General features: G+C 70.5%; 52 protein-coding genes and 1 tRNA gene (2 of these 53 running past the window's edge). 16 read left to right on the plus strand and 37 right to left on the minus strand.

Annotation, left to right across the window (positions count from 1 at the left end):
• On the minus strand, nucleotides 1–182 hold the start of the coding sequence (locus ICC28_RS31635) for a response regulator transcription factor (RefSeq protein WP_188292206.1). It extends 481 nt beyond the left edge of the window; the window shows 182 of its 663 coding nt (coding positions 1–182); the start codon lies at nucleotides 180–182; the stop codon falls past the left edge of the window.
• 117 nt (nucleotides 183–299) lie between these two features.
• Here ICC28_RS31635 and ICC28_RS31640 point away from each other — a divergent pair, with 117 nt between their 5' ends.
• Nucleotides 300–965: a PepSY domain-containing protein gene (locus ICC28_RS31640; RefSeq protein ID WP_188292207.1), complete on the plus strand. Its 666-nt coding sequence runs from the start codon at nucleotides 300–302 to the stop codon at nucleotides 963–965.
• A 332-nt stretch (nucleotides 966–1,297) separates the two neighbouring features.
• Here ICC28_RS31640 and meaB read toward each other — a convergent pair whose 3' ends face one another.
• Nucleotides 1,298–2,254 (minus strand): methylmalonyl Co-A mutase-associated GTPase MeaB, encoded by a 957-nt coding sequence (gene meaB / locus ICC28_RS31645; RefSeq protein ID WP_188292208.1) that lies wholly within the window; start codon nucleotides 2,252–2,254, stop codon nucleotides 1,298–1,300.
• A gap of 42 nt (nucleotides 2,255–2,296) precedes the next feature.
• The gene (locus tag ICC28_RS31650; RefSeq protein ID WP_188292209.1) at nucleotides 2,297–3,490 is read right to left on the minus strand and encodes an acetyl-CoA C-acetyltransferase; all 1,194 of its coding nucleotides are present in this window, start codon (nucleotides 3,488–3,490) and stop codon (nucleotides 2,297–2,299) included.
• A 147-nt stretch (nucleotides 3,491–3,637) separates the two neighbouring features.
• Between ICC28_RS31650 and mce the strand changes: the two genes are divergently transcribed.
• From mce to ICC28_RS31685, 7 genes are all read left to right on the plus strand, one after another.
• Complete coding sequence (gene mce, locus ICC28_RS31655) at nucleotides 3,638–4,078, plus strand: methylmalonyl-CoA epimerase (RefSeq protein ID WP_188292210.1); 441 nt, start codon at nucleotides 3,638–3,640, stop codon at nucleotides 4,076–4,078.
• A 271-nt stretch (nucleotides 4,079–4,349) separates the two neighbouring features.
• On the plus strand, nucleotides 4,350–8,297 hold the full coding sequence (gene scy, locus ICC28_RS31660; protein WP_188292211.1) for a polarized growth protein Scy: 3,948 nt from the start codon (nucleotides 4,350–4,352) through the stop codon (nucleotides 8,295–8,297).
• Between the two features lie 183 nt (nucleotides 8,298–8,480).
• Nucleotides 8,481–9,416: a cellulose-binding protein gene (locus ICC28_RS31665; RefSeq protein WP_188292212.1), complete on the plus strand. Its 936-nt coding sequence runs from the start codon at nucleotides 8,481–8,483 to the stop codon at nucleotides 9,414–9,416.
• 85 nt (nucleotides 9,417–9,501) lie between these two features.
• Nucleotides 9,502–10,455: an ABC transporter ATP-binding protein gene (locus ICC28_RS31670; RefSeq protein ID WP_188292213.1), complete on the plus strand. Its 954-nt coding sequence runs from the start codon at nucleotides 9,502–9,504 to the stop codon at nucleotides 10,453–10,455.
• A 2-nt stretch (nucleotides 10,456–10,457) separates the two neighbouring features.
• Nucleotides 10,458–11,228 carry an ABC transporter permease gene (locus tag ICC28_RS31675; protein ID WP_188292214.1) on the plus strand — a complete coding sequence of 257 codons (771 nt, stop codon included), beginning with the start codon at nucleotides 10,458–10,460 and terminating at the stop codon, nucleotides 11,226–11,228.
• A gap of 133 nt (nucleotides 11,229–11,361) precedes the next feature.
• Nucleotides 11,362–12,588: an ATP-binding cassette domain-containing protein gene (locus tag ICC28_RS31680; RefSeq protein WP_188292215.1), complete on the plus strand. Its 1,227-nt coding sequence runs from the start codon at nucleotides 11,362–11,364 to the stop codon at nucleotides 12,586–12,588.
• Nucleotides 12,585–13,457 carry an ABC transporter permease gene (locus ICC28_RS31685; protein ID WP_188292216.1) on the plus strand — a complete coding sequence of 291 codons (873 nt, stop codon included), beginning with the start codon at nucleotides 12,585–12,587 and terminating at the stop codon, nucleotides 13,455–13,457. Before ICC28_RS31680 ends, ICC28_RS31685 begins: the two co-directional genes overlap by 4 nt.
• 4 nt (nucleotides 13,458–13,461) lie before the next feature.
• Here the strand turns inward: ICC28_RS31685 and ICC28_RS31690 are convergent, their stop codons facing one another.
• The gene (locus ICC28_RS31690) at nucleotides 13,462–13,803 is read right to left on the minus strand and encodes an ATP/GTP-binding protein (RefSeq protein WP_188292217.1); all 342 of its coding nucleotides are present in this window, start codon (nucleotides 13,801–13,803) and stop codon (nucleotides 13,462–13,464) included.
• Between the two features lie 222 nt (nucleotides 13,804–14,025).
• Between ICC28_RS31690 and ICC28_RS31695 the strand changes: the two genes are divergently transcribed.
• On the plus strand, nucleotides 14,026–15,054 hold the full coding sequence (locus ICC28_RS31695) for an LLM class flavin-dependent oxidoreductase (RefSeq protein WP_188292218.1): 1,029 nt from the start codon (nucleotides 14,026–14,028) through the stop codon (nucleotides 15,052–15,054).
• An 84-nt stretch (nucleotides 15,055–15,138) separates the two neighbouring features.
• Here ICC28_RS31695 and ICC28_RS31700 read toward each other — a convergent pair whose 3' ends face one another.
• Nucleotides 15,139–15,531 carry an SCO5389 family protein gene (locus tag ICC28_RS31700; RefSeq protein WP_188292219.1) on the minus strand — a complete coding sequence of 131 codons (393 nt, stop codon included), beginning with the start codon at nucleotides 15,529–15,531 and terminating at the stop codon, nucleotides 15,139–15,141.
• A gap of 309 nt (nucleotides 15,532–15,840) precedes the next feature.
• On the opposite strand from ICC28_RS31700, the gene nucS reads away from it, so the two are divergent.
• The gene (nucS, locus tag ICC28_RS31705) at nucleotides 15,841–16,512 is read left to right on the plus strand and encodes an endonuclease NucS (RefSeq protein ID WP_188292220.1); all 672 of its coding nucleotides are present in this window, start codon (nucleotides 15,841–15,843) and stop codon (nucleotides 16,510–16,512) included.
• A gap of 550 nt (nucleotides 16,513–17,062) precedes the next feature.
• On the opposite strand, the gene ICC28_RS31710 is transcribed toward nucS, so the two are convergent.
• The 3 genes from ICC28_RS31710 to ICC28_RS31720 all read right to left on the minus strand — a co-directional run bounded on the left by ICC28_RS31710 (nucleotide 17,063) and on the right by ICC28_RS31720 (nucleotide 21,205).
• Nucleotides 17,063–19,603 (minus strand): ATP-binding protein, encoded by a 2,541-nt coding sequence (locus ICC28_RS31710; protein WP_188292221.1) that lies wholly within the window; start codon nucleotides 19,601–19,603, stop codon nucleotides 17,063–17,065.
• 272 nt (nucleotides 19,604–19,875) lie between these two features.
• Nucleotides 19,876–20,199, minus strand: coding sequence for an STAS domain-containing protein (locus ICC28_RS31715; protein ID WP_007499006.1), 324 nt, complete (start codon nucleotides 20,197–20,199; stop codon nucleotides 19,876–19,878).
• A gap of 157 nt (nucleotides 20,200–20,356) precedes the next feature.
• Nucleotides 20,357–21,205: a 3-hydroxyacyl-CoA dehydrogenase family protein gene (locus ICC28_RS31720; protein ID WP_188292222.1), complete on the minus strand. Its 849-nt coding sequence runs from the start codon at nucleotides 21,203–21,205 to the stop codon at nucleotides 20,357–20,359.
• Between the two features lie 198 nt (nucleotides 21,206–21,403).
• Between ICC28_RS31720 and ICC28_RS31725 the strand changes: the two genes are divergently transcribed.
• Complete coding sequence (locus ICC28_RS31725; protein ID WP_188292223.1) at nucleotides 21,404–21,976, plus strand: cob(I)yrinic acid a,c-diamide adenosyltransferase; 573 nt, start codon at nucleotides 21,404–21,406, stop codon at nucleotides 21,974–21,976.
• On the opposite strand, the gene ICC28_RS31730 is transcribed toward ICC28_RS31725, so the two are convergent.
• Nucleotides 21,973–22,161: a DUF5708 family protein gene (locus ICC28_RS31730; protein ID WP_188292224.1), complete on the minus strand. Its 189-nt coding sequence runs from the start codon at nucleotides 22,159–22,161 to the stop codon at nucleotides 21,973–21,975. The two genes, ICC28_RS31725 and ICC28_RS31730, sit on opposite strands and share 4 nt — an antisense overlap.
• Complete coding sequence (locus tag ICC28_RS31735) at nucleotides 22,158–22,745, minus strand: hypothetical protein (protein WP_188292225.1); 588 nt, start codon at nucleotides 22,743–22,745, stop codon at nucleotides 22,158–22,160. The genes ICC28_RS31730 and ICC28_RS31735 overlap by 4 nt, the downstream gene beginning before the upstream one ends.
• 152 nt (nucleotides 22,746–22,897) lie before the next feature.
• On the opposite strand from ICC28_RS31735, the gene ICC28_RS31740 reads away from it, so the two are divergent.
• The 4 genes from ICC28_RS31740 (at nucleotide 22,898) to ICC28_RS31755 (ending at nucleotide 27,153) form a co-directional block, all read left to right on the plus strand.
• Nucleotides 22,898–24,079, plus strand: a complete 1,182-nt coding sequence (locus ICC28_RS31740; RefSeq protein WP_188292226.1) for a sensor histidine kinase — start codon at nucleotides 22,898–22,900, stop codon at nucleotides 24,077–24,079.
• Nucleotides 24,076–24,717 (plus strand): response regulator, encoded by a 642-nt coding sequence (locus tag ICC28_RS31745; protein WP_188292227.1) that lies wholly within the window; start codon nucleotides 24,076–24,078, stop codon nucleotides 24,715–24,717. The genes ICC28_RS31740 and ICC28_RS31745 overlap by 4 nt, the downstream gene beginning before the upstream one ends.
• A gap of 136 nt (nucleotides 24,718–24,853) precedes the next feature.
• Nucleotides 24,854–26,683: a glycoside hydrolase family 18 chitinase gene (locus tag ICC28_RS31750; RefSeq protein ID WP_188292228.1), complete on the plus strand. Its 1,830-nt coding sequence runs from the start codon at nucleotides 24,854–24,856 to the stop codon at nucleotides 26,681–26,683.
• Nucleotides 26,684–26,817: 134 nt separating this feature from the next.
• A complete protein-coding gene (locus tag ICC28_RS31755) occupies nucleotides 26,818–27,153 on the plus strand; it encodes a hypothetical protein (RefSeq protein WP_188292229.1) in 336 nt (111 codons plus the stop codon).
• Between the two features lie 18 nt (nucleotides 27,154–27,171).
• Here the strand turns inward: ICC28_RS31755 and ICC28_RS31760 are convergent, their stop codons facing one another.
• The 26 genes from ICC28_RS31760 to ICC28_RS31885 form a co-directional block, all read right to left on the minus strand.
• Entirely contained in the window at nucleotides 27,172–27,618 is a 447-nt protein-coding gene (locus ICC28_RS31760; RefSeq protein WP_188292230.1) for a DUF2550 domain-containing protein, read from the minus strand.
• A 147-nt stretch (nucleotides 27,619–27,765) separates the two neighbouring features.
• Nucleotides 27,766–28,140, minus strand: a complete 375-nt coding sequence (locus ICC28_RS31765; protein WP_188292231.1) for a F0F1 ATP synthase subunit epsilon — start codon at nucleotides 28,138–28,140, stop codon at nucleotides 27,766–27,768.
• Nucleotides 28,141–28,273: 133 nt separating this feature from the next.
• On the minus strand, nucleotides 28,274–29,710 hold the full coding sequence (atpD, locus tag ICC28_RS31770; protein WP_188292232.1) for a F0F1 ATP synthase subunit beta: 1,437 nt from the start codon (nucleotides 29,708–29,710) through the stop codon (nucleotides 28,274–28,276).
• Entirely contained in the window at nucleotides 29,711–30,631 is a 921-nt protein-coding gene (locus ICC28_RS31775) for a F0F1 ATP synthase subunit gamma (protein ID WP_188292233.1), read from the minus strand. It lies immediately after the preceding gene.
• A gap of 21 nt (nucleotides 30,632–30,652) precedes the next feature.
• The gene (atpA, locus tag ICC28_RS31780; protein ID WP_188292234.1) at nucleotides 30,653–32,242 is read right to left on the minus strand and encodes a F0F1 ATP synthase subunit alpha; all 1,590 of its coding nucleotides are present in this window, start codon (nucleotides 32,240–32,242) and stop codon (nucleotides 30,653–30,655) included.
• 125 nt (nucleotides 32,243–32,367) lie between these two features.
• Nucleotides 32,368–33,189, minus strand: coding sequence for a F0F1 ATP synthase subunit delta (locus ICC28_RS31785; RefSeq protein ID WP_188292235.1), 822 nt, complete (start codon nucleotides 33,187–33,189; stop codon nucleotides 32,368–32,370).
• A complete protein-coding gene (locus ICC28_RS31790; RefSeq protein ID WP_188292236.1) occupies nucleotides 33,186–33,737 on the minus strand; it encodes a F0F1 ATP synthase subunit B in 552 nt (183 codons plus the stop codon). Before ICC28_RS31790 ends, ICC28_RS31785 begins: the two co-directional genes overlap by 4 nt.
• A gap of 42 nt (nucleotides 33,738–33,779) precedes the next feature.
• Nucleotides 33,780–34,004, minus strand: a complete 225-nt coding sequence (gene atpE, locus ICC28_RS31795) for an ATP synthase F0 subunit C (RefSeq protein ID WP_018521144.1) — start codon at nucleotides 34,002–34,004, stop codon at nucleotides 33,780–33,782.
• Between the two features lie 74 nt (nucleotides 34,005–34,078).
• On the minus strand, nucleotides 34,079–34,918 hold the full coding sequence (atpB, locus tag ICC28_RS31800) for a F0F1 ATP synthase subunit A (RefSeq protein WP_188292237.1): 840 nt from the start codon (nucleotides 34,916–34,918) through the stop codon (nucleotides 34,079–34,081).
• Nucleotides 34,919–35,128: 210 nt separating this feature from the next.
• Nucleotides 35,129–35,575 (minus strand): hypothetical protein, encoded by a 447-nt coding sequence (locus ICC28_RS31805; protein ID WP_188292238.1) that lies wholly within the window; start codon nucleotides 35,573–35,575, stop codon nucleotides 35,129–35,131.
• Between the two features lie 299 nt (nucleotides 35,576–35,874).
• A complete protein-coding gene (locus ICC28_RS31810; RefSeq protein ID WP_188292239.1) occupies nucleotides 35,875–37,194 on the minus strand; it encodes an MraY family glycosyltransferase in 1,320 nt (439 codons plus the stop codon).
• Between the two features lie 129 nt (nucleotides 37,195–37,323).
• Nucleotides 37,324–38,568, minus strand: coding sequence for a serine hydroxymethyltransferase (gene glyA, locus ICC28_RS31815; protein ID WP_188292240.1), 1,245 nt, complete (start codon nucleotides 38,566–38,568; stop codon nucleotides 37,324–37,326).
• A gap of 132 nt (nucleotides 38,569–38,700) precedes the next feature.
• On the minus strand, nucleotides 38,701–39,366 hold the full coding sequence (locus ICC28_RS31820) for a protein-tyrosine-phosphatase (RefSeq protein ID WP_188292241.1): 666 nt from the start codon (nucleotides 39,364–39,366) through the stop codon (nucleotides 38,701–38,703).
• A complete protein-coding gene (locus ICC28_RS31825) occupies nucleotides 39,363–40,010 on the minus strand; it encodes an L-threonylcarbamoyladenylate synthase (RefSeq protein WP_188292242.1) in 648 nt (215 codons plus the stop codon). Before ICC28_RS31825 ends, ICC28_RS31820 begins: the two co-directional genes overlap by 4 nt.
• 49 nt (nucleotides 40,011–40,059) lie before the next feature.
• Complete coding sequence (prmC, locus tag ICC28_RS31830; protein ID WP_188292243.1) at nucleotides 40,060–40,905, minus strand: peptide chain release factor N(5)-glutamine methyltransferase; 846 nt, start codon at nucleotides 40,903–40,905, stop codon at nucleotides 40,060–40,062.
• A gap of 33 nt (nucleotides 40,906–40,938) precedes the next feature.
• The gene (gene prfA / locus ICC28_RS31835) at nucleotides 40,939–42,015 is read right to left on the minus strand and encodes a peptide chain release factor 1 (RefSeq protein WP_188292244.1); all 1,077 of its coding nucleotides are present in this window, start codon (nucleotides 42,013–42,015) and stop codon (nucleotides 40,939–40,941) included.
• Nucleotides 42,016–42,121: 106 nt separating this feature from the next.
• A complete protein-coding gene (gene rpmE, locus ICC28_RS31840) occupies nucleotides 42,122–42,343 on the minus strand; it encodes a 50S ribosomal protein L31 (protein ID WP_188292245.1) in 222 nt (73 codons plus the stop codon).
• A gap of 324 nt (nucleotides 42,344–42,667) precedes the next feature.
• Nucleotides 42,668–43,804, minus strand: a complete 1,137-nt coding sequence (locus tag ICC28_RS31845) for an LCP family protein (RefSeq protein WP_188292246.1) — start codon at nucleotides 43,802–43,804, stop codon at nucleotides 42,668–42,670.
• A gap of 204 nt (nucleotides 43,805–44,008) precedes the next feature.
• Nucleotides 44,009–45,784: a trypsin-like serine protease gene (locus ICC28_RS31850; protein WP_223190037.1), complete on the minus strand. Its 1,776-nt coding sequence runs from the start codon at nucleotides 45,782–45,784 to the stop codon at nucleotides 44,009–44,011.
• Between the two features lie 125 nt (nucleotides 45,785–45,909).
• On the minus strand, nucleotides 45,910–47,910 hold the full coding sequence (gene rho / locus ICC28_RS31855) for a transcription termination factor Rho (RefSeq protein ID WP_188292247.1): 2,001 nt from the start codon (nucleotides 47,908–47,910) through the stop codon (nucleotides 45,910–45,912).
• Between the two features lie 405 nt (nucleotides 47,911–48,315).
• The gene (gene thrB, locus ICC28_RS31860; RefSeq protein ID WP_188292279.1) at nucleotides 48,316–49,233 is read right to left on the minus strand and encodes a homoserine kinase; all 918 of its coding nucleotides are present in this window, start codon (nucleotides 49,231–49,233) and stop codon (nucleotides 48,316–48,318) included.
• A 348-nt stretch (nucleotides 49,234–49,581) separates the two neighbouring features.
• Complete coding sequence (gene thrC, locus ICC28_RS31865; RefSeq protein ID WP_188292248.1) at nucleotides 49,582–50,640, minus strand: threonine synthase; 1,059 nt, start codon at nucleotides 50,638–50,640, stop codon at nucleotides 49,582–49,584.
• 6 nt (nucleotides 50,641–50,646) lie between these two features.
• Complete coding sequence (locus ICC28_RS31870) at nucleotides 50,647–51,939, minus strand: homoserine dehydrogenase (RefSeq protein ID WP_188292249.1); 1,293 nt, start codon at nucleotides 51,937–51,939, stop codon at nucleotides 50,647–50,649.
• A gap of 170 nt (nucleotides 51,940–52,109) precedes the next feature.
• Nucleotides 52,110–53,501, minus strand: a complete 1,392-nt coding sequence (lysA, locus tag ICC28_RS31875; RefSeq protein WP_188292250.1) for a diaminopimelate decarboxylase — start codon at nucleotides 53,499–53,501, stop codon at nucleotides 52,110–52,112.
• Between the two features lie 17 nt (nucleotides 53,502–53,518).
• Nucleotides 53,519–54,658 carry an ArgS-related anticodon-binding protein NrtL gene (nrtL, locus tag ICC28_RS31880; protein WP_188292251.1) on the minus strand — a complete coding sequence of 380 codons (1,140 nt, stop codon included), beginning with the start codon at nucleotides 54,656–54,658 and terminating at the stop codon, nucleotides 53,519–53,521.
• Between the two features lie 124 nt (nucleotides 54,659–54,782).
• Complete coding sequence (locus ICC28_RS31885) at nucleotides 54,783–55,241, minus strand: response regulator (protein WP_411158635.1); 459 nt, start codon at nucleotides 55,239–55,241, stop codon at nucleotides 54,783–54,785.
• Between the two features lie 174 nt (nucleotides 55,242–55,415).
• Here ICC28_RS31885 and ICC28_RS31890 point away from each other — a divergent pair.
• Nucleotides 55,416–55,487: transfer RNA gene (locus ICC28_RS31890), tRNA-Arg, on the plus strand.
• 218 nt (nucleotides 55,488–55,705) lie between these two features.
• Here the strand turns inward: ICC28_RS31890 and ICC28_RS31895 are convergent.
• Nucleotides 55,706–56,876, minus strand: the 3' portion of a protein-coding gene (locus tag ICC28_RS31895) for a tyrosine-type recombinase/integrase (protein ID WP_188292253.1). It continues 203 nt past the right edge of the window; the window shows 1,171 of its 1,374 coding nt (coding positions 204–1,374); the start codon falls outside the window, past its right edge — the gene reads right to left on this strand; the stop codon is at nucleotides 55,706–55,708.

The following is a 56,876-nucleotide window of genomic DNA, read 5'->3' on the forward strand; positions in this document are numbered from 1 at the left end:
CGGTAGCCGTTCATGCCGGGCAGCATGATGTCGAGGATCAGCAGGTCGTACGGTGACTCGTTCGCCCGGTGCAGTCCCTCCAGGCCGTCGTGGACGACGTCCACGGCGTAGCCCTCGGCCGTGAGGCCCTTGGCGAGGGACAGGGCGAGGCGTTTCTCGTCCTCGACGATGAGAAGGCGCATGCGGAACAGCGTGGCAGAGCGAAGCTGAAGTGATCTTCAGGTGGGTTCAGCGTGGCTTCAGGTCGGGTGGAGCAGCGTGGTGGTCGTCGAAAGCGACCGAACTCCTTGGAGGACCTCATGAAGCGCAACCTCGTCATCGCCACCGTCGCCGTGGCCGCCCTCGCGGGCGGCGGCACCGCGGTCGCCCTCGCGAACGGCGACGACGACGCGCGGACCGCGACACCTACGACGACCACGGTGCACGACGGCAAGGACGACGACCGCGGTGACGACCGTGGCGACGACCGCGACGACCGCGACGACGTGACCGGGACGCGCACCGCGAAGGTGACGAAGGTGACCGTCGCCCAGGCGATCGAGGCGGCCCTGGAGTCCCGGCCGGGCACGGTCGTCTCCGTCGACCTCGACGACGACCGGGACGACGACGGCGACTTCCGTGGCTGGGAGGTCGACGTGCTCGGCCGGGGGACCACCTCGTACACCGTCCAGGTGGACGCGGCGACGGGCAAGGTTGTCGGCACGCAGACCGACCGTGACGACGCGGACGACGTCAACGAGGCGCGCGCCGCCCTGAAGGGGACGAGCGTGGATGCCCGCGAGGCCGCCGACGCCGTCGCCCCGAAGGGCACGGTGACCGACGTCGACCTGGACGACGACGGCCGCTCGGCGGTGTGGAGCGTGGAGACGCCCCAGGGCGAGTGGAAGGTCGACGCCCACACGGGCAAGGTCACCCAGGACCACGACGACAGGAACGGCGACGACCACGACGGCGACGACGACTGACGCTCCCGCCAGCCGAGGGGTACGGGCACCCCCGTACCCCTGCGCAGCACTTCCGCCGCGCCGTCGACGCCGGGGCCAAGGCGGGCGCGGCGGTCGCGGCGGTCGCGGCCGTGCCGGCCGGACGGCTGCCAGGACCCCGCCCGGACCCGCGACTCGGCCGACGCGGCCTCGTCGGCGATGAGGTACGCGGTGGTGATCGCCGGCGCCACGAAGACCCCGGCGACGGCCGCGGCCACCGCGCCGAGCCCCGCGGCCGGTCCCGCACCGAGCAGGGCCGGCCCGCGGCGCCGGTCCGCCCGTCGTCCGGCGTCGGGGCCGAGGCGGCTGTCGTGTCAGGCCTGGGTCAGGCCCTCGACCAGCTCGTCCGCGGCCCGGTACGGGTCGAGTTCGCCGGCCACGATGCGCTCCGCGAGCGCGCTGAGGCGGCGGTCGCCGTGGAGGTCGCCGATGCGTTCGCGCAGGGCGGTGACCGCGATGGTCTCCACCTCGCGGGCGGCGCGGGCACGGCGGCGCTCGGTGAGGACGCCCCGCTCCTCCATCCAGGCCCGGTGCTTCTCCAGGGCCTCGACGACCTCGTCGACGCCCTCGGCGCGCGCGGCGACCGTTTTCACGATGGGCGGGCGCCAGTCGCCGGGGCCACGGGACTCGCCGAGGCCGAGCATGTGGTTCAGCTCGCGGGCGGTGGCGTCGGCGCCGTCCCGGTCCGCCTTGTTGACGACGTACACATCGCCGATCTCCAGGATTCCGGCCTTGGCCGCCTGGATGCCGTCGCCCATGCCGGGGGCGAGGAGGACGACGGAGGTGTCCGCCTGGGAGGCGATCTCCACCTCCGACTGGCCGACGCCGACCGTCTCGACCAGGATCACGTCGCAGCCCGCCGCGTCCAGGACGCGGATGGCCTGCGGGGCGGCCCAGGCGAGGCCGCCGAGGTGGCCGCGGGTCGCCATCGAGCGGATGTAGACGCCGGGGTCGGAGGCGTGCTCCGACATCCGGACCCGGTCGCCGAGCAGCGCGCCGCCGGAGAAGGGCGAGGACGGGTCGACGGCGAGGACGCCGACCCGCCTGCCCTGTTTGCGGTAGGCCGTGACCAGGGCCGAGGTGGAGGTGGACTTGCCGACGCCGGGCGAGCCCGTCAGGCCCACGACGTACGCGTTGCCGGTCAGCGGGGCCAGTGCCGCCATGACCTCCCTGAGCTGCGGGGACGCCCCCTCCACCAGGGAGATCAGCCGGGCCACGGCCCGCGGCCGGCCTTCCCTGGCCTGGGCCACCAGTGTGGAGACGTCCTGCATCACAGCTCCGTTCGCGTAGAGAAAGCGCCTGAGAGAGTCCGGTCAGGCCTTGGGTACCCGCACGATCAGCGCGTCACCCTGACCGCCGCCACCGCACAGGGCGGCCGCGCCGACACCGCCGCCGCGCCGCTTCAGCTCCAGGGCGAGGTGCAGCACGAGACGCGCGCCGGACATGCCGATCGGGTGGCCGAGGGCGATGGCACCGCCGTTGACGTTCACCCTTTCCGTGGACACCCCGAGGTCCTTCATTGACTGCACCGCTACGGCGGCGAAGGCCTCGTTGATCTCGATCAGGTCGAGGTCGGAGACCTCCAGGCCCTCCTTCTTCAGGGCGTGCAGGATGGCGTTGGACGGCTGCGACTGGAGGCTGCTGTCGGGGCCTGCCACATTGCCGTGGGCGCCGATCTCCGCGATCCACTCCAGGCCCAGCTCCTGCGCCTTGGCCTTGCTCATCACGACGACCGCGGCTGCGCCGTCGGAGATCTGGGACGCCGTACCGGCGGTGATGGTGCCGTCCTTGGAGAAGGCCGGGCGCAGCTTGCCCAGGGACTCCGCGGTGGTCTCGGCGCGGATGCCCTCGTCCTTGCTGAAGACGACCGGCTCGCCCTTGCGCTGCGGGATCTCCACCGGGGTGATCTCGGCCTCGAAGATGCCGTTCTTCTGGGCGGCGGCGGCGCGCTGGTGGGACAGGGCGGCAATCTCGTCCTGCACCTCGCGGCCGATGCCGAGCCTGGTGTTGTGCTTCTCGGTCGACTCGCCCATGGGGATGTTCTCCCACGGGTCGGTCAGGCCGTCGTAGGCCATGGCGTCGATCATCTGCACCGCGCCGTACTTGAAGCCCTCGCGGGACTTCGGCAGCAGGTGGGGGGCGTTGGTCATGGACTCCTGACCGCCGGCGACGATCACGTCGAACTCGCCCGCGCGGATCAGCTGGTCGGCGAGTGCGATCGCGTCGAGGCCGGACAGGCAGACCTTGTTGACGGTGAGCGCCGGGACGTTCATCGGGATGCCGGCCTTGACGGCGGCCTGGCGGGCCGGGATCTGACCGGCGCCGGCCTGGAGGACCTGGCCCATGATCACGTACTGCACCTGGTCGCCGCCGATTCCCGCACGGTCGAGGGCGGCCTTGATCGCGAAGCCGCCGAGGTCGGCTCCGGAGAAGGACTTGAGCGAGCCGAGCAGTCGTCCCATGGGCGTCCGAGCGCCCGCGACGATCACCGAAGTTGCGGAAGACATGTCGTGCGATCCCCTTCCAGCCTGCACAGCCGAGGAGTGAACGAGGGTTTACTTCGAATGTACTGATGGCACTCCGTGCCGTCACCGGGCTGTCGGTGTGATCGCTGGCACGTTGCGTAACCACCTCCGGAGCGCTGCACTAGCAGCATGCTGACGCGAATCGACCACATCGGGATCGCCTGCTTCGACCTCGACAAGACCGTCGAGTTCTACCGGGCCACCTACGGCTTCGAGGTGTTCCACTCCGAGGTCAACGAGGAGCAGGGCGTGCGCGAGGCCATGCTCAAGATCAACGATACGTCCGACGGCGGCGCCTCCTACCTCCAGCTCCTGGAACCGACCCGCGAGGACTCCACCGTCGCGAAGTGGCTCGCCAAGAACGGCGAGGGCGTGCACCACATCGCCTTCGGTACGGCGGACGTCGACGGGGAGGCCGCGGAGATCAGGGGCAAGGGCGTACGCGTCCTGTACGAAGAGCCGCGACGCGGTTCCATGGGGTCACGGATCACCTTCCTGCATCCCAAGGATTGCCACGGTGTACTGACAGAACTCGTCACTTCGGCGCCGGTTGAGTCACCTGAGCACTGACCCTCGTACATATGGGCCGGTAGGGTTGGGGGCGGTCGTCGCTCTTGCACGGGCGACCTGGTCCTGTCGTCAAAGGTAGCGCCTGCCCTTCGGGCGGACGACGCCACCTTTGACGACAGGACCACCGGGGTCCGGGTTTCGGGGGACGAGCGTCGGGGCAGCAGCCCATGCTCCGCCGTTGATCTGACACCATTCCCCGGGGGCCCCGTTCGGCGGATGGACGGAGCTCGTATGGAGAGACTTGCGACCAGGGGACGGATGGGACCGCGCAGTGCGGGGCTACGAACGCCAGGAGCGAGAGCCGGCGGCTGACGTCGATCACCTCTCTCGGTTCGAGGCCGAGATGGATCGGCTCAAGACCGAGCGGGAAAAGGCGATCCAGCACGCCGAGGACCTCGGCTACCAGGTCGAGGTGCTGCGCGCCAAGCTGCACGAGGCGCGGCGCACCATCATGTCCCGGCCCGACTTCGGCGGCGGTGACATCGGCTACCAGGCCGAACAACTCCTGCGGAACGCGCAGATCCAGGCCGACCAGCTCCGGCAGGACGCCGAGCGGGAGCTGAGCCAGGCCCGCGCCCAGACACAGCGCATCCTCCAGGAGCACGCCGAGCAGGCCGCGCGCCTCCAGGCGGAGCTGCACCAGGAGGCGGTCACCCGCCGCCAGCAGCTCGACCAGGAGCTGGCCGAGCGCCGCCAGACCGTCGAGAGCCACGTCAACGAGAACGTCGCCTGGGCCGAGCAACTGCGTGCCCGCAGCGAGGCCCAGGCCCGGCGGCTCCTCGACGAGTCCCGCGCCGAGGCCGAGCAGGCGATGGCCGCGGCCCGCGCCGAGGCCGAGCGGCTGACCACGGAGGCCCGCCAGCGCCTGCAGAGCGACGCCGAGGCCGCCCGCGCCGAGGCCGAGCAACTGCTGCGGCGGGCCCGCGCCGACGCCGATCGGCTGCTGAACGCCGCCTCCACCCAGGCCCAGGAGGCCACCGACCACGCCGAGCAACTGCGCAGCTCCACGGCGTCCGAGTCGGACGCGGCCCGCCGTCAGGCGCAGGAGCTGAGCCGCTCCGCCGAGCAGCGGATGGCCGAGGCCGAGGAGGCGCTGCGCAAGGCGCAGTCCGAGTCGGAGAAGCTGCTGGCCGAGGCCAAGGAGGCCGCCGCCAAGACGCTGGCGAGCGCCGAGTCGGCCAACGAGCAGCGCACGCGTACGGCAAAGGAGCAGGTCGCCCGGCTGGTCAGCGAGGCCACCAAGGAGGCCGAGGCCACCAAGGCGGAGGCCGAGCAGCTCGTCGTGGACGCCCGCGCCGAGGCCGAGAAGCTGCTGGCGACGGCCGCCGAGAAGGCGCGCACGATCACCGCCGAGGAGAGCGCGACCCAGCTGTCGAAGGCGGCCAAGACCGCCGAGGACGTCCTCAACAAGGCGCAGGAGGACGCGCAGAACACCACCAAGGCCGCGGCCGAGGAGGCCGAGCGGATCCGCCGGGAGGCGGAGGCCGAGGCGGACCGGCTGCGGGCCGAGGCGCACGACATCGCCGAGCAGCTCAAGGGCGCGGCGAAGGACGACACCAAGGAGTACCGCGCCAAGACGGTCGAGCTGCAGGAGGAGGCCCGTCGGCTGCGCGGCGAGGCCGAGCAGCTGCGTGCCGACGCGGTCGCCGAGGGCGAGAAGATCCGCGCGGAGGCCCGCAAGGAGGCCGTCCAGCAGATCGAGGAGGCGGCCAAGACCGCCGAGGAGCTGCTCTCCAAGGCCAAGGCGGACGCGGACGAGCTGCGGCAGAGCGCGACGGCGGACAGCGAGAAGGTCCGCACCGAGGCCATCGAGCGGGCCACCACGCTGCGCCGGCAGGCCGAGGAGACGCTGGAGCGCACCCGCCAGGAGGCGGAGCGGCACCGCGCCGAGGCCGTCGAGCAGGCGGAGGGCATCAGGTCCGAGGCCGAGCGGGCCGCGCGCGAGCTGCGCGAGGAGACCGAGCAGGCCCTGGAGGCCCGCCGCAGCGAGGCCGCCGAGGAGTTGACCCGGCTCCAGGCGGAGGCGGAGCAGCGGCTGGCCGCCGCCGAGCAGGCGCTGACCGACGCCCGGGAGGAGGCCGCGCGGATCCGCCGGGAGGCCGCCGAGGAGGCCGAGCGGCTGCGCACGGAGTCCGCCGAGCGGATCCGTACGCTCCAGCAGCAGGCGGAGGAGGAGGCCGAGCGGCTGCGCACGGAGGCCGCCGCGGACGCGTCCGCCTCCCGCGCGGAGGGCGAGGCCGTCGCCGTACGCCTGCGGTCGGAGGCCGCGGCCGAGGCCGAGCGGCTGAAGTCGGAGGCTCAGGAGAGCGCCGACCGGGTGCGTGCCGAGGCGCAGGCCGCCGCCGAGCGTCTTGCGACCGAGGCGTCGGAGACGCTGGCCGCCGCCCAGGAGGAGGCCGCCCGGCGCCGCCGCGAGGCCGAGGAGACGCTGGGTTCGGCCCGGCAGGAGGCCGACCAGGAGCGCGAGCGGGCCCGCGAGCAGAGCGAGGAGCTGCTGGCCTCGGCGCGCAAGCGCGTGGAGGAGGCGCAGGCCGAGGCGGTCCGGCTGGTCGAGGAGGCCGACCGGCGCGCCACCGAGATGGTGTCGGCCGCCGAGCAGCACGCCCAGCAGGTGCGCGACTCGGTCGCGGGGCTGCACGAGCAGGCCCAGGAGGAGATCCAGGGGCTGCGCAGCGCCGCCGAGCACGCGGCGGAGCGCACCCGGCGCGAGGCCGAGGAGGAGGCGGACCGGGTCCGCGGCGACGCGTACGCCGAGCGGGAGCGGGCCTCGGAGGACGCGGGCCGGGTCCGGCGCGAGGCGGCGGAGGAGTCCGAGGCGGCCAAGGCGCTGGCCGAGCGTACGGTGTCGGAGGCGATCGCGGAGGCGGAGCGGCTGCGGTCGGACGCCTCCGAGCACGCCCAGCGGGTGCGTACGCAGGCCTCGGACACCCTGGCCGAGGCGGACCAGGCGGCGGCGCGGACCCGGGCGGACGCCCGTGAGGACGCCAACCGCATCCGCTCGGACGCGGCGACGCAGGCGGACACCCTCATCACCGAGGCGCGTTCGGAGGCGGAGCGGCTCACCACGGAGACGGTCGCGGAGACCGACCGGCTGCGGTCGGAGACGGTCGCCGAGGCGGAGCGGCTGCGGTCCGAGACGGTCGCCGAGGCCGAGCGGGTGCGCGGCGAGGCGGCCGAGGAGGCCGAGCGGACCCGGTCCGAGGCCGTGGCCAAGGCCGACAGGCTGCTCGCGGAGGCCACCGGCGACGCGGAGCGGCTGCGCGCCGAGGCCGCCGAGACGGTGAACTCCGCGCAGCAGCACGCCGAGCGGATCCGCGGCGAGTCGGAGCGGGTGAAGGCGGACGCGCTGGCGGAGGCCGAGCGGGTGACCGCGGCCGCCCGCGAGGAGGCCGAGCACACCCTCGACGAGGCCCGCAAGGACGCCAACAAGCGGCGTTCGGAGGCGGCCGAGCAGGTCGACACGCTCATCACGGAGACCACGGCCGAGGCCGACAAGCTGCTCACCGAGGCGCAGAAGCAGGCGCTGAAGACCACCGCGGACGCGGAGTCGCAGGCCGACACGATGGTCGGCGCGGCCCGCAAGGAGGCCGACCGGCTGGTCGCGGAGGCGACGGTCGAGGGCAACTCCCTGGTGGAGAAGGCCCGTACGGACGCGGACGAGCTGCTGGTCGGTGCCCGTCGGGACGCGACCGCCATAAGGGAGCGCGCGGAGGAGCTGCGCGACCGCATCACCGGCGAGATCGAGGAGCTGCACGAGCGGGCCCGTCGCGAGGCCGCGGAGACGATGAAGTCGACCGGCGACCGCTGCGACGCGCTCATCAAGGCCGCCGAGGAGCAGTTGGCCAAGGCGCAGGCGAAGGCCAAGGAGCTCGTCTCGGAGGCCAACTCCGAGGCCGGCAAGGTCCGTATCGCCGCGGTGAAGAAGGCCGAGGGGCTCCTGAAGGAGGCCGAGCAGAAGAAGTCCTCGCTCATCAAGGAGGCCGAGGAGCTCCGGGCCGAGGCGATCCGCGAGGCGAAGCGCACGGTCGAGGAGGGCAAGCGCGAGCTGGAGGTGCTGGTCCGGCGGCGCGAGGACATCAACGCGGAGATCTCCCGTGTCCAGGACGTCCTGGAGGCGTTGGAGTCATTCGAGGCCCCGTCGGCGGGCAAGGACGGCGGCGTCAAGGCGGGCGCCACGGTCGGAGCCCCTCGTTCGGGTGGCAAGGCGTCGGACGGCTAGCGGACCGGTTGGATTCCGGTGTCGTCTGGGGCCTTTGACCAAGTTTTTGGCAAGCCGTCCTCCGCTACGCCACTCAAAAGGGGTGTCATTCTCCAGATCAAACACGTATCCGCTCGATGACACACCGCTTCGGCCCCTAGGATTCCCCCTATCACCTCACCGGTCTCATTCGACAGGAACCCCATGAGCGACACTTCCCCCTACGGCTTCGAGCTTGTGCGGCGTGGGTACGACCGCGCTCAGGTGGACGAACGGATCTCCAAGCTCGTCTCCGACCGTGACAGCGCTCTCGCCCGCATCACCGCTCTGGAAAAGCGCATCGAGGAGCTCCACCTCGAAACGCAGAACGCCCAGGCCCAGGTCACCGACGCGGAGCCGTCGTACGCCGGTCTCGGCGCGCGCGTGGAGAAGATCCTCCGCCTCGCCGAGGAGGAGGCCAAGGATCTGCGAGAGGAGGCCCGGCGCGCCGCCGAGCAGCACCGCGAACTCGCCGAGTCGGCGGCCCAGCAGGTCCGCAACGACGCAGAATCGTTCGCGGCGGAGCGCAAGGCCAAGGCGGAGGACGAGGGCGTCCGGATCGTCGAGAAGGCCAAGAGCGACGCCTCCCAGCTCCGCTCCGAGGCCCAGAAGGACGCGCAGTCCAAGCGCGAGGAGGCCGACGCCCTCTTCGAGGAGACCCGCGCCAAGGCCGCGCAGGCCGCCGCGGACTTCGAGACCAACCTGGCCAAGCGCCGCGAGCAGTCCGAGCGCGACCTGGCCTCGCGTCAGCAGAAGGCCGAGAAGCGCCTGGCGGAGATCGAGCACCGCGCGGAGCAGCTCCGCCTGGAGGCCGAGAAGCTGCGCACCGACGCCGAGCGCCGCGCCCGCCAGACGGTGGAGACCGCGCAGCGCCAGGCCGAGGACATCGTGGCCGACGCCAACGCCAAGGCCGACCGCATCCGTTCGGAATCCGAGCGTGAGCTCGCCGCGCTGACCAACCGCCGCGACTCGATCAACGCCCAGCTGACGAACGTGCGCGAGATGCTGGCAACGCTCACCGGTGCCGCCGTGGCCGCCGCGGGCACGCCGACCGAGGACGAGCCGATCTCCCGTGGGGTGCCGGCGCAGCAGTCCCGGTAACGATCGGGCGTACAGCCGCTGAACACCTGCAAAGCCCTCTGCCGCAGAAGTGGCAGAGGGCTTTGTCCCGTTTTAGCGTGTCCGCATGATCGAGGTCGAGGGGCTGACGAAGCGGTACGGCGAGAAGGTGGCGGTCAACAACCTCACCTTCACCGTCAGACCCGGCATCGTGACCGGGTTCCTCGGTCCCAACGGGGCCGGCAAGTCGACGACCATGCGGATGATGCTCGGCCTGGACCGGCCGACGGCCGGTGACGTCCTGATCGACGGCAGGCACTACGACCGTCTGAAGGACCCGCTGACGTACATCGGGGCGCTGCTGGACGCGAAGGCCGTGCACGGCGGTCGCAGCGCCTACCACCATCTGCTGTGCCTCGCACAGAGCAACGGCATCCCCCGCGCGCGGGTCGACGAGGTCCTCGACACCGTCGGGCTGACCGCCGTTGCGAAGAAGAAGGCAAAGGGCTTCTCGCTCGGCATGGGCCAGCGGCTGGGCATCGCGGGCGCGCTGCTCGGCGATCCGCGGATCCTGATGTTCGACGAGCCGGTCAACGGCCTCGACCCCGAGGGCATCCACTGGATCCGCAATCTGATGAAATCGCTCGCGGCGCAGGGCCGGACCGTGTTCGTGTCGAGTCACCTGATGAGCGAGATGGCGCTGACCGCGGACCACCTCGTCGTGATCGGCCAGGGCAGGCTGCTCGCGGACACCTCCATGGCCGACTTCATCGCCCGCAACTCGCGTTCCTACGTCCGTATCCGCACCCCGCAGCGCGAACGGCTGCTGGACGTGCTGCACGAGGCCGGGATCACGGTCGTGCAGACGGGCAGCGGCGTGCTGGAGGTCGACGGCGGCAAGTCGGAGCGGATCGGCGAGCTGGCCGCGCAGGCCCAGATCGTGCTGCACGAGCTGAGTCCGCAGCAGGCCTCCCTGGAGGAGGCGTTCATGCAGTTGACCGCGGGGTCGGTGGAGTACCACGCGCACACCGACACACCGCCCGGGTCGCAGCCCTGGGGCGACGACTGGAAGGGGAACTGACCATGGCCACGACCCAGGTCGTCCGCTCCGAGTGGACCAAGATCCGGTCGGTGGCGTCGACGGTGTGGACGCTCTCCCTCGCGGTGGTCGTCACGATCGCCGTCGGCATGCTGATCTCGGCCCTGGCGAAGAACGAGTTCGACAACCTGGACCGGGCCGGCCGGCTCTCCTTCGACCCGACCTTCGTCAGCTTCGCCGGCATGAGCCTCGGCCAGCTCGCGATGATCGTGTTCGGGGTGCTGGTGGTGTCCAACGAGTACAGCACCGGCATGATCCGCACCTCGCTGGCGGCCGTGCCGCAGCGCGGCTCGTTCCTCTTCAGCAAGATCGCGGTGGCCGCCGGGCTGGCCCTGGCGGTCGGTCTGGTCACCAGCTTCGCGGCGTTCTTCCTGGGCCAGGCGATGCTCGGCGACCTCGGTGTGTCCCTGTCCGACCCCGGGGTACTGCGCGCGGTCATCGGCGGCGGCCTCTACATGACCCTGATCGCGATGTTCTCGATGGGGGTCGCCACGATGCTGCGCTCGCCGATGCTCTCGCTGGGCATCCTGATGCCGTTCTTCTTCCTCGTCTCCACCATCCTCGGCAACGTCTCCGCCACCAAGAAGATCGGCCGCTACCTCCCCGACCAGGCCGGCAGCAAGATCATGCAGGTCGTCACCCCGACCGACAACGACACCCCCTACGGCCCCTGGGGCGGTCTGGGCATCATGAGCCTGTGGGTGCTCGCGGCCCTGGCGGGCGGCTATGTGCTGCTGAAGAAGCGGGACGCCTGAGCGCTCCGCCGGACGGTCTGAGCGTTTCGTGATTTTGCTGTGCCTTGAAGGGAACCGTCAGCGCCCGGTTATCCTCCTAACCCTTACGGGGGCGTGTGCCCCGCTGTCCTGAACCTTTCGATGGGTGCGGAGCATGATCGAGGCTGTCGGCCTGACCAAGCGCTATGGCGACAAGACCGCTGTGTACAACCTTTCCTTCCAGGTGCGGCCGGGTTCCGTGACCGGCTTCCTGGGGCCCAACGGCTCCGGCAAGTCGACGACGATGCGGATGATCCTTGGCCTGGACAACCCGAGCTCGGGGCAGGTGACGATCGGCGGCTACCCGTACCGCAAGCTGCCGAACGCCCCCCGCCAGGTGGGTGCCCTGCTGGACGCCAAGGCCGTGCACGGCGGCCGGACCGCCCGCAACCACCTGCTGAGCCTCGCGCAGCTGTCCGGCATCCCGGCCCGCCGGGTGGACGAGGTGCTGGGCGTCGTCGGGCTCCAGGACGTGGCGCGCAGGCGCTCCAAGGGCTTCTCCCTCGGCATGGGGCAGCGTCTCGGCATCGCCGGCGCGCTGCTCGGCGACCCGCAGGTGCTGCTGTTCGACGAGCCGGTCAACGGCCTCGACCCCGAGGGCATCCTCTGGGTCCGCAACCTGATGAAATCGCTCGCCGCCGAGGGCCGTACGGTCTTCGTCTCCTCTCACCTGATGAGCGAGATGGCGCTGACCGCCGACCACCTGATCGTGATCGGGCGCGGGCAGCTGCTCGCCGACATGAGCGTGCAGGACTTCATCGCGGCGAACTCGGCGGGCTTCGCGCGGGTGCGCACGCCCGACACCGAGCCGGAGCTGCGCGAGAAGCTGTCCACGGCGCTGGCCGAGGCGGGCGGACACGTGCTGCCCGAGCAGGACGGCGCGCTGCGTGTGACGGGGCTGCCGCTGCCGCGGATCAGCGACATCGCGCACGACACGGACGTACGGCTGTGGGAGCTGTCACCGCACCAGGCCTCGCTGGAGGAGGCGTACATGCGGATGACGCAGGGCGCCGTCGACTACCGCTCCACGGCCGACCAGAAGGCGGGGCTCCAGCAGCCGCTGCCGCCCGGCGCGCAGCCGCCGATGCCGGTCCCGGGGCAGGGCCAGCCCGGCTGGTACGCCCCGCCGTCGCCGCAGCAGGGCGGGCAGCCCTTCGCGATGCCGCAGGGACAGCCGCCACAGGGCCCGTACGGCGCCCCGGCGGCGCCCGGTGCCGCCCCGGCCGCCCCCGCCGCTCCCGGGGCCGCAGAGGCGAACCCGTACGCCCAGCCGCCCACTCCCCCGGCCGCCCCCGCCACCGCCCCCGCCGTCGACACGACCAAGCCCGAGGACGCCCGATGAGCACGCCCCAGCCCCCGATGCCGCAGGCCGCCGCACCGAACTGGCAGGCGGAGTCCGGCGCTTCCTGTCCCGCTTACACCTCGCCGATCCCGGTGGTGCGCACGCACCTCGGGCATGCCATCGCCTCGGAGTGGACGAAGATCAAGTCGGTGCGCTCCACGATGTGGACGCTCGGCGTGTTCGTCCTGCTCGTCGTCGGCATCGGCCTCGGCGCCGCTGCGCTGATCGCCGCCAACGCCTCCGAGTCCGACCTGGCGAGCGAGAATCCGCTGTCGTTCGGCTTCTTCGGACTGCTGCTCGGCACCATGCCCATCATCACGCTGGGCGTGCTGACCACCGCCTCGGAGTACGGCACCGGCATGATCCGGACCACGATGACCGCGTGCCCGTCCCGCGGGCGGGTGCTGGCGGCGAAGTCGATCGTGTTCTTCACGGTCGCGTTCGTCGTCACGCTGGTCTCGGCGCTGCTCGTCGCCCTCGCGGACGTGGCCATGCTGGACGGCGCGCGGGAGCCGAGCAACGAGGAGTGGCTGAAGGGCACGGTCGGCATCTCGCTCTACATCGCGCTGCTCGGCCTGCTCTCGCTCGTGATCGGCTCGATCATCCGGCACTCGGCGGGCGCCATCACCATCATGATCGGCGTGGTGCTGGCCCCGCTGGTCGTCGCGCTGTTCATGTTCTCGGAGTCCCTCCGGGACCTGCAGCAGGCCCTGTTCGAGTACTCCATCCCGAACCAGCTCGGCATCTTCTACGACAACTCCCTCAGCGATTCCGGCCCGACCGGCTGGGACCCGCTGTGGATCATGATCGGCGTGACGGCGGCCGCGTTCGCCGGGGCGTACGCGCTGCTGCAGAGCCGGGACGTGTGACCGGCTAGAACTTCGGCGCGTTACGGGACCGCTGCACCCTTGTGGTGCGGCGGTCCTTCGCGTTCCAGCAGGCCTTGTGCCAGTGGCGGCGGTCGTCGACGCCCGAGTGGTCGGGCCAGGCCACGACGTGCGGGACGCCGTCGGGGATCATCTGGTCGCAGCCGGGGCAGCGGTACGACTTGCCCTGCGCGCTCGCGCCCGCCACGTGCCGCACGTTCCAGTCCTCGCCCCGCCAGTGCTCCGAGGACTGCCAGCCGCCGTAGCGACCGGGGCGGTCGTCCTCCGCGCTCCGGCCGGACGAGATCGACGCACCGGTGGCCTTGGGGCGGTTGCGACGCGGGGACACAGGACACCTCACGGGGCTATACAGGAAGCAGGGGCCGTGTCCAGCCTACGCGGCACGGACAGGGGTAGGCGTAGGGCACCAAACGCCACAAGTCCCCTTCCGATAGGCCTCATTCTGCAGACAATCCGCAAATTACTCCGTCAGGCCGTGTCCTCGGCACGTGTCAGACGGTTATGCCGCGTGGGGGAGCTCCGCGTCGGAGCCAAGGAAGCAGGAAAAGCAATGCGCGTTGGAAGTTTCGTGTTGGCGGCCCAGTTCCCGGGCCAGGGGCAGGGGGAGGCGCTGCACCGCGCGGTCCGCTCGGCCGAGGTCGCGGAAGAGGCGGGGCTCGACTCGGTCTGGCTGGCCGAGCACCACTTCGTGCCGTACGGCACCTGCCCGTCCGCGATCACCCTGGCGGCGTTACTGCTCGGCCGCACCCGCCGGATCCGGGTCGGTACGGCCGTCAGCGTGCTGCCGACCGCCCATCCGGTGAGCCTCGGCGAGCAGGCCGCGCTGCTGCACGTGACGAGCGGCGGACGCTTCTCGCTGGGCGTCGGGCGCGGCGGGCCGTGGGTCGACCTGGAGGTGTTCGGCTCCGGCCTCGAGGCCTACGAGCAGGGGTTCCCGGAATCACTCGATCTGCTGGTGCGCTGGCTGCGCGAACCGTCGGTCGCCGCCGACGGGGACCGCTACGCCTTCCGCGAGGTGCCCGTCGTCCCCAGGCCCTCGGAGTGCCTGACGGAGGCCGCCGGACCCGAGGTCGTCCTCGCGTGCACGTCCCCGAGGAGCGTACGGATGGCGGCCGAGCGGGGGCTGCCGATGCTGCTGGGGATGCACGTGGGCGACGAGGAGAAGGCCGAGATGGTCGCCCTGTGGCGGGAGCACGCCCGCGCCGCGGGGCGGTCGGCGGAGGAGATCCGCGCGGCCGCCCATGTCTCGGCGGGCGTCTGCCAGATCGCCGACCGGCGTACGGAGGCCGCGGAGACCCTGCTGAAGGCGATGCCGGGATGGCTGCGGCAGGGCCTGGAGGCCCATGTGACGGTCGACGGACGCCACCGGGCGATGCGGGACCCGCTGGCGTACACCGAACTGCTCTGCGGGCTGCACCCGGTGGGCACACCCCGGCTCTGCGCCGACCGGCTCGCGGCGACGAGCGAGCGGACCGGCATCACCCGCTTCGCCCTGCTGGTCGAGGGCTCGGGCGAACTGGCGGCGACGGAGGAGAACGTACGACGGCTCGGCGCCGAAGTGCTGCCGCACCTCGGCTGAACCGCCCTGCCCGGCCGGAGGCTTGCCGCCCCACTGGTCATGCACCTCCCGCATAGGGAGCGGCAAGCTAGCGGCTCACGGGCGTCAGCAGTCCCTGAACTCCGGGGACTGGTTCAGCAGCTGGTTGCGCACCGAGGTGAACCGGGCGAGCGTCTCGTCGACCGAGGGGTCGAGCGGGAACACCGCCACGCGGTGGCAGTTCTGGAACGCCAGCCGGACACCGAAGTGCCGCTGCAGAGCCCCGCGTATCGCGTCACTCGCGAGTGCACGCAGCAGCTGACCACGCGCCTGCTCGTCCGGCGGGGGCGTCTGGTTGTCGGCGAACTCTCCACCGTCGACCTTCAGCTGAGCCACCAGGGAGCTGATCATCTCCCATGCGTAGGGCAGGGAGGTCCGGACGCAGTCGACGAAGGCAGCTTCGTCGACCTCGCCTCGCTCGGCCTGTTCCAATAGGGCCGGTGAGACGTCGAGCGACATGAGTTCTCCTCTCGCACCCCCGAACAACAGGGGTTGCCGGACAGGGGTAGGGAGCTCACGGCGCCGACACGCTGCGTGCACACGCCGCGACCTCCTGTTCTTCTACGGTAGGCAACGGACCGTGACGGCACCAGGAGAATGCGTACATGGGGCGGTCCGGATGTGCTCACAATCGGCCACAACCGAACATCGGTCGTCTGTGGTGATCCAGGACAAGCAGGGCGGCCTGTGAGGGCCCGGTTGAGGGTGAGCAGGGCGACGGGAGGGCGAATCGCGTCCGGGTGCGCCCGTCGAGTAGCGTTGCCGACCATGCGTCTCGTCATTGCCCGGTGCTCCGTCGACTACGCGGGCCGGCTCACCGCCCATCTCCCGTCCGCTCCCCGCCTGATCCTGGTCAAGGCGGACGGCAGCGTCTCCATCCACGCGGACGACCGGGCCTACAAGCCCCTGAACTGGATGTCGCCGCCGTGTTCTCTGAAGGAGGGCGACGGCGAGCAGCAGGACGTCTGGACCGTCACCAACAAGGCGGGCGAGAAGCTCATCATCACGATGGAGGAGATCCTCCACGACTCCTCGCATGAACTGGGCGTCGATCCTGGCCTGATCAAGGACGGCGTGGAAGCGCACCTCCAGGAGCTGCTCGCCGACCGCATCGAAACGCTCGGCGAGGGCTATACGTTGATCCGCCGCGAGTACATGACCGCCATCGGGCCGGTCGACATCCTGTGCCGGGACGCCGAGGGGCAGACCGTGGCGGTCGAGATCAAGCGGCGCGGCGAGATCGACGGTGTCGAGCAACTCACCCGCTACCTGGAACTCCTCAACCGCGACCCGCACCTCGCCCCGGTCCGCGGCATCTTCGCCGCCCAGGAGATCAAGCCCCAGGCCCGCGTCCTGGCCACCGACCGCGGCATCGGCTGCACCGTCCTCGACTACGACGCCCTCCGCGGCATCGAGGACGACAAACTGCGCCTGTTCTGACCCCCGCCGCCGCCGACGGAGAGGGCCGCGTCCGCCCAACGGCCCCCGGCCCTCCCACGTACCGAACCACCTCACCCCAACTACCGCCCCCACGCGGGACACCCCACCCGGAACTGCCGGGCGCACCCGCCCCGACCGGCTCCGGGCCCCGGCGAGGCACCCGCCTCGGCCACCCCGCCCACCGGCGCAACCCACAAGCCCCCGGAGCCCAGTCCGCCGCCCGCATGGCGGTCACATGTCAGACGGCGTGATCGGAGCCGCCGGGCCGGCCCGCCCCCGGCACCCCGGAGAACGGGCCGCCGACCACGCAACAACCCGGCCCTCTATGCCGCCCCCGCGCGGGACACCCCCGCCCGGAGCCGCCGGGCGCACCCGCCTCGCCCCCCGGGGCACCGGCGAACCCGCCCGTCGAGCCCCAGGGTCCAGCCCACCGCCCGCACGAGATGTCCCGGCCGCCCGCGAGACGGCCCGGCCGGAGTCGCCGGGCGCACCCGCCTCGCCCCGGCGCCCCGGAGTGCAGGCCGTCGACCGGGCGGCTTGTGGTGGGCGGTCAGATGACTTGGTCGGAGCTGGTGGGGGAGGCCGCGTTGGTGGTTTCCGGGGCGTCGGCGGAGCTGGTGGTGTCGGTGGGGCCGCCGGCCGAGTCGGAGGTGGTGGGGGTGGACTCCGTCTCCGACGGCGGGTCGGTGGGGGTTTCCGTCGGGGTCTCGGTCGGGGGCCTGGTCGTCTCCGTCGGCGGCTTGGAGGTTTCCGTCGGCGGCTTCGAGGACGTGGGCGGCTTGGACGACGTAGGCGGCTTTGAGGAGGAACTCGGAGGCTTCGACGGGGAGTTCGAAGGGGTGCCCGGCGCGTCGGAGCCGCTCGGGTCGTCGGACGGCCGGGCGGAGTCCGTCGGGGTCGGGTCGTCGGAGGTGCCGTACGTCCCGTCCGGGCCCGGGTCCGTCGGACGGCTCGTCGCCGTACCGGTGTCGCCGGAGTTCTTGTCGTCCTCCACCCGGTCGGCGCCGAGGCTGTCGTCGCCGGAGCCCTGGCTGGCGGACGGGTTGACGCCCACCCGGTCGGACGGCGGCGTGCCGTCGTTGTCGGAGGTGGCGCCGAGGGTCACCACGGTGCCGAGCACAGCCACGAGCATCGCGCCCGCGCCGGCCGCCACGAGGTTGCGCTTGGCGAACCCCTTCAGCCCGCTCCCCGCCTTGCGCGACGGTCCCGGGGCCGAGGTGCGGTGGACGACGAAGGTGGAGTTGTCCGCGGCCGGCCCGCGCGGCGCGAAGGCCGGCACACCGCCGGGCGGGGACTGCGACTCCTCGTGGCGCGCGTCGGGCACCTCCTCGCCGGAGGTCGAGGCGGCCCCGGCCGGTACGCCGACGCCGGGGGTGTCGCCCGCCCGGTCGGCGACCAGCGCCAGCGCACGGCGGCCGGCGACGGTGCCGCGCTTGTCGGCGAGGGCGCCGCGCAGGCCGATGGAGGCCTCCAGTTCGGCGCGGGCCCGGTCGAGCTGTCCGCCGCAGAGCGCGAGGACACCCAGCTCGTGCTGGAAGTAGGCCTGTTCGCCGACGTCCCCGGCGAGCCGGGAGGCCTCGGTGCCGAACCTGAGCGTCCGTTCCCAGGCGCTCCAGTGCAGTCCCGCGGCGAACGCGGGGGCCGCCGTGCGGGCGAGCGCCACCGTGGCGCTCTCCTCCCCCTCGGCGGGCGGGGAGGTGCCCGGCACGAGCACGGCGAGGGCGGCGAGCACGGCGTCCGCCTCGGCGCACACCCGCTCGGGGGTGACCGAGGGGTGGCCGGCCCACCAGGCGTAGTGCCGGGCGGCGGCCAGGGCCCGGTCCTCGACGTCGTCGGTGTATCCGGCGGCCTCCAGCTGGGTCAGCACACCGGCCGCGAGCCGGTAGCGGGCGCCGACCGGGGAGACCAGTCCGCTCGCGGCCAGCTCGCCGAGGGCGGCGTCCGCGTGGGTGTCGCCGACGAGGGCGGGCAGATGGGCCTGGTGGGGCACCTCGCCGCCGAGCGCCACGGCGAAGCGCAGGGTGGCACGGGCGGAGGCGCTCAGCCGGGAGGCGAGCAGCGGGGCGGGCGCGGCCGCCTCGCCGAGGGCCGGCAGGGGTATCTCCTCGACGTCCTCGGGGTCGAAGGGCGCGTCGACCGGCAGGGCGTCCTCGAAGACGCCGAACTCGTCCACGGCTCCGGCCCCGGCCCGCAGCTGGTCGCGCTGGCGCAGCAGTGCGCCGGCCTGGACGAAGCGCAGCGGCAGGCCCTCGGACTCGAACCAGAGGTCGCCGGCCCAGTTGGTCTCGTCCTCGGTGAGAGGGCGGCCGACGGCGTGTTCCAGCAGGTCAAGGCCCGCGGCGCGGTCCAGGCCGTCGAGGAGGACCTCCTCCAGGGGGGAGTCGGCGGACGGGGCGGGCACGTCGGGGGTGGCGCCGAACAGGAAGGCGCACTCGGGGGTGGCGTCGAGCAGCTCGTCGAGCGCGGTCCCGCCGAACTCCAGGTCGTCGACGACCACGACCGCGCCGATCTCCCGGAGGCAGGCGAGCAGTTCGTCCCGTTCCGGGCGGTGCAGGGGGGCGTCGTAGACGGCGTAGAAGAGGTCGTGCAGCAGGTCGTCGGCCGTGCGGTGGAAGCCGTTCAGGCGGACGACGCCGTCGGGGGCGAGGTCCGCGCAGTCCTCGGCGACGAGGTCGAGGAGGCTGGTGCGGCCGGATCCGGCGGGGCCGGTGAGGCGTACCGAGCGGCCGCGGGCGAGCAGCCGGACGAGACGCTCGCGGTCGTCCTGGCGGGCCAGCAGCGGCAGGGCGGGGCCGCCGGGGCCGGCCGGTACGGGCGGCTTGGCCGCGCGGTCGGCCTCGGCGCGGGCGGCCGGGGTGAGCTTCGCGGGCCGGGTCGGCCGTTCCCCGGGCGGGCAGTTCTCGATCTCGCTGCCGTCGACGGGGTTGACGGTGAGCAGGAAGTCGCCCGAGACGAGCTGGACGGTGCGGGCCAGTGCGGGCGCGTGCTGTCCGAAGTCGGGTGTGAGGGGGTCCCTGGGCGGGCGCGGACGTGGCGGGTCGCCGCCGCCGTTCTGGCCGTACTCCGCAGGTTCCCGGTTGTTCGGGTCCATAGGTTTCAAGCCCCCCAAAAGCGTCGTGTGCCGTGGTTCCCGGCCCCTCCCGGCCTGCTGCACACTGCGCTGTCGCTTCTGGTCCGGGCCCGCTCGAAGGGTTGTCACGCAGCGGGCGACCGAACCCTAAACCTTCGCACAGTATCTCCGACAGGGCGGGGTACCGCGCCGTCCGAGACATCACAGTCTCGTGAGAATTGCGCGCGACGCGCGTTTCGCCGACGCCCGCCCCGGGTCTCCCCGCTCGCCCGGTTCACACCCGAATGGCGCGTTCACACGCGCGGCAGCGACTCCACACCGATGCCGCCCTCGATGGCGAGGATGCGGTGCAACCGGGTGGCCACCAGCAGGCGCTGCATCTGCGGCGGTACGTCCCGCAGGACCAGCCGGCGTCCGCAGCGGCCGGCACGCCGGTGCGCTCCCATGATCACTCCCAGGCCGGTGGCGTCCCAGGAGTCCAGCTCGGACAGGTCGAGCACGAGATCGCCGACTCCGTCGTCGACGGCCGAATGCAGGACCGTACGGGCGTCCGCCGCGCTGCGGACGTCGAGGCGGCCCCCGACGACCAGCTCGGCGTGGTCGCCCCTGATGTGCATAGCGCTCCCCTAAGCGTGCGTCTCGTGCTCCGTGTGTGTGTCCGGTGATGCAACCTCTGACAGTGAAAAGCGGCCGGAGGTTGCCGTCTGTAAGCGAACCGATACCGAATTCACCCCCGGGAGTGATACTCCCGGGGTCTGTGCGGTTTCGGTGCCCTCAGTGCTTGTAGAAGCCCTGCCCGCTCTTGCGGCCGATGTCACCGGCGTCAACCATCCGGCGCATCAGCTCCGGCGGGGCGAACTTCTCGTCCTGGGACTCGGTGTAGATGTTGCTGGTGGCGTGCAGCAGGATGTCGACGCCGGTGAGGTCCGCGGTGGCCAGCGGGCCCATGGCGTGGCCGAAGCCCAGCTTGCAGGCGAGGTCGATGTCCTCGGCCGTGGCGACGCCCGACTCGTAGAGCTTGGTCGCCTCGACGACGAGCGCCGAGATGAGACGGGTCGTCACGAAGCCGGCGACGTCCCGGTTGACGACGATGCAGGTCTTGCCGACGGACTCGGCGAACTCCCGCGCGGCGGCGAGGGTTTCGTCGCTCGTCTTGTAGCCGCGGACGAGTTCGACGAGCTGCATCATCGGGACCGGCGAGAAGAAGTGCACGCCGACGACCCGCTCGGGGCGCTCGGTGGCCGCCGCGATCTTGGTGATCGGGATGGCGGAGGTGTTGGAGGCGAGCACGGTGTCCGGGCGGACGATCGAGTCGAGCGTGCGGAAGATCTCGTGCTTCACCTCCAGCTTCTCGAAGACGGCCTCGACGACGATGTCGGCGTCCGCGGCGGCGTCCAGGTCGGTGGTCGCGGTGATGCGTCCGAGGGCGGCCTCGGCGTCCGCCGCCGCCAGCTTGCCCTTGCCGACGAACTTGTCGTACGAGGCCTTGATGCCGTCGGTTCCGCGCTTCAGCGCGTCGTCGGTGACGTCGCGCAGAACGACGTCCCAGCCCGCCTGGGCGGAGACCTGGGCGATGCCGGAACCCATCAAGCCGGCGCCGATGACGGCAAGCTTCCGTGCCACTGTGCGACTCCCCATTACACGCTGTTGAGATTGCCTCTCCGGCGGACCCTAGCGTCCGTGAGGGGCTGTGTGGCCGGTAAGTAACGCGCGTCACGTCTCATCTGACGGACATCACACCGGCAGGGGTCATGACGGGCCCCGTACGGCGTAGTTGGGCCCCTCCTCGCCCAGTGGCCGCTCGCTGTCTACGCTGGCCGCATGGTCAATCTGACGCGCATCTACACCAGGACCGGCGACCGGGGCACCACCGCCCTCGGCGACATGAGCCGGGTCGCCAAGACGGATCTGCGGATCTCCGCGTACGCGGACGCCAACGAGGCGAACGCGGTGATCGGGACGGCGATCGCGCTGGGCAGCCTGGACGAGGAGATCGTCGAGGTCCTGACCCGCGTCCAGAACGACCTGTTCGACGTGGGTGCGGATCTGTCGACGCCGGTGGTGGAGAACCCGGAGTTCCCGCCCCTGCGGGTCGAGCAGTTCTACGTCGACAAGCTGGAGGCGGACTGCGACCGCTTCAACGAACGGCTGGAGAAGCTGCGGTCGTTCATCCTGCCGGGCGGTACGCCGGGCGCGGCCCTGCTCCACCAGGCCTGCACGGTCGTACGCCGGGCCGAGCGCTCCACGTGGGCGGCGCTGGAGGTCCACGGCGAGACCATGAACCCGCTGACGGCGACCTACCTGAACCGCCTGTCCGACCTCCTGTTCATTCTGGCGAGGACGGCGAACAAGGACGTCGGTGACGTGCTGTGGGTGCCGGGCGGCGAGCGCTAGCCGCTCTCCCGCACTCCTCTGTAGAGGCCCGTCGCGACGAGCACGCCGCCGACGCACAGCATCACCAGACCGACCTTGGTCAAGGTGACGACGGGGACGTCCACGTCCTCGGTGAACAGCCACAACGGCAGGCCGACCAGGACGAGGACGACTCCCTCCAGCAGGTCCTTCATCGCCTTGCTCATCGCCGTGCGTCCTCCTTCGGGATCGTCAGTGAGTGATCGGTCGTGGGTGCGGCCGGCTCCTTCTTGGGCAGGATCAGGTACGCGAGGGCGACGAGGCCGTGGATGCCCGCGGCCCTGAGCGCCGCCCCTTGGAAGGACCGCAGCGAGGAGATGTCACCGTCGTCGCCGACGTACCAGACCGCGCCCTGCAGCAGTGCGCAGGCCACGGCCGCCGCCAGGACCGTACGGAGCCACAGCCGTCCCTCGTGCCGGGCGCGCGGCATGCCGTAGCGGGGCGGCCCGGCCGGTTTGGGCGCTCCGGCCAGGCGGTGCGCGGCGTGGCCGTCCAGCCAGCGGATCGTGTAGTGGCCGTAGGCGACGGTGTAGCCGATGTAGAGCGCCGCCAGGCCGTGTTCCCAGCCCGGCTCGGCGCCGTTCTTCAGGTCGATCGCCGTGGCGACGAACAGGACCAGCTCCAGCACCGGCTCGCACAGCAGCAGCGCCGCGCTCGTCCGGCGCCACTTCAGCAGGTAGCGGACGGTGAGGCCGAGCGCCAGCAGCACCCAGAAGCCGACCTCACAGGCGATGATCAGTCCGACGATCACGGAACGCTCCTCTCGATCACCCTTCCAGGCTCCCGGCGCGACGCGCCGCTTTCGTCGTCGTCGGTGACGAACCGGCGCTACATCGAAAGATGCAGTCCGGGACCGTTCCCGGGCAGCAGGCGCGGGGCGCCCGGCCCGTGTTGGATGGAGCCATGGCCGTAGGACTACTCCCCCGACCGCACCGCTTCGACGTGTCCATCGCCGTCGCCGGCCTGCTCGGTGGGGTCGCGATGTGGGCGCTCGGCCTGCACACGTCGGGCAGCGGGCTGCTGCCGGCCTCGTGGGGGCTGATCCCGCTCGCCGTGACGGCCGGCATGGAGCTGCTGCGCCGTACGAGACCGCAGTTCGCCCTGGTGGTGGGGGCTCTCGCGCTGACCTTCGACATGCTCACCCCGGGCAACGCGGCGACCATCATCATGTTCACGGACCTCGCCTACGCGGCCGTGCTGTACGGCACACCGGCCGCGGCCCGCCGCATCCCGGTCATCACCGGTCTGATCAGCGTCGCCGTGATGCTCGGCTTCCTGATCTGGTGGCGCAATCCGCAAGCGCTGTTCGTCGGCCTGGGCGCGGGCATCGTCTCCTTCGGGCCGGCCGCCACCGGCGCCCTGGTCCGCAACCACCGCGAGGCCGCCGAGGCCGCCCGGCTGCGGGCCGAACAGACCGCGCTGCTGGCCGAGATGGACCGGGTCCAGGCGGTGACCGCCGAGCGCGCCCGGATGGCCCGCGAGTTGCACGACATGGTCGCCAACCATCTCTCCGCGATCGCCATCCACTCCACCGCCGCGCTCTCCCTGGACGACCCGAGGACCTCCCAGGACGCGCTCGCCGTCATCCGGGAGAACAGCGTGGCGGGGCTGAACGAGATGCGCCGGCTGATCGGCATCCTGCGGGACGGCAGCGGCGACCTGGAGCCGGCCGCGGCTCCCACGCTCGACGGGCTCGACGCGCTCGTGGCGGGCGCCCGCGCCAACGGCCTCGACGTGGGCCTGGACACCGCGCACGGCAAGCTGCCCGCCCCCGTCGAGCTCGCCGCCTACCGCATCGTGCAGGAGTCCCTCACCAACGCCCTCAAGCACGCCTCCCCCGGCCGGGTCAGCGTGGCCCTGGCCCAGCGGGACGGGGTCCTGGACGTGCGGGTGACCAGCCCGTACGGCGACCGGGAGGGCCCTCGCGCGCCGGGTTCCGGAGCCGGTCTGGTCGGCATGCGGGAGCGGGTCGCGCTGCTCGGGGGCACCTTCGAGGCGGCGCCCGAGGACTCGCCGGACGGCAAGATCTGGGCCGTACGCGCCACGCTTCCCGTGTCCGACACCCCGCAAGGAGACCCCACATGATCCGTGTGCTCGTCGCCGAGGACCAGTCCGCCGTCCGGGCCGGGCTGGTGCTGATCCTGGGCAGCGCGCCCGACATCGAGGTGGTCGGCGAGGCGGCGGACGGGGAGCGGGCGGTGGCGCTGGCCCGGGAGCTGCGGCCGGACCTGGTGCTGATGGACGTACAGATGCCGCGTCTGGACGGGGTGTCGGCGACGCGGGAGGTGGTCGCGGAGGGGCTGGCCGATGTGCTCGTGCTGACCACCTTCGATCTCGACGAGTACGTGTTCGGGGCGTTGCGGGCCGGGGCGTCCGGCTTCCTGCTGAAGAACACGGAGGCGCGGGATCTGCTGGAGGCGGTACGGACGGTGGCGCGCGGTGAGGGGATCGTCGCCCCGGCCGTCACCCGGCGTCTGATCGCCGAGTTCGCGGCGGGGCCCGTACGGGAGCCGAAGGCCGATCCGGCGGTGCTCGACACGTTGACCCGGCGCGAGCGCGAGGTGTTGGCGTGTCTCGGGGAGGGGTTGTCGAACGCCGACATCGCCGGCCGTCTGGACATGGCGGAGGCGACGGTGAAGACGCACGTCAGCCGGTTGCTGGGGAAGCTGGAGCTGCGCAGCCGGGTGCAAGCGGCGGTGCTGGCACAGGAGTTGGGGATCTAGGAGGCGTCCTCGGAAGCTTCCCGTTCAACTGGTCTGGACCTATTGACCTATGGTCCAGACCTTTCTATTCTCGCGGCACCGTGGGCGTGAAGGCTCAGTCATGCCCCACCACCCCCTTCAGACAGGGAGGCGCAGCATGCGCTTCAGACACAGAGCCGCGGCAGGGTTCGCGACCCTGTTGCTCCCCTTCGCCGGACTGGTCGGACTCGCCAGTCCCGCTCAGGCGGCCACCGAGGCAACGGCCACCTACACCAAGCCCTCCGACTGGGGCACCGGCTTCGAGGGCAAGTGGACGGTGAAGAACACCGGCACCACGACCATCTCCTCCTGGACCGTCGAGTGGGACTTCCCCTCCGGCACCTCCGTCACCTCCGCCTGGGACGCCGACGTCACCTCCTCCGGCAACCACTGGACCGCCAAGAACAAGTCCTGGAACGGCACGCTCGCCCCCGGCGCCTCGGTCTCCTTCGGCTTCAACGGCACCGGCTCCGGCTCCCCCGCGAACTGCAAGCTGAACGGCGGCAGTTGTGACGGCGGCGGCACGGTCCCGGGCGACGCGCCCCCGTCCGCCCCCGGCACCCCGACCGCCTCGGACATCACCAACACCTCGGTGAAGCTGAGCTGGTCCGCCGCCACCGACGACAAGGGCATCAAGAACTACGACGTCCTGCGCGGCGGCACCAAGGTCGCCACCGTGACGGGCAGGACGTACACGGACACCGGTCTGACCGCCGGCACCGACTACTCGTACACCGTCCAGGCCCGGGACACCGCCGACCAGACCGGTCCGGTCAGCGGCGCGGTCGCGGTGCGCACCACCGGCGGCTCCACCGACCCCGGCCCGCAGCCCGGCTCCAAGGTCAACCTCGGCTACTTCACCGAGTGGGGCGTCTACGGCCGCAACTACCACGTCAAGAACCTGGTGACCTCGGGCTCCGCCGCCAAGATCACGCACATCAACTACGCGTTCGGCAACGTCAAGGACGGCAAGTGCGTCGTCGACGACACCTACGCCGCCTACGACAAGGCCTACACCGCCGACCAGTCGGTCAGCGGCACCGCCGACACCTGGGACCAGCCGCTGCGCGGCAACTTCAACCAGCTGCGCCAGCTGAAGGCCAAGTACCCGCACATCAAGGTGCTGTACTCCTTCGGCGGCTGGACCTACTCCGGCGGCTTCGGCCAGGCGGCGGCCAACGCGTCCGCGTTCGCCAAGTCCTGCAAGGCCGTGGTCGAGGACCCGCGCTGGGCCGACGTCTTCGACGGCATCGACATCGACTGGGAGTACCCGAACGCCTGCGGTCTGACCTGCGACAGCTCGGGACCGGCCGCCTTCCGCACGCTCTCCCAGGCACTGCGTGCCGAGTTCGGCCCGAACTACCTGGTCACCGCCGCCATCACGGCCGACGCCTCGTCCGGAGGCAAGATCGACGCGGCCGACTACGGCGGCGCCGCACAGTACCTCGACTGGTACAACGTGATGACGTACGACTACTTCGGCGCCTGGGACAAGACCGGCCCCACCGCCCCGCACTCGCCGCTCACCTCCTACAGCGGCATCCCGAAGGCGGGCTTCAACTCCGCCGACGCGATCGCCAAGCTGAAGGCCAAGGGCGTCCCGTCCGCCAAGCTCCTGCTCGGCATCGGCTTCTACGGCCGCGGCTGGACCGGAGTCACCCAGTCCGCCCCCGGCGGCACGGCGACCGGCCCGGCCACCGGCACCTACGAGCCCGGCATCGAGGACTACAAGGTCCTCAAGGCGTCGTGCCCGGCCACCGGCACCGTCGGCGGCACGGCGTACGCGCACTGCGGCACCAACTGGTGGTCCTACGACACCCCCGCCACCATCGGCACCAAGATGGCCTGGGCCAAGAACCAGGGCCTGGGTGGCGCGTTCTTCTGGGAGTTCAGCGGTGATACCAGCAACGGCGAGCTGGTGAGCGCGATCAGCAACGGTCTGCGCTGACCTGGTCCCACTCAGCCGGGGGCGTGCGGCATTTGCCGCACGCCCCCGGCGCACGCGTCCCCAGGACTTTCGGTCCTCGCCCCAGGACGATCGGCCAATGCCGGGCCACCGCCGCGCACTCCACGGCCGCGGGAGTGTACGACACCACCACCACGTACTCCGCCGTGTGCCAATGGGTCACCGGAGAGGGCAAGAAGGGCGAGAGGATCCACCTGGTCACGCACAAGCGGACCGCCGGTGTGAACAGCGTCGTCAGCTACGACGCACGGGAGCGGAACCAGATCACGGGCTTCACGCTCCACGGCTTCGGCGCGACCACCACCACCGGAACCGTGCCGGTCGAGGGCGGGGCCTGCGTCGGCAACGAGGACGGCGTCAACCACAACGGGACGTGGGTGTCGGTCGTCCCCGAGTCCACCACGGGCGGCCTGTCCGTCGCCCACGGCGGGTCGAGCGTGCCGCTCGGTTGAGAACTCAGGCGAATGCGGCTACGCCACATTCACTCTCTGTCCGGGCGGAGCCGCCTCCAGCCAGGCGAGGAAACCGGTCAGCGCGTCCTCGCTCATCGCCAGCTCAAGGCGCGTCCCGCGGTGCAGACAGGTCAGGATCACCGCGTCGGACAGCAGCGCCAGCTCCTCCTCCCCCTCCGGGACCCGGCGGCCGGCCACCTCGATCGAGGCGCGCTCCAGGATGCGGCGCGGGCGGGGGGCGTAGGAGAAGACGCGGTACCACTCGACGCGGTCGCCGTTGTAGCGGGCCACGCCGTAGGACCAGCCCTTGCCGCTGGTGTCCGTCTTCTCCGGGGTGTTCCAGCGCAGGCTGCAGTCGAAGGTGCCGCCGGAGCGCTGGATGAGCCGTCTGCGCAGGCCGAAGACGAACAGCCCCAGCACCACCACGGCCACGACGATTCCGCACACAGTCAGAGCGAGGACCATCGACACCGACCTCCTCGTCTCCTAGGTACCTTCAATTCAGGTAACGGAACGGAAAAAACATCCATATCTGCCTCAGCCGCGGCTGGTACCGGATCTCTCCGGTCCCAGCCGCGGCTGAGGTACGTCATCGCGCGATCCGCGCTGGGGTCAGCGCGCCGCCGCGGCACGCAGTCGGACGTCGGCGCGCCGCAGGGCGGAGGCGTCGGCCTCCGACTTCGCACGCTCCAGCGCCCGCTCCGCACGCTGGATGTCGATCTCGTCCGAAAGTTCGGCGATCTCGGCCAGCAGCGACAGCTTGTTGTCCGCGAACGAGATGAAACCGCCGTGCACCGCGGCGACGACCGTTCCACCTTCACTCGTACGGATGGTCACCGGGCCCGACTCCAGCACACCGAGCAGCGGCTGGTGACCGGGCATGACGCCGATGTCGCCGGACGTGGTGCGCGCGACGACCAGGGTGGCCTCGCCGGACCAGACCTCTCGGTCGGCCGCGACCAGCGCGACGTGCAGCTCAGCAGCCAAGGGTGGCTCCTCGGGTCACCACCCGGCGGGTGTGCCGGGTGTTGGTTACAAGTCTAGTAGGCGTGAAAGAGGGGGCGGGACGCACCCGCCCCCTCAGACGTGAGCCGCGGGGCTCACTTCGAACTCAGCGAGTTCAGGAGACGCCCAGCTCCTTGGCGTTGGCCTTGAGGTCCTCCAGGCCACCGCACATGAAGAACGCCTGCTCCGGGAAGTGGTCGTACTCGCCGTCGCAGATCGCGTTGAAGGCCGCGATCGACTCGTCCAGCGGGACGTCCGACCCGTCGACGCCGGTGAACTGCTTGGCGACGTGGGTGTTCTGGGACAGGAAGCGCTCCACGCGACGGGCACGGTGGACAACGAGCTTGTCCTCCTCGCCGAGCTCGTCGATACCGAGGATCGCGATGATGTCCTGGAGGTCCTTGTACTTCTGCAGGATCGTCTTGACGCGCATGGCGGCGTCGTAGTGGTCCTGCGCGATGTACCGCGGGTCCAGGATGCGGGACGTGGAGTCCAGCGGGTCCACGGCCGGGTAGATGCCCTTCTCGGAGATCGGACGGGACAGAACCGTCGTCGCGTCGAGGTGGGCGAAGGTGGTGGCCGGGGCCGGGTCGGTCAGGTCGTCCGCGGGGACGTAGATCGCCTGCATCGAGGTGATCGAGTGACCACGGGTCGAGGTGATGCGCTCCTGGAGGAGACCCATCTCGTCGGCCAGGTTCGGCTGGTAACCCACCGCGGAGGGCATACGGCCGAGCAGGGTCGACACCTCGGAGCCCGCCTGGGTGAAGCGGAAGATGTTGTCGATGAAGAACAGCACGTCCTGCTTCTGGACGTCACGGAAGTACTCGGCCATGGTGAGGCCGGCCAGCGCGACGCGCAGACGGGTGCCCGGGGGCTCGTCCATCTGGCCGAAGACCAGCGCGGTCTTGTCGATGACGCCCGAGTCCGACATCTCCTCAATGAGGTCGTTGCCCTCACGGGTGCGCTCACCGACACCGGCGAACACGGAGACACCGTCGTGGTTGTTGGCGACGCGGTAGATCATCTCCTGGATGAGCACCGTCTTGCCGACGCCGGCACCACCGAACAGACCGATCTTTCCACCCTTGACGTACGGGGTGAGAAGGTCAATGACCTTGACGCCGGTCTCGAACATCTCGGTCTTCGACTCGAGCTCGTCGAAGTTCGGGGCCTTGCGGTGGATCGCCCAGCGCTCGCCCTCGTAGGACTCGTCGACGTTCAGCACCTCACCGAGGGTGTTGAACACCTTGCCCTTGGTGAAGTCGCCGACCGGGACGGTGATGCCCGTGCCCGTGTCGGTGACCGGGGCCTGGCGGACCAGACCGTCGGTGGGCTGCATGGAGATCGTCCGGACCAGGCCGTCACCCAGGTGCTGGGCGACCTCAAGGGTCAGGACCTTCTTCTCACCGGCGTTGGCCGGGTCGGCCACCTCGACGTGAAGGGCGTTGTAGATGTCGGGCATCGCGTCGACGGGGAACTCCACGTCGACGACCGGGCCGATGACCCGGGCGACGCGGCCCGTGGCAGCGGCCGTCTCAACTGTCGTCGTCATTTACCTGTCACTCCCCGCGCTCGCGTCGGCCAGGGCTGCGGAGCCACCGACGATCTCGCTGATTTCCTGGGTGATTTCGGCCTGGCGGGCCGCGTTGGCAAGCCGGGAGAGGTTCTCGATGAGCTCTCCGGCGTTGTCGGTGGCCGACTTCATCGCGCGCCGCGTGGCGGCGTGCTTGGAGGCGGCCGACTGGAGCAGCGCGTTGTAGATACGGCTCTCCACGTAGCGCGGCAGAAGGGCGTCGAGGACGTCCTCCGCCGACGGCTCGAAGTCGTAGAGCGGAAGGATCTCGCCCTTGGGGGCTGCCGCTTCCTTGGCGACCTCGTCGAGGCTGAGCGGCAGCAGACGGGCGTCGAGCGCCGTCTGCGTCATCATCGAGACGAACTCGGTGAAGACGATGTGGATCTCGTCCACGCCGCCCTCGGCCGTGTCCTTCTCGATGGCCTCGATCAGCGGCGCCGCGACCTTCTTGGCGTCCGCGTACGTCGGCTCGTCCGTGAACCCGGTCCACGACTCCGAGACCTTGCGCTCACGGAAGTTGTAGTGCGCCAGACCACGCCGGCCGACGATGTACGTGTCGACCTGCTTGCCCTCGCGCTCCAGGCGCTCGGTCAGCTGCTCCGCGGCCTTGATGGCGTTGGAGTTGAAGGCACCGGCGAGACCACGGTCGCTCGTCAGGAGCAGCACCGCGGACCGGGTGACCGTCTCGGCCTGGGTGGTCAGCGGGTGCTTGGTGTTCGAACCGGTGCCGACCGCCGTGACCGCGCGGGTGAGCTCGGTCGCGTACGGCGTGGAGGCCGCCACCTTGCGCTGCGCCTTGACGACGCGCGAGGCGGCGATCATCTCCATCGCCTTCGTGATCTTCTTGGTCGCGGTGACGGATCGGATGCGACGCTTGTAGACCCGGAGCTGGGCTCCCATGAGTCAGGTCCCTTCCTTACGTCACTTGGCGGCGGCCGGGGCGTCCTCGCCGAGAAGCTTGCCGTCCGAGGTCTCGAACTGCTTCTTGAAGTCGGCGATCGCGTCGGCAACAGCGGTGAGGGTGTCGTCCGACAGCTTGCCGCCCTCGCGGATGGAGGTCATGAGGCCCTGCTCCTTGCGGTGCAGGTACTCCAGGAGCTCCTTCTCGAAGCGGCGGATGTCGGCGACCGGAACGTCGTCCATCTTGCCGGTGGTGCCGGCCCAGACGGAGACGACCTGGTCCTCGGTGGACATCGGCTGGTACTGAGCCTGCTTGAGCAGCTCGACCATGCGCTGACCGCGCTCCAGCTGCGCCTTCGACGCGGCGTCCAGGTCGGAACCGAAGGCGGCGAACGCCTCCAGCTCACGGAACTGGGCGAGGTCCACGCGGAGACGACCCGAAACCTGCTTCATCGCCTTGTGCTGCGCGGAACCACCGACTCGGGAGACGGAGATACCGACGTTCAGCGCGGGGCGCTGACCGGCGTTGAACAGGTCCGACTCCAGGAAGCACTGGCCGTCGGTGATGGAGATGACGTTGGTCGGGATGAACGCCGAGACGTCGTTGGCCTTGGTCTCGACGATCGGCAGACCGGTCATCGAGCCGGCGCCCATGTCGTCGGAGAGCTTGGCGCAGCGCTCCAGCAGACGGGAGTGCAGGTAGAAGACGTCACCCGGGTAGGCCTCACGGCCCGGCGGGCGGCGCAGCAGCAGCGACACGGCACGGTAGGCGTCGGCCTGCTTCGACAGGTCGTCGAAGATGATGAGGACGTGCTTGCCCTCGTACATCCACTGCTGACCGATGGCCGAACCGGTGTACGGCGCCAGGTACTTGAAGCCGGCCGGGTCGGACGCCGGGGCGGCGACGATGGTCGTGTACTCCAGCGCGCCGTTCTCCTCCAGCGCGCGGCGGACCGACGCGATGGTGGAGCCCTTCTGGCCGATGGCGACGTAGATGCAGCGGACCTGCTTCTTCGGGTCGCCCGAGCGCCAGTTGTCGCGCTGGTTGATGATCGTGTCGACGGCCAGGGCGGTCTTGCCGGTCTGGCGGTCACCGATGATCAGCTGACGCTGACCGCGGCCGATCGGGGTCATCGCGTCGACGGCCTTGTAGCCGGTCTCCATCGGCTCGTGCACCGACTTGCGCTGCATGACCGTGGGGGCCTGCAGCTCCAGCGCACGACGACCGGACGTCTCGATCTCGCCGAGGCCGTCGATCGGGTTGCCGAGCGGGTCGACGACGCGGCCGAGGTAGCCCTCGCCGACGGCCACGGAGAGGACCTCACCGGTACGCGTGACCGGCTGACCCTCCTCGATGCCGCTGAACTCACCGAGGACGATGGCACCGATCTCGCGCTCCTCGAGGTTGAGGGCGAGGCCGAGGGTGCCGTCCTCGAACTTCAGCAGTTCGTTGGCCATGGCCGAGGGCAGACCCTCGACCTTCGCGATGCCGTCGCCGGCAAGGGTGACCGTACCGACCTCCTCGCGCGAGGCCGCGTCCGGCTTGTACGACTGGACGAAGTTCTCCAGCGCGTCCCGGATCTCCTCCGGCCGGATCGTGAGCTCCGCCATCTGGGTTCCCTGCTCTCCTTGTTGGGCCCGAAGTTTCACTTTGGGGGTCTGGGGGCGACCCCCAGGATTCTTCTGCACGGCCCAACCAGGGCCGTCGTAAGTAGTACTGCGTATGGAGTTACTGCTCAGCCCGCCACGCGGCGGCCGGCGTCCTCGATGCGGTCGGCGAGGGAGCCGTTGATGACCTCGTCACCGACCTGCACCCGGATCCCGCCGAGGACCGCGGGGTCCACGTCGAGGTTGAGGTGCATCTGGCGACCGTAGAGCTTCGCCAGGGCGGCGCCGAGGCGCTGCTTCTGGCCGTCGCTCAGCGGCACCGCCGAGGTGACGACCGCGACCATGCGGTCCCGGCGCTCGGCGGCGAGCTTGGACAGGGACTCCAGTCCCGACTCCAGGCTACGTCCACGCGGCGCGGTCACAAGGCGCGTCACCAGACGCTCGGTGGTGGCATCGGCCCGGCCGCCGAGCAGGCTGCGCAGCAGCTCGCCCTTGGCCGAGGTGTTCGCCGAGCGGTTGGTCAGCGCGGCGCGCAGCTCGGTGTTCGAAGAGACGATCCGGCCGAACCGGAAGAGCTCGTCCTCGACGTTGTCGAGCGTGCCCGCACGCTGCGCGGCGGTGAGGTCGGCGGTGTTCGCCAGCTGCTCCAGGGCGTCCACCAGGTCGCGCGACTGCGACCAGCGGGAGCGCACCAGACCGGCCAGCAGATCGGCGGTCTCGCCGCCGACCTGGCCACCGAGCAGGCGCTGGACCAGCTCGGCCTTGGCCTCACCGGCCTGCGCCGGGTCGGTCAGGACCCGACGCAGCGACACCTCGCGGTCGAGCAGCGCGGTGACGGCCGCCAGCTCGTCGGCGAGCTGCGCCGCGTCCACGGACGTGTTGTCCGTCAGCGCGTCGAGACGCTCACGTCCCGCTGCGGTGGCCTCGCGGCTCGCTCCGTGCGCTGTCATCGAGCCGCCTCTGCCTTCTCCTCAAGCTCGTCGAGGAAGCGGTCGATGACACGGCTCTGGCGGGCGTGGTCCTCGAGGGACTCGCCGACGAGCTTGCCGGCCAGGTCCGTGGCGAGCTTGCCGACGTCCTGGCGCAGCGCGGACGCGGCGGCCTTGCGGTCGGCCTCGATCTGGGCGTGACCGGCGGCGACGATCTCCTCGCGCTGCCGCTGGCCTTCCGCACGCATCTCGGCGATGAGCGCGGCGCCCTGCTCCTGCGCCTCCTGGCGCAGACGCGCGGCCTCGTGCCGGGCCTCGGCGAGCTGAGCCTTGTACTGCTCAAGGACGCTCTGGGCCTCGGTCTGCGCGGCCTCGGCCTTCTCGATACCGCCCTCGATGGCCTCGCGACGCTCTTCCAGGACCTTGTTGATGGTCGGGAGGAGCTTCTTGGCGAGGAAGCCGAAGACGATGACGAAAGCGATGAGGCCGATGACAACTTCCGGCCACGGCGGGATGAGGGGATTCTCCTTCTCCCCCTCAGCCGCCAGGAAAACCAGGGCGGATGTCACATCAGTGCCTTTCGTCGAAAGGGTCGGTCGTCCGGGCTCGTCTTAGTAGACGAACGGCATGACGAGACCGATCAGGGCGAGCGCCTCACAGAAGGCGAAGCCCAGGATCTGGTTGGCGCGGATCAGGCCGGCAGCCTCGGGCTGGCGGGCGAGGGCCTGGGTGCCGTTGCCGAAGATGATGCCGACGCCGACGCCGGGGCCGATGGCAGCGAGACCGTAACCGACGGAGCCGAGGTCACCGGTGACAGCAGCGAGGGTCTGGGACATGCCAGTTCTTCCTTCTCTTTACGGACCGGTGGGGGTTGGCCACCGGACGACTATGGGGTTCGAAAGCGGGGTGCTCAGTGGTGCTCGGCGAGCGCGCCCTGGATGAAGGTGCAGGTCAGCAGGACGAAGACGTACGCCTGAACCGCCTGGATGAACAGCTCGAACGCGGTCATGACGATGACCATCGTGAACGAGACGGCCGAGTAGGCGATGCCGATGCCGTTGAGCATGTACCAGCTGGCGATGGTGAACAGCAGCAGCAGCGTGTGGCCGGCGAACATATTCGCGAAGAGTCGCACCGCGTGCGTGAAGGGGCGGACCAGGAGGTTCGAGAAGAACTCGATCGTCATGGCCAGCGGGAGCACCGCGCCGAGCGACTTGTCGTAGCCCGTGAAGTTCTTGAAGGCGCCGACGAAACCGTGCCGCTTGAACGTCAGCGAGACCCAGGTGATGTAGACGATCAGGGCCAGGATGGCCGGGTAGGCGATGATCGAGGTCACCGGGAACTGGGCGACCGGGATGATCGACCAGAGGTTCATCATCCAGATGAAGAAGAAGAGGGCGACCGCGAGCGGTACGTACTTCTCGCCCTCCTTCTTGCCGATCGTCTCGTAGACGATGCCGCGGCGTACGAAGTCGTAGCCCATCTCGGCGACCATCTGGAGCTTGCCCGGGATCACCTTCGGCTTGGCGAAGGCGGCCCAGAAGAAGCCGACCACGATGATCGAGCCGAGGAGGGCGAGCAGCATCGGCTTGTTGAAGTAGAAGCCGTTGCCGTCTGCGTCGCCCCAGAGCGGCTCGAAGAGGAACGAGTGCAGGCCGGGAGCCGGGAAGCCACACCCGTCGAACAGGTGGCAGTCGGTCTCGAAGGCGAGCACCTGCGTCGGGTCAGCACTCACCGCGGGCTCCTTCATCGTGGCGCATAGGTACGGCAACCTCGTTGTGTCGGCGCGGCAAGCTACCGCGGTTCGGCACGGGACTGGTGTTACGGATGTGGGGGCGGCTGTGGGGCATCTCGCCTCGCGATTGAGCAGGCGTCAGCTCGGATGCCCGCGCCCGCGATGCCGCAGTTGGCACCGGACGATAGCAGGATCTCTCACGCGCCTTTATCCCGGCCCTACCCCTCACGACGAGTGCCCCGATTTTTCGGGCTTGTCGCCGTTCGAGGAGGCGGCCGAATCGGGCTCGACGTAGAGGATCTTGGACTTCATGTGCGCACGCGTCTGGGCGGCGATCCAGGCAAGGGTGCCGATGACCAGAGTGAGCGCGAAAGCACGGGGATTGAACAGCGTGGTGTTCTTGAACGCGGCGACGAAGATGAACAGCAGAAGAATCTGCGCCGCATAGAGCATGAGACCCATTGCCTGGAACAGGTGCGGAAGCGATTTGGCAGTGCGCTGCAGAACGTAGAACCCGATTCCCATGAAAAGGATCACGACCAGCGTCGCAACGACCGCTCCGACCGCCCCCTTGCCGCCGGCCACCACACCGCTGACGACGGCTGCAACAGCACCGACGGCGGCTGTGGGCACAGCGGCCTGGAGCAGGATCCGGGCGTCATTGGACGGCATGGCGGCAACTCCGCTTTCGCAGGGGGCAGGGTGTCGTCATGGACGAGCGTAGTCCCGGGTTGAGAGAGAACCTCACGCCAATGGACCGTCGCACTGCGGTCCTTCGGCTCTGTCCGGGGGTTCTCGTGAACGGTATCACAAACTATTTGATGAGGTCTTTACCTGTCGGGTGTGCTCGGTGTCACACATGAGAGTGACAGTGCACGTCTGTGCAGGAACCGCGCCCCTTTGTCTGATATAGGGCCAGTTCGTTCCCCCACGGTTTGGCAATGCTCTAGTCAGATTCTTACCTTGCCGCGTCAGCGCGGCGTTCCCGCTTTACGCCTGTCCAGGAGGTGCGAACGGGCGCCGAGGGCCGTCGCGCCGTTGACGCCCGCCACTCCGACGGGCGTGGGCACGGCCTCCCCCTCGGGCGTCTGCGGGGTGGCCGCGGCCGGCTCCGCCACGGGGACCCGGCGCCGGTAGCGCGGCGGCACGACCCGCTGGGCCCACATCGGGGCGCGCGGCGTGAAGCGGGGCAGCAGGAGCAGGACGAGGCCGATCGCGCTCAGTACCACCACGCCCAGCACGATCCACATGGACGCCGAGTTCACCGAGTAGGCCAGGGCGCCGAAGGCGATCAGCGCCGACCAGAAGTACATGATCAGGACCGCGCGGCTGTGGCTGTGGCCGATCTCCAGCAGACGGTGGTGCAGGTGGCCGCGGTCCGCCGCGAACGGCGACTGACCGCGCCAGGTGCGCCGCACGATCGCCAGCACCAGGTCCGCGGCCGGGATCGCGATGATGGTCAGCGGCAGCAGCAGCGGGATGTAGACGGGGACCGTCTGGTGCACCGCCGCCTGCTCGGATCCGGCGAACAGCTTCAGCGCGTCCGGGTCGACCTGCCCGGTGATGGAGATGGCGCCGGCGGCGAGCACCAGGCCGATGAGCATCGAGCCCGAGTCGCCCATGAAGATCCGCGCGGGGTGCATGTTGTGCGGCAGGAAGCCCAGGCACATGCCCATGAGGATCGCCGCGAACAGGGTGGCCGGGGCGGCGGACTCGATGCCGTAGGAGACCCAGACGCGGTAGGCGTAGAGGAAGAACGCGGCCGACGCGATGCACACCATGCCGGCGGCGAGGCCGTCGAGGCCGTCGACGAAGTTCACCGCGTTGATGGTGATGACGACCAGCGCGACGGTGAGCAGGGTGCCCTGCCACTGGGTCAGCGCGACGTTGCCGACGCCGGGGATGGGCAGCCACAGGATCGTCAGGCCCTGCATGACCATGACGCCGGCGGCGATCATCTGGCCGCCCAGCTTGATCAGGGCGTCGATCTCGAACTTGTCGTCCAGCACACCGATCAGCCAGATCAGCGCGGCCCCCGAGAGCAGCGCCCGCGGCTCGTTGGAGTTGTCGAAGACGGTGCTGAGGTTCGTCAGATGGTCGGCGACCAGCAGGCCCGCGCACAGACCGAAGAACATCGCGATGCCGCCGAGGCGCGGAGTCGGTTCGCGGTGCACGTCCCGCGCCCGGATCTCCGGCATCGCTCCGGCCACGATCGCGAACTTGCGTACCGGCCCTGTCAGCAGATACGTCACCGCGGCCGTGATGCAGAGCGTCAGCAGGTATTCACGCACGGGCTTCCCCACAGGTCTCGCTGGCCATCTCAGCCCCACACCCTAGCGAGGAGCGCATATGGTTGGGGACTTCCGGGTAGCGACGATGGTTGCACGTGTACCTGTGCATGCAGGTGCGTGTACCCCCGCTCAGCCCGGATACGGCGGAAATCCCCCGGCCAGCTCCCGCACTTCTTCACGTGCCTTCTGGGTCTCGGTCTCGCCCCGGAGCACGCCCGCCGTCAGGGCGGCGATCCGGGCCATCTCCTCCTCCCCCATGCCCTGCGTGGTCAGCGCCGCCGTGCCCAGGCGCAGCCCCCTGCCGTCGCCGTGCGGCAGCGGGCAGCAGTCCAGGACGATCCCGGCGGCGGCCAGCCGGCCACGGGCGGCGCGGCCGTCGACGCCGAGCGGCGCCGGGTCGGCGGTGATCAGATGCGTGTCCGTGCCGCCCGTCGTCACCACCAGCCCCTCGGCGGCGAGACCGGCCGCGAGAACCCTCGCATTGGCGACCACCTGATGGGCGTACGCGGTGAACGCCGGTGTTGCCGCCTCGCCGAACGCGACCGCCTTGGCGGCGATGGTGTGCATCTGTGCCCCGCCCTGGGTGAAGGGGAAGACCGCCCGGTCCACCCGCTCGGCCAGCTCGCCGCCGCACAGGATCATCCCGCCGCGCGGCCCGCGCAGCACCTTGTGCGTGGTGGCGCAGACGATGTCGGCGTACGGCACCGGACTGGGCGCCGCTCCCCCGGCGACCAGACCGATGGGGTGCGCGGCGTCCGCGACGAGATAGGCGCCCACCTCGTCGGCGACCTCGCGGAAGAAGGCGTAGTCGAGGTGGCGGGGGTAGGCGATGGAGCCGCACACGATGGCCTTGGGACGGTGGCCGCGGGCCAGGGTGCGCACCTGGTCGTGGTCGATCAGGCCGGTCTCCGCGTCCACGCCGTAGGGGACGAAGTCGAACCAGCGGCCGGAGAAGTTGGCGGGCGAGCCGTGCGTGAGATGACCGCCGTAGGGCAGGCCGAGCGCCAGGACGGTGTCGCCGGGGCGCAGCAGGGCGGCGTAGGCCGCGAGCACGGCCGACGAGCCCGAGTGCGCCTGTACGTTGGCGTGTTCGGCGCCGAACAGGGCCTTCGCCCGGTCCACGGCGATGCGTTCGGCGACGTCGACGATCTCGCAGCCGCCGTGGTGCCGGGCGCCGGGGTAGCCCTCGGCGTACTTGTTGGCCAGCGGCGAGCCGAGGGCGGCCAGGACGGCCGGGGAGGTGAAGTTCTCGGCGGCGATCAGCTGAAGCGTCGTCGCCTGCCGCTGCCGTTCCCCGAGCAGGATCTCCGCGAGCTGGGGATCCTGCCGGCGCAGGACCTCGGCTTCGACCTCAAGAGCAGGGCTGACCGACATGGTGGACTCCGGCCGTTGGCGGTGGCGTACGTCCAATGTAGGCCCGGGAGCCCTGGGGCGCTCGGTTGTCAGGTCCTTGCGGGGACACCTGTGAGCGCCGTGACGACCGGGTCCATGGCGCCGCGGCCCGCGTCAGGCTCGCGCAGGTACGCCGGTGAGTGCCGTGACGACGGGGTCCAGGGCCTGGTGTATCTCGTCGCCGATGGAGCGGAAGAACGGCAGGGGTGCCCCGTACGGGTCGTAGACCTCGTCCGCCTCGGCCGTCGGGGCCAGGAGCCACCCGCGCAGCGCCGCCGCGGCGCGCACCAGGGCGCGGGCGCGTTCGACCACGCCGTCCTCCAGCGGGGGCAGGGTGGCCGGGTCGATGGCGTTCACCAGGCGGGTGAACTCCTTCAGGGTGAAGGTGCGCAGGCCCGCCGAGTGACCCATCGAGACGACCTGGGCGCGGTGGTCGCGGGTCGCGGTCAGGACCAGGTCGGCGCGGATCACGTGCTCGTCGAGGAGCTCCCGGCCGACGAAACCGGAGGCGTCGGCGCCGAAGTCGGCGAGGACCGTCTCCGCGTTGGCCTCCATGGGCGCGCCCTCGTGGCCCCAGGTGCCCGCGCTCTCCACGATCAGCGCGCCGCCCAGGATGCCGAGCCGCTGCATCACGAAATGCCGCGTCAGCCGCTCGGTGATCGGCGAGCGGCACACGTTGCCGGTGCTGACGTGGAGGATGCGGAAGGTGTCCCTCGGGAACCCGAAGGTGGTCGTCTCTTCCCCGTTGCCTATGCCACGCCCCGCGTCAGGGGCTGTCAATTCGCCACCTCGAGGTCGGGTACGACCTTGCGGAGCTCGTCCGCCGAGATCGCGCCCTCGCGCAGCAGCAGCGGGACCTCTCGCGTCACGTCGACGATCGACGACGGCACGTTGCCGGGCGTGGGGCCGCCGTCCAGGTACACGGAGACGGAGTCGCCGAGCATGCCCTGGGCCGCGTCGCAGTCCTCCGGCGCCGGGTGGCCGGTCAGGTTGGCCGAGGAGACCGCCATCGGGCCGACCTCGGTCAGCAGCTCCAGCGCCACCGGGTGCAGCGGCATGCGCACCGCGACCGTGCCCCGGGTGTCGCCCAGGTCCCACTGCAGGGACGGCTGGTGCTTGGCGACGAGGGTCAGCGCACCCGGCCAGAACGCGTCGACCAGCTCCCAGGCCAGCTCCGAGAAGTCGGTGACCAGACCGTGCAGCGTGTTCGGGGAGCCGATGAGGACGGGCGTGGGCATGTTGCGGCCCCGGCCCTTGGCCTCCAGCAGGTCGCCGACGGCCTCCTTGGTGAACGCGTCGGCGCCGATGCCGTAGACCGTGTCCGTCGGCAGCACCACGAGCTCGCCACGGCGGACGGCGGACGCGGCCTCGCGCAGACCGGTCGTGCGGTCGGTCGCGTCGTTGGTGTCGTATCGCCGAGCCATGTCTAGCGGGCCTCCTCGTACACGTACATCTGAAAGGTCTTGGCGGTGCTCACGGCAGTGCCTTGCGGGCCGTGGCGAAGCGGGGGCGGTTGTTGAGGTCGGGGTGGTCGGCCGCGTCGGCCCAGCCCCGCTCCTCGGTGAAGATCCACGGCACCTGGCCGCCCTGGGTGTCGGCGTGCTCGATGACGACGACCCCGCCGGGGCGCAGCAGCCGGTGTGCGGTGCGCTCCAGGCCGCGGATCAGGTCCAGGCCGTCCTCGCCGGAGAACAGGGCGAGTTCGGGATCGTAGTCCCGCGCCTCGGGAGCGACGTACTCCCATTCGGTCAGCGGGATGTACGGCGGGTTGGAGACGACCAGGTCGACCTGGCCGTCGAGGTCGGGGAAGGCGTCCAGGGCGTTGCCCTGACGCAGGTCGACCCTGGACCCCTCCATGTTCTTGCGGGTCCACTGGAGCGCGTCCTCGGACAGCTCCACGGCGTGCACCCGGGAGCGCGGGACCTCCTGGGCGAGGGCGAGCGCGATGGCACCGGAGCCGGTGCACAGGTCGACGATGCAGGGCTCGACGACGTCCATGGCGCGTACGGCGTCTATCGCCCAGCCCACCACGGACTCCGTCTCGGGCCGGGGCACGAAGACGCCCGGCCCGACCTGGAGCTCCAGGTACCGGAAGAAGGCGCGCCCGGTGATGTGCTGGAGCGGCTCGCGCTGCTCACGGCGCGCGACGACCTCCCAGTAGCGGGCGTCGAAGTCCGCATCCTTCACGGAGTGCAGCTCGCCCCGCTTCACGCCGTGCACGAACGCGGCGAGCTCCTCCGCGTCGTTGCGCGGCGAGGGCACGCCGGCGTCGGCCAGCCGCTGGGTGGCCTGTGCCACCTCCGCGAGCAGCAGGTTCACGCTCGTCCTCCGGTACTCAAGAGTCTCCGTGCCTTACGCGGCTGCGAGCTTGGCGGCCGAGTCCGCGTCGACGCAGGCCTGGATCACCGCGTCGAGGTCGCCGTCCAGGACCTGGTCCAGGTTGTACGCCTTGAATCCGACGCGGTGGTCCGAGATGCGGTTCTCCGGGAAGTTGTACGTACGGATCTTCTCGGAGCGGTCGACGGTGCGGACCTGGCTGCGGCGGGCGTCGGCGGCCTCCCGCTCCGCCTCCTCCTGTGCCGCTGCGAGCAGCCTGGAGCGCAGGATACGCAAGGCCTGCTCCTTGTTCTGCAGCTGGCTCTTCTCGTTCTGGCAGGAAGCGACCACTCCGGTGGGGATGTGGGTGATGCGCACGGCGGAGTCCGTCGTGTTGACGGACTGCCCGCCGGGGCCGGAGGAGCGGTACACGTCGATGCGGAGGTCGTTGGGGTTGATCTCCACGTCGACCTCCTCCGCTTCGGGGGTGACGAGGACACCGGCCGCGGAGGTGTGGATGCGGCCCTGGGACTCGGTGGCCGGCACGCGCTGCACGCGGTGCACGCCGCCCTCGTACTTCAGGCGGGCCCACACGCCCTGGCCGGGCTCGGTGGCGCCCTGGCCGCCCTTCGTCTTCACGGCGACCTGGACGTCCTTGTAGCCGCCCAGCTCGGACTCGGTGGCGTCGATGATCTCGGTCTTCCAGCCGACCCGCTCGGCGTAGCGCAGGTACATGCGCAGCAGGTCACCGGCGAACAGCGCGGACTCGTCGCCGCCGGCGCCCGCCTTGATCTCCAGGATGACGTCCTTGTCGTCGCTGGGGTCGCGCGGGACCAGCAGCAGCCGCAGCTTCTCGGTCAGCTCCTCGCGCTGCTTGTCCAGCTCCTTGACCTCGGCGGCGAAGTCCGGGTCGTCGGCGGCCAGCTCGCGCGCGGTCTCCATGTCGTCGCCCGTCTGCTTCCAGGAGCGGTACGTGGCGACGATCGGGGTGAGCTCGGCGTAGCGCTTGTTCAGCTTGCGCGCGTTCGCCTGGTCGGCGAAGACCGACGGATCGGCGAGCTTCTTCTCCAGGTCGGCGTGCTCGGCGACGAGTTCCTCGACGGCCTCGAACATCTTGGGCTCCTGCTTTCGTACGGCGGTGAAGTGGGCGGCGACCAAAAACGCCGGTCCCGGCGCGCCCTGGTGGGGGCGCGGCCGTGGACCGGCGGAATGGGGCTCGCTACTTGGAGCCGGCAGCAGCCTTGCCGAAGCGGGCCTCGAAGCGGGCCACGCGGCCACCGGTGTCGAGGATCTTCTGCTTGCCCGTGTAGAACGGGTGGCACTCGGAGCAGACCTCGGCGCGGATGGCGCCGGACGAGATCGTGCTACGGGTGGTGAACGACGCGCCACAGGTGCAGCTGACCTGCGTCTCGACGTACTCGGGGTGGATGTCGCGCTTCAAGGTGTCTCCTAGTTTCGGGAGGGCGCCGGGTCGCCGCCGCGGGATGCGGGGGCGTGAACCGGAGCCGACGTACCAGTCTGCCAGGACTGGGGCCATCCCCCAAAACGAGGGGTGCCCGTGAGGTATTCCCGGCGCCTCTAGGGCCTGTCCGGCGGATCAGGTCGCAGGAAAGCGGCGGTGACTCATCGATGCCGGTGAGCGGGGCCTGGTGCGTGCAGCTGCAAGGCGGAGGAGGGCGTCGACGCGGAGCGTCGGCAACCGACGACAACGCGGCAGATGGGCGTGCCAGGCCCCGCGTCTGCGGCATGATCCGCCGGACAGGCCCTAGCCGGCGCTGACGACGTCCTTGGCCTCGCCCGTCGCCGTGCCCTTCGTGGCCGACTTCGGGATCGCCTCGTCGTTCTTCAGGGCCGTCCAGACCTGCTCGGCCTGCTGCTCGGCGACGATGACGCGGTTGGGGTTGGCGGGGTCGTACCGGACCGGCATCGTGATCATCTTCATGTTCTTGGCGTCGATGCCCTTGAGCCCGTTCGCGAACGACATCAGGGACTGCACCGAGTCGAGGTCGGAGTCGGTCGTGAGGGCGTTGGTGGCGGCGTCGGCGAGGTCGAAGAGCTTCTTGGGGTTGCCGAACAGGTCGACGTCCTTGACCTGGTTGATCAGCGCCTTCATGAAGGCCTGCTGGAGCTGGATCCGACCGAGGTCGGAGCCGTCGCCGACGCCGTGCCGGGTGCGGACCAGGCCGAGGGCCTGCTCGCCGTTCAACCGGTGGGTGCCGGCCTTGAGGTTCAGATGGCTGTCGGGGTCGCTGATGTCCTCGGTGGTGGTGACCTCGACGCCGCCGAGTTCGTCGACGAGCTTCTGGAATCCGCTGAAGTCGACCTCCAGGTAGTGGTCCATGCGGATGCCGGTGAGCGACTCGACGGTCTTGACCGCGCAGGCGGCGCCGCCGGTGGTGTACGCCGAGTTGAACATCACGCCGGAGGCGGCGGCGTGGGTCTTGCCGTCGGTGTCGGTGCACTCCGGGCGGTCGATGAGGGTGTCGCGCGGGATGGAGACCACGCTGGCCTTCTTGCGGCCCTCGTAGAGGTGCACGACCATCGCGGTGTCCGAGCGGGCGCTGCCGTCGTCGGTGCCGCCGCCGAGCTTCCGGTTGGAGCCGGAGCGGGTGTCGGAGCCGAGGACGAGGATGTTCTCCGAGCCGTTGTCGACCTTGTCGGGCCGTTCGGTGCCGAGGGCCTGGTTGATGTCGACGCTGTTGATGTTGCCGTTGAGCTTGAAGTACAGGTAACCGGCTCCGGTGCCGCCCAGGACGACGATCCCGGCGGCGGTCCAGGCCATGACCAGCAGGCCCTTGCGCTTGGCTCGGGGCTTGCGGCGGCGGCCCTTGGCGCGGTGGCGCGGGCCGTTGGTGCCGTCCTCGTCCGGTATGCCGGGCTCCGGCGTGCTCTCGGCGGTCATGTGCTCCTCGGTTCTCGTCCCGGTCGGTTACCCCCTGCTTTCAGGGCCAGGCGTGGCAATTCATGTCGTATCGCCCATGGTCACTCCATCTGGTCAGACGGGGAAACCGGGGACAGGGTTGCACAACGCTCTGTGCCCACCGCCGGGGACGGTGGGCACAGAGCGTAGTTGCCGAGCTGGTGAGTACCGCGTTCACCTGGGGATTCAGGCCCAGATGTCGTACTGCTGGTAGCCGGTTCCGACGGAGATCCTTGTGGCGAAGATCTCGCTGGTGGCCTTGCCGGTGCCCTTGTACAGGTAGAGCGTGCCGCCGGGCGTACGGGCCAGGAGGTCGGCCTTGCCGTCGCCAGTGACGTCGCCGACCGCGGCGAGCTTGTTGTACGTGGTCCTGCTCCACGTACGCACCTTGACCCGCGGGGAGAACGGGGACGAGGCGGAGCCCTTGCCCTTGTACAGGTAGACGGAGCCGTTGCTGCGGTTGCGTGCGATCAGGTCCGTCTTTCCGTCGCCGTTGAAGTCGCCGTGCCCGACCACGAAGTCGTACTGGTTCCAGCCCGTGCCGGTGCCGACCTGTACGCGGCCGGAGAAGGAGCCGGTGCCGGTGCCCTTGTAGATCCACAGCCGGCCGGCGGAGTCCACGCACAGCAGGTCGGGCAGGTAGTCGCCGGTGACGTCACCGGGCGCGACGATGCGGGTGCGGCTCTTCCAGCCGTCGCGGAGCTTGGTCGTCGCCCAGGAGCCGCTGGCGGGCACCCAGTGCATCCAGAACACGTCGCCGTCGGAGCTGCGCCGGGCGATGAGGTCCTGGTAGCCGTCGCGGTTGAAGTCGCTCTGCAGGACGAGGTTGAAGGCGCCCCAGTTGCCCCAGGACTGGCGGGCGCCGAAGGAGGTGCCCTTGGAGTCCTTCCCGTAGCCGGTCTTGGTGGAGGCGTTGCGCACCCACAGGTCGGCCCGGTGGTCGCCGCTCAGGTTGGTGTCGTCGATGCGCGGGTAGACCGTGCCGACGTACGTCTTCACCTTGCTGAACACGCTGTACGCGCCCTTGGCCACGCAGTCCCGCACGCCCCAGGAGACGACGCCCACGACGCGGTTGTTGACGACGAGCGGGCCACCGGAGTCGCCGTTGCAGGCGGTGGTGGTGCCGGCGTCGGTGCCGGTGGCGGGGGTGCCCGCGCAGACCATGTGGCCCTTGACGAAGTCGGCGCCGTAGTAGCCGGCGCAGGTGGCGTCGGACTGGATCGGCAGCGTGGCCGTCTTCAGGGTCGTGGAGACGTTCTGGTTGGTGGAGGTGGTGCGGCCCCAGCCGTAGACCTTGGCCTGGGTCCCGGCGGCGTACGGAGTGGTCGCGGTCGACGTCGTCATACGGATCGGGGTGGCCTTGACCGGGTTGGCCAGGGTGAGCACCGCGATGTCGTTGTCGATGGTCCGCGAGCTGTAGGACGGGTGGGTCCACTGGCGGTGGACGGCGCTGGCGGTGCCGCCGTGCAGGTCGCCGTCGTAGAGCTGCGCGGTGCCGGTGACGACACCGCCGTTGGCGCTCCAGTCGTAGCCCTTGACGCAGTGCGCCGCGGTGAGGATCTTCGTCGGCGCCACGACCGCGCCGCCGCAGAAGAAGCCGAAGTCGTTGACCTCGTCGTAGTACCAGAGCTGGGCCATCCACGGGGCGCTGGTGATGCCGGTGGTGCTGCCGCCGATGATCTTCGCGTCGACGCCGGATCCGCTGCTGTACGAGGACTTGTCAGCCGTGGCGCCGGGAGCGTCGTCGGAGGCGGCGGCCTTCGTCATACGCGCCTCCAGCTCGGCGAGCGAGGCAGAGGCGGCGCCCGTCAGGGCCGGCGGGCTGGGCTCGGCGGACGCGGCGCCCGCGGACGAGGTCAGCAGCGCGGCGGCGACGGCCGCGGCGACGCCGGCGGCGGCGACGGGCAGGGCGATCCGTATACGGCGTCTGTGACGGCCGTTGCCGGACGTGGGCGTGGGCAAGGAAGTCCCCCCAGGGGTGCATGAGTTGGATGGGCGCACTGCGCCCACCTCTCTCTGCGCCGAAAGGCCGCTTCCCGTCACACGGTGACGGGAAGCGGCCTTTTGAGGAGTCGTCCGGCGGTCGGTCAGTCGCCGTTGCCCGGAGTCGGCGTCGTCTTCTGGATCTGCATCAGGAACTCGACGTTCGACTTCGTCTGCTTCATCTTGTCGAGGAGCAGCTCGATGGCCTGCTGCTGGTCGAGCGCGTGCAGCACCCGGCGCAGCTTCCAGACGACCGCCAGCTCCTCGTTGCCGAGCAGGATCTCTTCCTTGCGGGTGCCGGACGCGTCGACGTCCACCGCCGGGAAGATGCGCTTGTCGGCGAGCTTCCGGTCGAGCTTGAGCTCCATGTTGCCGGTGCCCTTGAACTCCTCGAAGATCACCTCGTCCATGCGGGACCCGGTGTCCACCAGGGCGGTGGCGAGGATGGTCAGCGAGCCGCCGTCCTCGATGTTGCGGGCCGCACCGAAGAAGCGCTTCGGCGGGTACAGGGCGGTCGAGTCGACACCACCGGACAGGATGCGGCCGGAGGCCGGGGCGGCCAGGTTGTAGGCGCGGCCCAGACGCGTGATCGAGTCGAGCAGCACGACGACGTCGTGGCCCAGCTCCACCAGCCGCTTGGCGCGCTCGATGGCGAGCTCGGCGACCGTGGTGTGGTCCTCGGCCGGGCGGTCGAAGGTCGAGGAGATGACCTCGCCCTTGACCGACCGCTGCATGTCGGTGACCTCTTCCGGACGCTCGTCGACCAGGACGACCATCAGGTGGCACTCGGGGTTGTTGTGCGTGATCGCGTTGGCGATCGCCTGCATGATCATGGTCTTGCCGGTCTTCGGCGGGGCCACGATCAGACCGCGCTGCCCCTTACCGATCGGCGACACCAGGTCGATGATGCGGGTGGTGAGCACGCCCGGGTCCGTCTCCAGGCGGAGGCGGTCCTGCGGGTAGAGCGGGGTGAGCTTGTTGAACTCCGGGCGGCCGCGGCCGTGTTCGGGCGCCATGCCGTTGACGGAGTCGAGGCGGACCAGCGCGTTGAACTTCTCGCGGCGCTCGCCTTCCTTCGGCTGGCGCACGGCACCGGTGATGTGGTCGCCCTTGCGCAGGCCGTTCTTGCGGACCTGGGCGAGGGAGACGTACACGTCGTTCGGCCCCGGCAGGTAGCCGGACGTACGGATGAAGGCGTAGTTGTCGAGGATGTCGAGGATGCCCGCGACCGGGATCAGGACATCGTCCTCGGCGATCTGCGGCTCGCTGGCGATGTCGTCGCGGCCACGGCGGCCACGGCGGTCCCGGTAGCGCCCCCGACGGCCACGGCGGCCGCCCTCGAAATCGTCCCCGTCCTCGTCGGCCCGCTGCTGGCCACGGTCCTGACGGCCGCCGCCCTGCTGCTGGTTCTGCTGCTGGCCGCGCTGGCCGCCCTGCTGGTCGTCGCCCTTGCGGCGGTCACCACGGTCACCACGGTCACCGCGGTCACCGCGGTCACGGTCCCGGCCGCGCTCGCGGCGGTCACGACGGCGGCCCTCGCCACCCTCACCGGCTTCGCCCTTGGCCTCGCCCTGCGCGGGCGTCTCGGCCTTCGGCTCGCTCTTGGCCTCGGCGGCGACCGTCTCCGGGGCGGCGGCCGCGGGGGCGCCGGCCTCGGCGGTCGCGCGGCGGCGACGGCGCTCGGCGGGGGCGTCGTCGGAGGCGGGCTGGCCGGGAATCTCGATCTGCTGCTGGGCCGCGGCCTTCTCGGCGGGGGCCTTCTCCGCCTTCTTGGCGGGGGCGTCCTCGCCCGTGCGGGCCTTGGAGGTGGCCCGGCGCTTCGGCTTGGTCTCGGTGGCGGCCTCGCCCTTGGTGGGGGCCGCGGCACCTCCCCCGGCCTGCGCCTCCTTGATGACCTCGATCAGCTGGCTCTTGCGCATACGCGCGGTGCCCCTGATGCCGAGGCCGGATGCGACCTGCTGCAGCTCGGCCAGCACCATGCCCTCGAGGCCGGTACCGCGGCGCCGCCGGGAGCCGGCACCGGTGGCAGGCGCGGAGGCGTCCGTGGCGGGCGCGGCAGCGGTCTCCTCGACACGTGCGCCCATCAGATCGGTGGTGTCGCTCACGAAGGGTCCTTCCCTGGAGCGGACGTCGGCCTGTCTGGCTCGGCGACCGGTTGTGCTGTCCGGCTTCGGTCCTCGTCGTGGACCGTGCCGGGGCGGTGGTCCGCCAAAGCGGCGGAGGAAATATCGGTGATGGCGCTTCCCACAGCCGTGACATCGGATGTCCGTGTCACGTGGCTTGGTCACACCGGTTCCGGAGCGTGCCCGGCGAGTCGCTCAGTGCCCGCGTACGAGGTACTGCCCGCGTACGTCGTACGGAACACAGTGCGGCTTGGGAGGCTCCCGGAAGAATGTCTGTCCCGGACGGGGACACGAAGCACCTCGCCATGGTGGGGTCGGGTGCAGACTTGAGATTAACACTACCGGATCCAACAAACATTCCCCCTCTCGTAATCCGGCAACCGTGTGTCAGGGCGCAAGCGGCAGCACGCTCGCTCCCCGGGCGTCGAGCCGGAGCCGGTTGGCGGCCCAGCCCTCGCCTGCCAGATGGGCGGTCTTGTCGGCGCTGCCCTCGTCGACCAGCGCCAGCACGGTGGGTCCCGCGCCCGAGATGACCGCCGGGACTCCGTCGGCCCGCAGCCGCTCCACCAGTGCGGCGCTCTCCGGCATGGCCGGGGCGCGGTACTCCTGGTGCAGCCGGTCCTCGGTGGCGGGCAGCAGCAGCTCGGGGTTGCGGGTGAGGGCCTCGACGAGCAGTGCGGCACGGCCCGCGTTGGCGGCGGCGTCGACGTGCGGCACGGTACGCGGGAGCAGTCCGCGCGCGGTCTCGGTGAGGAGCGGCTTTCCGGGCACGAAAACCACTGGAACGATGGAATCCGCGGGCTCCAGCCTGATCGCCCGGGCGGCGCCGGCCTCCATCCAGGCGATCGTGAAACCGCCGAGCAGGCACGGGGCGACGTTGTCGGGGTGGCCCTCGATCTCGGTGGCCAGTTCCAGCAGGGCGGCGTCGTCGAGCTTGGACTCGCCGCCTATGGTCACGGCACGCGCGGCGACGATGCCCGCGCAGATGGCGGCCGAGGAGGAGCCGAGGCCGCGGCCGTGCGGGATGCGGTTGGCGCAGACGATCTCCAGCCCGCGCGGCTGGCCGCCCAGCAGGTCGAAGGCGGTGCGCAGGGAACGGACGAGGAGGTGCTTCTCGTCCCGCGGGAGGGTCTCGCTGCCCTCGCCCGCGATGTCGATGTGCAGCCCGGAGTCGGCCACCCGGACGACGACGTCGTCGTAGAGCCCCAGCGACAGGCCGAGGGAGTCGAAGCCCGGGCCGAGGTTGGCGCTGGTGGCGGGGACGCGCACCCGTACGGCGGCGGCGCGGAAGGCGGGACCGGCCATCTCTCGATGACTCTCCTTGAGCTGCGTGATGGTCGAAGACATTCGATACGTACGTGGAGACCCTCGGGCCGTGGAGACGGCGCGGCGCCCCACCGGATGCGAAGGCATATGCGGCGGGCGGGTTCAGTACAGCCTATCGAAGGAAGGTTCTGTGGCGACATAGGGCGCACAGGAGGCGCACGATGCGTGTCGCAAGCCCCCTGTGCACCCCCTATGCCGCCGTTTGTACAGCGCCTGTGCCGCCGTTTCTACGGCTGCCTGTGCGCTGGCGTTTGTACGGCTGCCTGTGCCGCCGTTTGTTTACGGCTGCTGGTGCCGCCGTTTGTACGGCTGCTGGTGGCGCTGTGGTCAGGCCAGCCCGAGTCGCTCGGCCGCCGTCGCCGCGTCGACCGGGACGGTGACGGGCTGCGGGGCGCCCGCGACGGCCCAGTCGGGGTCCTTCAGACCGTTGCCGGTGACGGTGCACACGATGCGCTGGCCCGGGTCGACCTTGCCCTGCTCGGCGGCCTTGAGCAGGCCCGCGACGGACGCGGCCGACGCAGGCTCCACGAAGACGCCCTCCTGCGAGGCCAACAGCCGGTAGGCGCGCAGGATCTCACGGTCCGTCACCTCGTCGATGAGGCCGCCGGACTCGTCCCGGGCCGCCAGCGCGTACTGCCAGGAGGCGGGGTTGCCGATACGGATGGCGGTGGCGATGGTCGACGGGTCCTTGACAACCTCGCCGCGCACGATCGGGGCACTGCCGGAGGCCTGGAAACCCCACATGCGGGGGGTCCGCTTCGAGACACCGTCGGCGGCGTACTCCCTGTAGCCCTTCCAGTACGCGGTGATGTTGCCCGCGTTGCCCACCGGCAGGACGTGGATGTCGGGGGCGTCCCCGAGCATGTCCACGATCTCGAACGCGGCCGTCTTCTGACCCTCGATACGCACCGGATTGACCGAATTGACCAGCGCCACGGGGTAGTTGTCGCTCAGCGCGCGGGCCAGCGTGAGGCAGTCGTCGAAGTTGCCGTCGACCTGGAGGATCTTCGCGCCGTGCACGAGGGCCTGGCCCATCTTGCCCAGCGCGATCTTCCCCTGCGGCACGAGAACGGCCGAAACCATTCCCGCGCGCACCGCGTACGCGGCGGCCGAGGCCGAGGTGTTGCCGGTGGAGGCGCAGATGACCGCCTTCGCGCCCTCCTCCTTGGCCCGCGTGATGGCCATGGTCATGCCGCGGTCCTTGAAGGACCCCGTCGGGTTCGCGCCCTCCACCTTCAGGTGGACCTCGCAGCCCGTGCGCTCGGAGAGCACCTGCGCGGGCACGAGGGGCGTGCCGCCCTCGCGGAGCGTCACGACCGGCGTGGTGTCGGATACCGGAAGCCGGTCCCGGTACTCCTCGATGATTCCGCGCCACTGGTGGGTCATTGCTGGTTACTCTCCTTCAACCCGCATGATGCTGGCGACACCGCGCACGGTGTCGAGCTTGCGCAACGCCTCGACGGTCCCGCTCAGGGCGGCGTCGGACGCACGGTGGGTCACGACGACGAGGGAGGCCTCGCCGTCCTTGCCCTGCTGGCGAACCGTATCGATCGAGACACCGTGCTCGGCGAAGACGGTCGCGACCTGGGCGAGAACACCCGGTTTGTCGGCGACGTCGAGGCTGATGTGATAGCGCGTGACGACGTCGCCCATGGGGGATACGGGCAGGGCCGCGTACGCGGACTCGCCGGGTCCGGTGGCACCGGCGAGGCGGTTGCGGCAGACGGCGACGAGGTCGCCGAGGACGGCGGAGGCGGTGGGCGAACCGCCGGCGCCGGGGCCGTAGAACATGAGCTGGCCGGCCGCGTCGGACTCGACGAAGACGGCGTTGTACGCGCCGCGCACGGAGGCCAGCGGGTGGCTGAGCGGGATCATCGCGGGGTGCACGCGCGCGGTGACCGAGCCGCCGTCCTCGGCCCGCTCACAGATGGCGAGCAGCTTGATGGTGCAGCCCATCTCCTTCGCGGAGGCGAAGTCGGCGGCCGTCACCTCGGTCATGCCCTCGCGGTAGACGTCGTCGAGGCGCACGCGCGTGTGGAAGGCGATGCCGGCGAGGATGGCGGCCTTGGCGGCGGCGTCGAAGCCCTCGACGTCGGCGGTCGGGTCGGCCTCGGCGTACCCCAGGGCGGTGGCCTCGTCGAGGGCCTCCTGGTAGCCCGCGCCCGTGGAGTCCATCTTGTCGAGGATGAAGTTGGTGGTGCCGTTGACGATGCCCATCACCCGGTTGATCTTGTCGCCGGCGAGGGACTCGCGCAGCGGCCGGATCAGCGGGATGGCACCGGCGACGGCGGCCTCGTAGTACAGGTCCTTGCCGTGCTCCCCGGCGGCGGCGTGCAGGGCGGCGCCGTCCTGGGCGAGGAGCGCCTTGTTCGCCGAGACCACGGAGGCGCCGTGCTCGAAGGCGGTGGTGATGAGGCTGCGCGCGGGCTCGATCCCGCCGATGACCTCGACCACTACGTCGATGTCGCCCCGTTTCACCAGGGCGGTGGCGTCGGTGGTGACGAGGTTCGGGTCGATGCCTTCGCGCACCTTGGAGGGGCGCCGCACGGCCACTCCCGCGAGCTCCACCGGGGCGCCGATCCGGGCGGCGAGGTCGTCGGCGTGCGTCGTCATGATGCGCGCCACCTCTGAGCCGACCACTCCACAGCCCAGCAGCGCCACCTTCAGCGGACGCGTACGCATCATCCGACCTCGTTTCCTTCTCACCGTCGACGGTTGTTCTACGGTTGGACCAGTCTCACTCACCGGACCGGAGTTTCTATCCCTGGTCCGGATCGTGAGACGACTATTTCATTATTCCGGCGGCCGCAGACAGGAGATCTTGCGCCCGCCCGGCCGGGGCTCCCCCGCCCCCCTCATCCGACATCGAGACGCAGGAGATCCTCCTCCGTCTCACGGCGGACGATCACCCGCGCCTCACCCTCGTTCACGGCGACGACCGGCGGGCGCAGCACATGGTTGTAGTTGCTGGCCATGGAACGGCAGTACGCCCCCGTGGCCGGTACGGCGATCAGGTCGCCCGGCGCCAGGTCGGCCGGCAGGAACGCGTCCCGCACCACGATGTCCCCGCTCTCGCAGTGCTTGCCGACGACACGCGCGAGCATCGGCTCGGCGTCGGAGGTCCGGGACACCAGGGAGACGCTGTACTCGGCGTCGTAGAGCGCCGTACGGATGTTGTCCGACATGCCGCCGTCGACGGAGACGTACGTACGCAGCCCGTCGAGGGGCTTGATGGTGCCGACCTCGTAGAGCGTGAAGGCGGTCGGGCCGACGATGGCGCGCCCGGGCTCGACGGAGATGCGCGGCGTGCGCAGCTTGGCGGCCTCGCACTCACGGGTGACGATCTCGGTGAGCGCCTTGGCGATCTCGTGCGGCTCGCGGGGGTCGTCGTCGCTGGTGTAGGCGATGCCGAGGCCGCCCCCGAGGTCGATCTCGGGAAGCTCGACACCGTGCTCGTCGCGAATGTCCTTGAGCAGCCCGACGACGCGGTGGGCGGCGACCTCGAACCCGGACATGTCGAAGATCTGCGACCCGATGTGGGAGTGGATCCCGATGAGCTCGATCCCGTCGAGCTGCAGCGCCCGCCGCACCGCCTCCGCGGCCTGCCCGCCCGCGAGCGGAATGCCGAACTTCTGGTCCTCGTGGGCGGTCGCGATGAACTCGTGGGTGTGGGCCTCGACGCCGACGGTGATACGGATCTGGACCCGCTGCACCTTGTCCAGCGACCGCGCGATGTGCGCGACACGGACGATCTCCTGGAAGGAGTCGAGCACGATACGCCCGACGCCCGCGGTGATCGCCCGGTGGATCTCGTCCGGGGACTTGTTGTTGCCGTGGAAGGCGATGCGGTCGGCCGGCATACCGGCGGACAGGGCGGTGGCCAGCTCGCCCCCGGAGCACACGTCCAGGTTCAGCCCCTCCTCGTGCAACCACCGCACGACGGCACGCGAGAGGAAGGCCTTGCCCGCGTAGAAGACGTCGGCCTCGGTCCCGAAGGCGGTGCGCCAGGCCCGCGCGCGGGCGCGGAAGTCGGCCTCGTCGATGACATACGCCGGGGTGCCGAACTCCTCGGCGAGCCGCGTCACGGGAATCCCCCCGACACTGAGGACGCCGTCCGGGGTGCGGGTGACGGTCTGGGCCCACACCTTCGGGTCGAGGGCGTTGAGATCGGCCGGCGGCGCCGAGTAGTGGCCCTCGGGGAGGACATCGGCGTGACGGGGCCCGGCGGGGTGTGCGGAACGGCTCATGACTGTTGTGCGCTTCCTCAGAGGTGTTCGGGTGCGTCGATACCGAGCAGGGACAGGCCGCCGGCCAGCACCGCCCCGGCGGCTTCGGCAAGCGCGAGCCGGGCACGGTGGGCGGCCGAGGGTTTCTCCGCACCACGGGGCAGCACAGCGGGCAGAAACGCCAGCACACCATCGGCGACGGTGACGAGATGCCGGGCGAGCCGGTCGGGAGCGTGTTGCGCGGCGGCTTGGGCGAGGACACGGGGGTGATCGGCGAGGGTTCGGACGAGGGCGTCGGCGACGGCGGCCTCGGGTGCCGCGCCCGGGTCGGTGGGGCCGGGGTTCGCGGTGAAGCCCAGGTCGGCGGCGTTGCGGGTGACGGCGCGGGTGCGGGCGTAGGCGTAACGGATGCGGAAGAGGGGGTTGCCCTCGCGCTGGACGAGGTGCTCGTCGGTGATGCGGGGCCGGTCGTGGGCGGCGGGGTGGAGCAACGCCCAGCGGGCGGCGTCGCGGCCGAGCGGGAGGGGGTCGGCGGGGGCGGGGGCGGGCCGGACGACGACGTCGGGCGCGCCTGCGCGGGAGGCGTCGACGCTGTCGATGCTGTCGATGCTGTCGCCGCTAGGGCCGCTGTCGCCGCTGGGGCCGCTCACGCCGAGCAGGGCCTCCCACTCCGGCTCAACCGGACCGTCGCAGCTGGTGTGGACGAGGGCGCCCTGGGATCGCAGCAAGCGGGCGACGACGTCCATGACGACGACGGCACGGACGTCGTGGGCACAGTGCAGCCGAACGGCCCCCCCGCTCGAACCGCTCGAACCACTCGAACCACTCGAACCGTCGACGAATCCGTACCGAGGCCCGCGCCGCAGAATCTCCGCTACGAGGGAGGCGGGGGCGGTGCCACGCAGGCTGAAGTTGATGAAGCCGGGGCCGGTGACGACGACGTCGGCGACGCCGTCCGCGCCGACGAGATGCGGCCGCAGGATCTCGGCGACGCGCCGGGGCGGCTGCCCTGCCGGGCGGGCAAGCTGGAGGGCGATGTTGGTGGCGTAGTCGCCGCACCCGCCGGGCCCGGGCGCGGTCACCACAGCCCGCTCGGGCACGGCCACGCTCAGCTCCCCGTCGTCGACAGCACGACGCACCGCGCGCAGCACGGTACGGGAGAGCTCGACGGGGGTCACGGGACCAGCGTATGGGAGGAGGGGGGTGGGTAGGCGAACCGGTTTCGGTGAAGTCCCGGGATGTGGACGAGCAGGGGCGCCAAGCCGAAAGCCGACCGCCGCGACGACGATCCCCGACCTTCACTCAGCCGCCGGCCCGCTCGCCTTCCCCGACGCTGCAAACGTCCCCGAGCACCGACCTGTCGCCCTCCGCTTCCGCCTCCCCGGCCGCCCGCCCCTTCCCGCCCCGCTTCCGCTCGATCAACTTCCTCACGACGGAGACGAGTTCGGCGGGCTGGAAGGGCTTGGCGAGGAAGGCGTCGACGCCGACTTCGAGGCCGCCGTCCACCTCGTACTGCGTACAGGCGCTGACGATGGCGAGGGGCAGATCACGCGTACGGGAGTCGGCACGCAGGCGCGCGGCGGTGCGCAGCCCGTCCAGCCGCGGCATGACGACATCGAGGGTGACCACATCGGGCCGCACCTGATGAACGACATCCAGACACTCGGCACCATCGGCCGCGGTCACGACCTCGAAGCCCTCCAGCTCAAGGTTGACCCTGATCAGCTGCCGGATGACCTTGTTGTCGTCCACAACAAGCACCCGACCCGACGCGCCTGGCACAACTTGAGAGTAGGTCGGGACCGACCACCGCGTCCGGGTTTTCCCCACTTCCACCCCCCGCGGGCGACCCCGCCCCCACGGAAACCCGTTCATGAACACCCCACCGGAGCTGGTAGTGTTCTACCCGTCGCCGCCAAGCAAGGCGCCCGACACGCCCCCGTAGCTCAGGGGATAGAGCAACGGCCTCCGGAGCCGTGTGCGCAGGTTCGAATCCTGCCGGGGGCACCCCTTATGAGGTGCCTAAAGACCCCGCCATCAGCGCGTTCGCTGAGTGCGGGGTCTTCGCGTATATGCAGCCGTATGCCACCCTGAGCGGCCGCATGTCGGGGTCCGTGGACTATTTGTGGACACGATCTTGAGGCATCGCCCCTGGTCAGCCCCGGCAACGGCAAAGGCCCCCGGACGAGTCCAGGGGCCTGAAGCCTAGCGCGACGCGTGCGGGATCACTCGTACTCGCGCAGCAGCTCTTCGATCTTGCGGTTGGCGATCTCCTGCCGACCGTCGATGCACTTCGCGTAGCGACTCAGCAGCACCTCGACGCTGTTGCCTGCGCGCTCCGCAACCTCGGTCGCGTCAACTCCGGAGTTGAGCCAGGTCGACAGAGCCGAATGACGGAGGTCGTACGGGCGGGCGGCGAGCGGGGAGACCAAAACGGCCGGTGGGAGTGCCAGCGCGCGAGCCTCCTGCCAGACGCGGTAGTACGTCGACGAGCCGACCACTCCCCCGCGCTCGTTGGTGAACAAACGCCCGTCGTCGGCCACGCCGAAGGTGTCGATGTGCTCCCGCAGGATCGCAACGAGGTGGGGCGGAATCGGCACGGGCCGCACCTCTTCCACGGGCCGGTTCTTGAGTCCGCGGTCGTCGTGCGTCTCGCCGGAGTCAGTCCACCGCTTGCCGACGCTGGGCCGAGTGCTGTTCAGCAGCGCCGTTCCCCAGCCACTTTCCGGCAGCTTCAGGTCCGCCGCTTTGAGTCCAACAGCTTCGGCCGGCCGGAAGGCGCCGTAGTACATGCAGGCAAAGAGGCCAACCAGTCGACGCCCCCGCGCCCTGCCATAGCCGCCAACGTACGACACTGCGGCCAGCAGGGCGCGAGCCTGTTCGGGATTGGCGACCACTCGGGGGTCGACTTCCTTGACAACCTTCGGCTTCTTCCAGCGAACAGAGGTGATCGGGTTCTCTTTGAACTCGCCGAGATCCACCGCGTAGTGCATGGCGTTGACCAGGGTCCGCCGCTTGCGTCGTACGGTTTCCGCGGCTGCCGCCGTCCCGTCGAGCTTCAGCTTCAGCGAGTCCAGTACGCCCCTGGCGATCGCTGCGTCACCGAGGTCTGAGAGCGGGCGCGAAGCCTTTGAGACCCAGTCCAGCGTGTTCGCGATCTCTGTCGGCAACTCGCAGTCGTCAGGACCGGGCAGGACGAAGGCCCAGTTCCGAAGAGCCTTTCTCAGCAGTTCGTCGGCCGGTCGTCCCGGACGGTCGCCGAGGAGAGTCACGGTGACCGCGGTTAGCGACTCGTTGATCCCGTCGCGCGTGTTCGGCGCGGCGTGCGGCCACTTCATGGCGAGGTACTTCAAGGCGAAGGCGTACCACGTCATTGAGGGTGTCTTTTCGACCATC

It is taken from the genome of Streptomyces sp. TRM68416 (assembly GCF_014596915.1).
Lineage (GTDB): Bacteria > Actinomycetota > Actinomycetes > Streptomycetales > Streptomycetaceae > Streptomyces.

Coding starts and splice junctions, on each gene's coding strand:
- ICC28_RS31640 (WP_188292207.1), top strand. CDS start 300: ATGAAGCGCAACCTCGTCATCGCCACCGTCGCCGTGGCCGCCCTCGCG.
- meaB (WP_188292208.1), bottom strand. CDS start 2,254: ATGCAGGACGTCTCCACACTGGTGGCCCAGGCCAGGGAAGGCCGGCCG.
- ICC28_RS31650 (WP_188292209.1), bottom strand. CDS start 3,490: ATGTCTTCCGCAACTTCGGTGATCGTCGCGGGCGCTCGGACGCCCATG.
- mce (WP_188292210.1), top strand. CDS start 3,638: ATGCTGACGCGAATCGACCACATCGGGATCGCCTGCTTCGACCTCGAC.
- ICC28_RS31665 (WP_188292212.1), top strand. CDS start 8,481: ATGAGCGACACTTCCCCCTACGGCTTCGAGCTTGTGCGGCGTGGGTAC.
- ICC28_RS31670 (WP_188292213.1), top strand. CDS start 9,502: ATGATCGAGGTCGAGGGGCTGACGAAGCGGTACGGCGAGAAGGTGGCG.
- ICC28_RS31675 (WP_188292214.1), top strand. CDS start 10,458: ATGGCCACGACCCAGGTCGTCCGCTCCGAGTGGACCAAGATCCGGTCG.
- ICC28_RS31680 (WP_188292215.1), top strand. CDS start 11,362: ATGATCGAGGCTGTCGGCCTGACCAAGCGCTATGGCGACAAGACCGCT.
- ICC28_RS31685 (WP_188292216.1), top strand. CDS start 12,585: ATGAGCACGCCCCAGCCCCCGATGCCGCAGGCCGCCGCACCGAACTGG.
- ICC28_RS31695 (WP_188292218.1), top strand. CDS start 14,026: ATGCGCGTTGGAAGTTTCGTGTTGGCGGCCCAGTTCCCGGGCCAGGGG.
- ICC28_RS31700 (WP_188292219.1), bottom strand. CDS start 15,531: ATGTCGCTCGACGTCTCACCGGCCCTATTGGAACAGGCCGAGCGAGGC.
- nucS (WP_188292220.1), top strand. CDS start 15,841: ATGCGTCTCGTCATTGCCCGGTGCTCCGTCGACTACGCGGGCCGGCTC.
- ICC28_RS31710 (WP_188292221.1), bottom strand. CDS start 19,603: ATGGACCCGAACAACCGGGAACCTGCGGAGTACGGCCAGAACGGCGGC.
- ICC28_RS31715 (WP_007499006.1), bottom strand. CDS start 20,199: ATGCACATCAGGGGCGACCACGCCGAGCTGGTCGTCGGGGGCCGCCTC.
- ICC28_RS31725 (WP_188292223.1), top strand. CDS start 21,404: ATGGTCAATCTGACGCGCATCTACACCAGGACCGGCGACCGGGGCACC.
- ICC28_RS31730 (WP_188292224.1), bottom strand. CDS start 22,161: ATGAGCAAGGCGATGAAGGACCTGCTGGAGGGAGTCGTCCTCGTCCTG.
- ICC28_RS31740 (WP_188292226.1), top strand. CDS start 22,898: ATGGCCGTAGGACTACTCCCCCGACCGCACCGCTTCGACGTGTCCATC.
- ICC28_RS31745 (WP_188292227.1), top strand. CDS start 24,076: ATGATCCGTGTGCTCGTCGCCGAGGACCAGTCCGCCGTCCGGGCCGGG.
- ICC28_RS31750 (WP_188292228.1), top strand. CDS start 24,854: ATGCGCTTCAGACACAGAGCCGCGGCAGGGTTCGCGACCCTGTTGCTC.
- ICC28_RS31760 (WP_188292230.1), bottom strand. CDS start 27,618: ATGGTCCTCGCTCTGACTGTGTGCGGAATCGTCGTGGCCGTGGTGGTG.
- atpD (WP_188292232.1), bottom strand. CDS start 29,710: ATGACGACGACAGTTGAGACGGCCGCTGCCACGGGCCGCGTCGCCCGG.
- ICC28_RS31775 (WP_188292233.1), bottom strand. CDS start 30,631: ATGGGAGCCCAGCTCCGGGTCTACAAGCGTCGCATCCGATCCGTCACC.
- atpA (WP_188292234.1), bottom strand. CDS start 32,242: ATGGCGGAGCTCACGATCCGGCCGGAGGAGATCCGGGACGCGCTGGAG.
- ICC28_RS31785 (WP_188292235.1), bottom strand. CDS start 33,189: ATGACAGCGCACGGAGCGAGCCGCGAGGCCACCGCAGCGGGACGTGAG.
- atpE (WP_018521144.1), bottom strand. CDS start 34,004: ATGTCCCAGACCCTCGCTGCTGTCACCGGTGACCTCGGCTCCGTCGGT.
- atpB (WP_188292237.1), bottom strand. CDS start 34,918: ATGAAGGAGCCCGCGGTGAGTGCTGACCCGACGCAGGTGCTCGCCTTC.
- ICC28_RS31805 (WP_188292238.1), bottom strand. CDS start 35,575: ATGCCGTCCAATGACGCCCGGATCCTGCTCCAGGCCGCTGTGCCCACA.
- glyA (WP_188292240.1), bottom strand. CDS start 38,568: ATGTCGGTCAGCCCTGCTCTTGAGGTCGAAGCCGAGGTCCTGCGCCGG.
- ICC28_RS31825 (WP_188292242.1), bottom strand. CDS start 40,010: ATGGCTCGGCGATACGACACCAACGACGCGACCGACCGCACGACCGGT.
- prfA (WP_188292244.1), bottom strand. CDS start 42,015: ATGTTCGAGGCCGTCGAGGAACTCGTCGCCGAGCACGCCGACCTGGAG.
- ICC28_RS31845 (WP_188292246.1), bottom strand. CDS start 43,804: ATGACCGCCGAGAGCACGCCGGAGCCCGGCATACCGGACGAGGACGGC.
- thrB (WP_188292279.1), bottom strand. CDS start 49,233: ATGGCCGGTCCCGCCTTCCGCGCCGCCGCCGTACGGGTGCGCGTCCCC.
- thrC (WP_188292248.1), bottom strand. CDS start 50,640: ATGACCCACCAGTGGCGCGGAATCATCGAGGAGTACCGGGACCGGCTT.
- ICC28_RS31870 (WP_188292249.1), bottom strand. CDS start 51,939: ATGATGCGTACGCGTCCGCTGAAGGTGGCGCTGCTGGGCTGTGGAGTG.
- lysA (WP_188292250.1), bottom strand. CDS start 53,501: ATGAGCCGTTCCGCACACCCCGCCGGGCCCCGTCACGCCGATGTCCTC.